The sequence below is a fragment of the Gordonia sp. NPDC003950 genome (genome assembly GCF_053605205.1).
Genome location: NZ_JBSGIT010000015.1, coordinates 77,907 through 134,989, shown reverse-complemented (window position 1 = coordinate 134,989; position 57,083 = coordinate 77,907). Strand labels below are relative to the sequence as shown.

Below are 57,083 nucleotides of genomic sequence, written 5' to 3'. Positions count from 1 at the left end.
CTGGCGGGTCGGTGGGCCGGGTAGCCGTACTGTGGGGTGCCCTGGTGTGGGTGGGCGCGTCTCAGCGCACCTTGCGGCCTGCTGCGGCGCTCCGAGAGGCCACGGTCGCCCGGCCGACCGCCTTACCGATCTTGTATCCGGCCGTGGTGGTGCCAGCGGCGAACACCGCCGATCCCACGCCCGAGGCCTTCACTCCGGCCGGGGCCGGGACCAACGCGCCGACGGTCGCCCCAGCTACCGCGCTACGGCGAACCGTTCGCCGGTCGCGAGCGGCGGCCTGCCGTGCCGCTCTGATCTCGCGCACGCCTTGCTCGGCGCGGTTCAAGGCGGCTTCGGCTTCGGCAAGAGCGCTGGCTACCTTGGTTCCCGCCGACGAAAACCGGCCCAGCCGGTCACGCCGATACACCCGGCCCGCACTCACGACGCCCGTCCTCCACGGCGGCGTTGGTCGAGTTCGCCGGCCAAGGCGCGTAGGCCCGAACCCGTATCCGGGTCGAGGCGAGGCGCTTTGCCGCGATACACCCCGCCCTGGTTCGGTGGTGCGTCTTCCAGACGAGGGGGCACGTTACCCGGACCCCACGACATCTCCGACGCCTCGGGGCCGAAGTCCGGGACGTCCGCGCGGGGAGCCGTCATGACCACGCCCACGTCGGGGCTTCGTACGGGCCGCTCGCCTTGATCTGCACCACGCAGGCCGCGCCTCGATACCGCACCCCGGTACCGAAGGAACGCTGGAAGAAGCTGTCCTGCAGCGGGTACCGCTGGTCTCGTCCCGGAATCATCCGCAGCCCTTGGTAACTCGCGTTCGGGTGTTGACGGAACGCAACGGGATTGCGGTTGCTGTTGGGTCCGCCGGTCGCCACGACGGCGATGTATCCGGAAGGCAAGAAGTACGACGGGATAATCCAAGCTGGCCCAAACGATCCCAGCACTTCCAAACCGCCGAACTCGCCGGGCGCGACCTGCCCGACGACATTGTCTTCAGTCAAATACGCTGGGGCCGAGGCGCTCGGGATGAAATCGTACTTGCTGGCAACGCCGTTGGTCTCCACGCCCGCACGGAACGTAGAGATGATTTCGGCTTCGTTGGGATGGCACAACACGATCAGCCGCGCGGTGGCGTCGATGCCGAATCCTTTGCTGCGCACCTGATTGATGGCGTCGGTGAGATCGCCTGGATCAAGGGCAGTGTTCCCGCTGACCAACAGATGGCTCTGCAGTTCAGTGAACGTCTGGCCCGCGTACGGTGGCGGCACCATGCCGTCGGTTCCGTTGTAGAGTCCGTACACGGTTTGGCCCATCTCGTTCTGGCGTGCGGTGGGCGTAAACAGTTGCCGCAGAAGGGTTCCCGTAACTAGGCGGTTGTCGGCCTCCATGGCGCGGTCGATCACACTGCGAACCTGTTCTGCCGAAGCGCTTCTCAGGAACCTCCACGTCAAACGCGAAGCCAGGTCTTTGTCTTTGAAGTCGTAACCGAGGATCAGCGCGTCGGGTTCGGCGCGCAGGCCGGTCGGCTCGCCGAATTCCGAGGCTTCCTCAAAGTGGTCACCGCCGATGGTCTGCGGGATCGCGTCGCCGACGTTTACGGTTGGGTAGCTGATCAACGCAGCCAAGGCGGTGCGCTTGCTGTTCCACAACTGCATTGCCTGCGCGGCCTGGCCCCAAATGGTGTTGAGGTCGACCCCGTCGACAGTCTGGTTGACCAACACGTCGCCAGCGGTGGAGTAACCGACGGCGTTGGGGTCCGCGCCGAACGCGAACAGCCCGAGGCGGGGGTCGGCGCTCGGCTCGCCGGGGCGCGGTGGCCGCGCGAAGGAGGGGCGGGTGTTCCAGTGCGCGGGGGTGATGGGTGCTGTGGTGGTCATTGTGTTCTCGTTTCGGTCGGCCACGACGCTTGTGTCGTGGAGCCCGCGCGGTGCGCGGCGAGGATAGGCGGTCAATCCGCGGACGCTTGCCCGGCAGATATCGGCCACTGACCGAAACAATGTTCACTTTGCGCGCGGAGCCAGCCCGCGAGTAGATCGGCGAATCGGCGACAACGCCAACCCGGTGGAGACCTTCTTCACTTTGCGTTGCCGCGCGGCGGCTTCGGAACTGCGACGAGAGGCCCGCTCCCGAGGGCTGAGCCGCCACCTGCGGCCCGTACTGCCCTGACGGCTGCCAGGGTAGGCCTACGCCGGGGCGGTGCGCCAGGGCTGCCACAGCTGGCAGCGAAGCGGCGGCGAAGGGCTGCCACCCCGGCACCACCCCGGCGCGCGGGGGTGATTCAGCGGTGATCGGCCAGTGGCCGCTACTGCGCCATAGGTAGCGAAAAATAGCGCCTCACCAGCGGTGATTCCGAGAACTGCTCACCGTCGGCGCTGGTAGCCGAGGCGCGGATTGAGCGGACTGGCCTTACTTAAAATCCGCACAGTGTCGGTTCGAGTCCGACTGGGGGCACAGTGCACGCACATGCCTCAGTGGACAACAGATCGTCCTCCCTCATGTGGACAACAATCGTCGTGCTGGTCATGGTTGACAGAACCGACTGTCCACCGAGGAGGCCTCATGCCCAGCCCGATCATGCCGAAGTCCGACGCCGCCGAACTGATCATTGCCGAACGTATCCGGCAGGGACTCACCTGGGCAGACATCGCCGAGCGGATCGACGCCCCGCTGGTGTGGACTGTGTCGGCGCTACTCGGATCGCACCCGGTTCCCGCCGACAAGGCAGTGGCCGTCTGCGCGACCCTCGGCCTCGATGACCGCGTCCTGGAGAGCCTTGTGCGCCAACCGACGCGGGTGGCCGATGAGTCGGCCGCGGCCGATCCGACGATCTACCGTTTCCACGAGGCGCTGGCCGTCTACGGTCCTGCCCTCAAGGAACTGATCCACGAGGAGTTCGGTGACGGCATCATGAGCGCGATCAACTTCAGGGTCGACTTCGCGCGGCGAGCGGACCCCGACGGGGATCGTGTCGTGGTGACCTTCGACGGGAAGTTCCTCGACTACCGCTGGTGACCATGGGCCCCGGATTCAGCCCCGAAGCACCTTCTCCATTGGACGTCCTTTGGCGAGTTCGTCGACGAGCTTGTCGAGGTAACGAATGTTGCGCATCAGCGGGTCCTCGACCTCCTGCACCTTCACGCCGCACACCGATCCGGTGATCAGCGACACGTGTGGATTGATCGCGGCGGCGGCGAAGAAGTCCTCGAAGGTGGTGCCCCTCTCCAGGTGGGCGGCGAGCGCCGCATCATCGAAGCCGGTGAGCCACTCGATCACCTCGTCGAGTTCGGCCTTGGTGCGACCCTTCTTCTCCATCTTGGCGAGATAGGCCGGATAGACCGAGGCAAAGCTCATGGTGAAGATGCGGTGGCTCACAGCCCGCAGCCTACCGAGCTGCCGCCGTAGCGGTCTGCTCAACCGGCTCGGGTCGCTGCGGCGCGCCCCGCAACACCGACGCCACCCCTGCGCAGACCGACAGCAGGATCGATACGACGAAGACGATGACGAGGCCGTCGTGGAAGGGCCCCGACAGCAGGCCGGGAAAGAACTCATGCCCCGTCAGTGTCTGGACCTGATCGGGACGAAGCGTGGTGAGGACACCGGTGTCGGCAAGCAGGTGATCGATCGGATTGACACCGAGCAACGCCGAGAACAGCGACGCCACCGGCGGCAGGTTCGCGACATTGTCGGCCACTGTCGCCGGGACCCCTTGATCCTGCAGTCCGGTCGACATGGTCGTCGGCAGGTTCGCCGAGAGCCCGACGATCATCAACGAGAAGAACACCCCGATCGACAATGCGGTGCCGGAGTTCTGGAAGGTGGCCCGCATACCGGACGCAACCCCGCGATAGCGCGCCGGTACGCTGCCCATGATCGACGAGGTGTTGGGAGCGGCGAACATGCCCGTGCCGATTCCGTTCAGCGCGATGAGCAAGGCAAAAGCCCAGTACGGGAACACGATCGGCAAGAACAGCAGACCGATGAAGCTGGACCCGAAGAACACCATGCCGACCGTGGCGAATCCCCGTGCGCCGAACCGGTCAGACAACATCCCGGTCAACGGTCCCGCGACGAAGAAGCCACAGGTCAACGGCAGCATGAAGATTCCGGCCCACAGCGGTGTATCGGCGTAGTCGTAGCCGTGCAGCGGCAGCCAGATTCCCTGCAGCCAGATGATCAACACGAACTGCAGCCCGCCCTGCGCCAGAGACGCGCACAGGGCGGCCAGATTGCCGGCGGTGAAAGCACGAATCCTGAACAGCGACAACTCGATCATCGACTCGGCCACACCACGCTCGATGCCGACGAATACGATCAGGAGGAGCACACCGGTCACCAGGAGGGCAATCACCACCGGGTTGCCCCATCCCATCGTCTGCCCGTTGTAGGGCTGCAGTCCGATGGTGATGGCGATGAGTATCGCCGACAACCCGATGGCGAAGGCGCCATTGCCCCACCAATCGATCCTGCCGGGATGCCGTTCGCCATTGTCACGCAGCTTCCGATATGCCCACACCGTGAAGAACAGACCTATCGGCACGTTCACCCAGAACACCGCTCGCCAATCCCACGCGGCCAGCAGTCCGCCGAGCACCAATCCACTCAGCTGACCGGCAAGCGCCGCAACCTGATTGAGTCCCAGTGCGAATCCGCGTCGATCCGCCGGGAACGCGTCGGTCAGGATCGCGGCGGAATTGCCGGTGAGCATCGACCCGCCGAGCGCCTGCAGAAGACGCCAGACGATCAACCAGATGGCGGCCCCGGAAGCATGAAAAGGGTCGAAGGACAACAGAATCGAGGCAACCGTGAAGACTGCAAAGCCGGCGTTGTAGATCCGCACCCGGCCGAACATGTCGCCAAGCCTGCCCAGGGTGGTCACAGCGACGGCCTGCACCAGTCGGTACCCCATGATCATCCACAGCAGGTAGCCGATGTTCTGCGCGGCCAACGGATCCAGGCCTATGCCACGGAAGATCGCCGGCAACGAGATGATCACGATCGACCCGTCGAGCGCCGACATGAACACCGCCGCCGTGGTGTTGGACAGCGCCACCCACCGGTACCCGGAATCGTTTTCGGCGGTCACCCCTTCCGGGGTCGACACCGCGCTCACAGGGCGTCGGCCAGGCGTGCGAGCAGTGGCAGTGCGGCACCGATCGCCGACACCTCGTCCTCGGTGAGGACTTCGGCCATCGCGGCCGCCAGTGCACGGGTGCGGTGATCTCGTCGGTCGCACAGCGCTGCACGGCCGACGTCGTTGAGGCACAGAACCGCCCGCCGCCCATCGTTCGGGTCTGGTGCGCGCGTGATCAGCCCGCGGTCGAGCAGCGTCGCGATGGTGGCACCCATCGACTGTGGGCTGATCTGCTCCCCGCGGGCCAGTTCCGCCGACGTCGTCGAACCGTAGCGGTCCAGCCGGGCCAGGACCGCGGTCTCGGGCACGGTGGGATCATCCGGGCTGCGATGCAGGCGGAGTCGACGGATCAACGCTCCCAGGGTGATGCGCAGATCAGACGCCAGATCGATCACGACATCATTAGCCATGCTAATCAGCCTAGGCTTATCAGGTTCCCCTGATCGAATCTCCCGAACGGCCCAGCACGCACAATTCGGACACCGCCCACCCCTTTGGCCACGCGCGATCAGGTGCACTCCCGCACAACGGGTGCGCTGACCCACTACCCCACCGGACAGTGCGCGGATGGTTCATAACGCAGACCATTGTGATCTACGACACCCGGGTCCTACGTTTCCGGTGGGCATCACCACGCATGCCCTTCTCTCGCAAAGGACTTCTCATGACTGACGTTGTCGTGGCCCCAACGGATCTGATCGCGGATGTCTCCGCACCTCCATCCGAACCGGCACCCGCCCCGACCGGAAACCCCGCCACTGTCGGAGTACCGACGTTCATCGTGGGTTCGGTCGCGTTGGGCATGGTGCTCATCGGTGTCGTCCCTGCCACCGCGGTGGGCGCCTCGATTCCCATCATTCTGGCGGCCACCGGTGTTGGTCAGCTCGTCGCCGCGGTATGGGCATCGTCTCTCGGCCAGAATGCGGTTGCCGCGATCTTCGGCATCTTCTCCGGGTTCTGGTTCAGCTATGCCGCCCTGGTTCTCGGACTGACGCACAATTGGTACGGCGTCGGGGCCGACAACGCCGTCGCGACGCAGGAGGTGTTCCTCACGTCGTGGTTGGTGGTGATTGTGCTGTTGACCCTGGCCACCCTCCGACTTCCCGCTGCATTCACGCTGCTGTTCGCACTGATCGACCTCGCGCTCGTGCTTGTTCTGATCGCAACCGCGCAGGGCAGCTCCGCCGTCCAGACCGCCGCGGGCTGGGTGGTCTTTGCCTTCGCAGCCGTCGGGGCATACCTGTTCTTCGATGCGATGTCGACGTCCACAGGTGGCCGTGCACTGCCGATGGGCCGCCCCGTTCTCGGTGGATGACCGCAAACGGACACAATGAGTGTGGCTGCAGGAGCGCCCTTCCCGCAGCACAAACAATGTCGCCGCGTCCCGATCGGGCGCGGCGGCGTTGTCGCTGTGGGCAGAACCACTCCCAACCACCACCGAAGTGACACCACAAACCTTGCACTGAGACAAACAACATGGGGTGCTCGACCAGCGGAATGATGGCTCGACCAACAAATCAGGGCGCTGGACCAGCGGAACGGTCGCCCCACAAGCTCTTTCGACGTGGGACGCCACACACAACTCGACCCCGACGCGAACATCGGGGTCGAGCAGCAACACTCAGGTCAGAACACGATCCGTCACTCCGCCGTGGCGAGCGGCAGCGAATCACGCTTCGCCACAGGGCTTTCCGGGGCTCCACGTGAGGGCACCATCATGGTTGCCACCGACCCCGCCAAGGCGATGCCGGCGAAGATGTAGAAGGCGACGCTGGAGGAAATCCCGGCGCCGATCAGCACACCGCCGATCAGTGGTCCCACAATTCCGCCCAAGCGGCCGAAACCGGCGCACCAGGCCACGCCCGCGGCCCGTGCGCTGGTCGGATAGAAATTGGAGACGTAGCCGTAGATGAGCACCTGGGTTCCGATGGTGCCGACGCCCGCCACGGCGACCGCCGCGAGTAGAACCGGCAGCGGGAATCCCACCGTCAGGCATACCAGCGCCACGGTGGCGAGGCAGAAGGATGTGGCCACGATCCGTTGCGGCCCACGACGATCCGCCAGACGGGCGGCGATCAGGCCGCCGACGATCGCACCACCGTTGAGCACCAGCAGGAACGACAGGGACCCCTTCGCGTTGAACCCGGCCGATTTCATGATCTGCGGCAGCCAGGTGTTCAGTCCGTAGGTGAGCAGGAGTCCCGCGAAGCTCATCAGGCCCAGCAGCAGGGTGGGTACGGCGAGCCGACGTGTCGCCAGCGCGGCAAACCCGACCTTCTCCGACGGGGCAACAGCCCTGGCCACGCTCGGCACCGCCGGTGATTCCTCGGCGGGCATCGGGATACCGGTACGTGCGCTGATGGCCTGCGCCTCGGCAATCCTGCCGCGGGCCACCAGCCAACGCGGCGACTCGGGCATCTTGAACCAGGCGACCGGCAAGAGGGTGATCAGCGGAAGTGCGCCCACCCAGAACAGTCCACGCCATCCGATGTGGTCGGCGAACAGCAGTGCCAACACAGCGGCCACGACACCGCCGGCCGGGACGCCGCTGTAGACGATCGCGTTGAACAGACTGCGTTTGGCAGGCGGCGCGAACTCGGCCACCATGGCGCCGACGGTGGCGACCAGGCCACCGATGCCGATGCCGGTGAGGCACCGCAGAACGCCGAAGGTGACGAGATTGTGCGCCAACGCAGTGGCACCCATGCCGACCGAGAACCAGATGATGTTGAACAGCATCATCCGGCGCCGCCCCACCCGATCGCCGAAGGCACCCGCGATGAATGCGCCGATCATCACCCCGACCAGCGCATACGAGCCGAGTGCACCGGCAGTGGCCGCGCTCAGGTTCCCGAGTTGGGTGGGGTCATCGAGCAGGATCGGCAGCGCGGTGCCGTAGACGACGAGGTCGTAACCGTCGAAGACGATCGCGATGGTGGCCAGGGTGACGATCCAGAGCACGCTGCTGCGGTGCTGCGGGCCGGACCAGGTTGACGGGGAACTCATGGGCTGCCTCCAGGTTGTGTGGTGGTCTGGCAGACAATGCTCCCGAGTTGTGGTCCCACTCACATCTGGGTTTTACCCAGTCTTGACCAGGTCCGATTTGTTCGATTCCGTCGATCGATTCATCGCGACAACCGTAGGACCGGTCACCAAGGTTCACTCAGCGCAGCTTCTCCAGGAGGCGCAGCCACACCTCACTGACCGTCGGATACGCGGGCACCGCATGCCACAACCGCGACAGCGGAACCTCCCCCACCACCGCAACCGTCGCACTGTGCAGCAGTTCGGCGATGTCGGGCCCCACAAAGGTGGCCCCGATGAGTACGTCACGATCGCCGTCGATCACCAATGTCGCGTGCCCGCGGTAGTCCTCGCTCTCGAGGGCCGACCCGGCGACGGCAATGTCGAGGTCGGACACCGTCACCGCGTGGCCGGCCGCCCGAGCCGCGGCCTCGGTGACCCCCACCGACGCCACCTGCGGCCGCGTGAAGACGACCTGTGGGACCGCCCCATGGTCCGACGTCGCGGCGTGGCGATCGTCGAGTGCCGCCCCTGATGCGCGCGCGGCGATGACATCACCGACCACCCGCGCCTGATACTTCCCCATATGCGTCAGCGGGGCCCGGCCGTTCACGTCGCCGACCGCGTACAGCCAGTCATGCCCGGCGACATTGAGGTGATCGTCGACGTCGAGCGGCCGCGACGGATCGATACCGATCGAATCCAGTCCCAGTCCCGCCATGGCCGGCCCTCGCCCCGCGGCAACCAGGATCTCGTCGACCTCGAGCCTTTCCGCATGTCCGTCGTGATCTGCGATCGTTGCCGCGACCGGTCCGCCGTGGATGCGCCCGTACCCGGTGTCGGCGACGTCCGGGCGCGAGACCTCGGTGAAGGTGGACCCGAACCGGATGTCGACGCCGCGCTCGCGCAATCCTTCGGTGACCCGTTGTCCGGCAAAGGGTTCCATGGACGGCAGAAGGGTCTCACCGCGCACCACCATCGTCACGGCCGCGCCCAAATCGGTGCACCAGGTGGCCGCCTCACAGGCCACCACCCCACCGCCGAGGATCGCGATCCGACCGGCCACCTCGAGCAGGTTTGTCGCGTCCCGCGACGTCCACGGCAAGGCGTCGGCCAACCCCGCGATGGGCGGGATCAGCGCGGTACTCCCGGTCGCCAGAACCACCGCCTCACGCGCCCGGATCGTACGGCCATCGACGTCGACGACCCGTTCTCCGACGATGCGCCCGTGTCCGCGGATGAGCTCGATCCCGGCCGAATCAAGCCATTGCGCCTGGCCGGTGTCGTCACGTCCGGCGATCCGGGTCCGCCAGTCCAGCAGCGCCGACGCTTCGGGCACTGACGTACTGACCCGTCCACGCGAACCCGGCAACGCCACTGCGTGATCGAGCGCCGCCCCGGCACCCAGCAGCGCCTTGCTCGGCATGCACGCCCAGTACGAGCATTCACCGCCGACCAACTGCTCCTCGATGATGACGGCGGTGCGATCACTGCCGCGGATGGCGTAGTCGGCGGCGTTCTCACCCGCCGGCCCGGCGCCGATCACGATGACGTCGTAGATCTCTGACGGGGAGTTCTCCGAAGTGGTCATCACTCCACGGTAGGCCACACCTCCGCAGAACCCGCCGATTCAACCCTGCGGCAGGCCCACCGCGCGCCCTCCGGGTCGGTCCCGCCGGGCGAGGACGGTGTGTCCACAGCACCTCGACGGCACCTCGTGGGCATGATGATCAACCATGAACACGCCCGACCGACCGCGCGGTCGCACACACTGGCTGCGCGGCACCGGCCGATTGATGACCGCGGAATGGCGAGTGATCCGCGGCAAGGACCCCGACCTCGACGCACTCGATCTCACCGAATTCTCCGGGCCCCTGCTGGCGAGCGGGCTGGTCATCGCCGTCGTCGGAGTGCTGCCGCTGATCGGCACCCGCCTCATCTCCGATGCGGCGTTCGGACCATTGGTGGGGTCGTTCGCCCTGGCCGGGGTCGCCACCAGTGCTGTCGCCTGGATGCTGTCGATCGTCATCGCCGGATTGGTGGTGCTTATCGTGTACCACGTCTCGCCCAAGGCGGCCTCCGCCACCACCGAACAGGCGGCGCAAGCGTCGTTCCAGCGCATCAACAATGCCACCTCGAGCGTCACGCTGGTCGCACTGATCTCGGGCCTGGTGTCCTTGGCCCTGGCCCTTCCGGCCATGCAGTCCAGCGACGACGAGAGTTCCGTCCTCGAAGAACTGCTCAGCGCTCAGATCGCCTGTCTCCTCCTGGCACTCGTTTTCGGCTTCAGCATGGAGGCAATGCGAAGTGTCTCGACCATTCTCGGTTCGCAGGTGCAGGTCACCGCGTCGATCGGAGCATTCGTCATCACGCTCATCTCGTTCTATCTCGCCGGCTCCGTCGGGCCATTCGAACCGGTGTCGCTGACCCGAACGCTGCTCGACAGTTGGCTGCCCGCCGACGTCGACGGCGTGCCCCGGGATCAGGTCATCGACGACCTCCTTCCCGGGCATGCACGCGCGTACATCGCCGCGGCGATCACGCCCTATCTCGCGATCCTGTGGCTCGTCCTCGGCCGGCGCAGCGGCGACCTCGCACGCCTTCGCACCGCGATCCGCCGCGCCGGTCAGTGACCACCCGCCCCAGAGTGGCCGACCCGATATGCGGACGGTGCGGGCCATTCAGAGGAGCAGGTGGGCAAGCAGATCGAGCGCAAGTTCCTCGACTTCGTCACGCTTCCAGCCCCGCTCGATCCCGAACACCTGCCAGAGGTCGGGCCTCAGGAAACCGTGAATGATGTCGGTCGCGCGTTCCGGCGAGACCGCGAGGCCGCGGAGCAGCCCGACCAGCGCGCGCTGATCGGCCAGTCGCCCCTCCTCATGCCGCCGCCAGGCGGCGGCCAACTCCGGTTCCTCCGCCGCCGCCTGCTGGGTGACCCGCCAGATCGGCGCGGCCCGCTCGGCCAGTGAGACGAGTTCGGTGACGAGGATGCGCAACTGTGCGTGTGGGTCATCCTCGGCGGCCAGCCGGTGTACCCAGCCGAGATCCACCACCGCCGCGGCCTCCCCACCGAGGATGATGTGATCCGACACCGATTGCAGCACTGCGGCTTTCGTTCCGATGGCGAGATATATCGTCTGCGACGACACACCGGCGGCAGCCGCAATGGCCGCCATCGACGTCGCCCGGTAGCCGTTGGCGATGAACAAATCCTGCGCTGCCGAGACGATGCGGTCTCGGGTCTTGGCCCGATCGGCGTCACCGCGCGCTCGTCGAGCGGCGGCGTCATAGGAACGTCTGATGTCGCCCGCATCCGCCCCGATCATGGTTCAATTCTAACTTGAATGGCTATCAAATCTGATTAGGAACCCGATGGCGACCTTCCTCTTCGCGTCCAATCCGCTGTACGGGCACGTGGCGCCGATGCTCACCGCAGGCCGTCACGGCGTGTCCGCCGGCCACCGCGTGATCATGCTGACCGGCTCCCGCTTCGCCGACAACGCCCGCGATGCCGGGATGGACTTCGTTCCACTGACCGGCCGCGCCGACTTCGACGAACGCGATCTCGACGGATACCTCCCTGATCTCCACCGCCACACGGGAGTGGCACTGTCGCAATACCAGTTGCAGCACACCTTCATTCACCCGATTCCCGATCAATGGGCCGGTGTCCGTTCGATTCTCGCCGACGACGACGTGGATGTGGTGGCGGTGGATCATCTGTTCGCCGGAATCGTGCCCCTGCTCACCCGCCCCCGTGCCGAGCGACCGCCGGTGGCGGCCTTCGGAATCGGACCGCTCGCCCAGATCTCCCGCGATACGGCACCGGCCGGTATGGCCTTGTCGCCGTCGTGGTCACCGCAGGGGCTCGTCCAGGCCTTCGCCGTCTACGTCGACACCCTGTTCGTCTGCTCGGCCACCGGCTTCCTCATCCTGTCCACCGGCGCGTACCGGGTGTTCGAGGGCGAATCGGAAAGCGGAGCGGTCATCGCCGAAGGCGGCGTGCTGCCCGCCGACGCGGAGGTGGGGCCCACCTTCGTCCAAACCGGATTCGACACCCTGTGGAGCGGCGCGGGCTCGTCGTTCGTGGCGGTGTCGCTGCTGTTCTTCTGCCTGACGACGATCATCGCCTACTACTACATGGCCGAGACCAACCTCCGATTCCTGATGGGCAAGGCGTCGACGATATACGTGCGCCCGCTGCGCAGCACCCTCGGCAGCAACGCCACCCTGCTGCTGCAGGCCTGATCCTGGTGTCGGTGGCAATCGGCGCGGTGTCGACGGCGACGGACGCCTGGACTCTCGGCGACATCGGTGTCGGATTGATGGCGTGGCTCAACATCGTCGGCATTCTCATCTTGCAGCAGCCCGCGTTCACCGCACTCCGCGACTACGAACGCCAGAAGAAGACCGGCATCGACCCGCAGTTCGACCCGGTTGCCTTGGGCATCGTCGGGGCGACCTTCTGGGAGAAGGACAAGGTCGACTCGTCGACGGAGCGGACGGATTCGGTGGTCTGATCGACCGGCGCTGGATGTTCGTCCCGGCTTCATCCACACGTGGGCGAGGTCGGGTCTAGACTCACCGTTCGGTGAGCACCACGTGCCATCAGATGAAGGCCATCAGCCCGGTGCAACCGTCGCAGACGAGGAGCGCGCGTGCCCAATGTCCCGTTCGCCGGATATTCCCGGCGAGACTTCCTCAATCGTGTCGCCGCCGTCGGTGGGGGCGCACTGCTGACCTCGTGGGCAGCGCCGATCATCGACAAGGCGTACGCGTCGGCTGATCCCGGCGGCAGCGGTTCTCTCTCGGACATCGAGCACATCGTGCTGTTCATGCAGGAAAACCGGTCATTCGACCACTACTTCGGAACCTATTCCGGGGTACGGGGTTTCGGGGAATCGACGCCACTGTGGAAACAGCGGGGCTGGGCGCCGGGGGTGGGCCCGACCCCGACCGGCCACACCATGCCGTTCCGGCTCGACACCACCCATGACGCGAATCTCGACGGTGAGTGCATCAACGATCCCGATCACTCGTGGGCCGGACTGCACCAGGCGTGGAATCACGGTCGCAACGACGGCTGGCTGCCAATGTCGATCGACTCGGTCGGCCCCGACAACGCGCCGGCCCTGATGGGCTACTACGAACGCGAGGACATCCCGGTCCACCGCAGCCTCGCCGAGGCCTTCACCCTGTGCGACGCCTACCACTGCTCGGTGCTCGGTCCGACCGACCCCAACCGGCTGTACTGGATGAGCGCAACACTGGACCCGGACGGCCACCACGGTGGACCTCTCGTCGAAACACCCACTCTCATACCGAAATTCGCCTACAGCTGGCGCACCATGCCGGAGAACCTGCGCGACGCCGGCGTGAGTTGGAAGATCTACAACAACAAGGATCTCGGACCGGTGTCGTCGGTCATCCTCGACGGAATGATGGGCTGTTTCACCCAGGCCCGGAACCCGGACTCCGAATTGGCCCGCCGCGGAATCGATCCCACCTACCCCAACGACTTCGCCGCCGACGTCAAGGCCAACCGCCTGCCGAAGGTGTCATGGGTGGTGCCGCCGGCGATGGAATGCGAACATCCGGCTCTTCCCGCCGCACTGGGCGCCGTCGGCATCGTGCAACTCCTCGATATCCTCACCTCCAACCCGGCGGTGTGGGAGAAAACCGCACTCATCATCAGCTATGACGAGAACGGCGGATTCTTCGATCACGTGATCCCGCCCACCGCGCCGCCCGGGACGCCCGGCGAATACCTCAGCGTCCCCGACATCAACAAGGTGTCGTCGTCGAAGGGCATCCGCGGACCGATCGGTCTCGGATATCGCGTGCCGTGTTTCGTCATCTCCCCCTACAGCCGCGGCGGTCTGGTGGCGACCGAACGATTCGACCACACCTCGCAGTTGCGCCTCATCGAGAAGCGCTTCGGTGTCGACGTCCCCAACCTGACGGCGTGGCGCCGATCCGTCGTCGGCGACATGACCTCGGCCTTCGACTTCGGCAGCGCCCCCAACAGTGCGCGGCCACGGTTTGGCGACCCGGTCCCCGCCGCCCAGAACGCCCTGGTGCAATGCGGGCCGAACATCGCCGCGGGCACGCTGGGGAAAGGCGCACCGTACCCGGTCCCACCCAATCGCATGCCCACCCAGCAGCCCGGCACCCGGCGAGCACCCACGGGGGTGATCTGAGCACCGGCCGTGATCTACTCAGGCCATGACCGGTATGTACCACGGGACCGCCGCGCCGCAGCTTCTCGCGATGACCGACGCCGCGGTCGCCGGACTCACCATCGGCATCTCGGTCTACGCAGCGGTGATCCTGATCGCTGTCGGACTCGGCATCAGCGCGGCCCGGCGCGGACAACGCCGCGCGGCGTGGATCTATGCGGTGGTCGTGGGTGTGCTGACCGTCGCCGGCGTGGTGATCGCGGTGGCGAGCAGCATCGCCTGACGCCGTCGCCGATACCGTGACCCACACCACGATTCGGCGCCGACGCCGTTACACGTGTAGCGTCATACAACGAATGACCCGCCCAGCGCGGAGTCAGGCGTCGTAGAACGACTGTTGTCGGCGGACCCCGTGGCCTCATCGAAGAGGCCTGCAGAGAATTCGTCCGCCTCGATCACTCCACTTCATACGGCGAACGAATGCGCGAGCCCGCGCGTTCGCCATCCGATCTCGCGGATGTGGGTGACCCCTGCGCCGTGAGACCCGCCCGAAAGGCACCACACGCTCATGACCACCTTCGCGTCCCTCGGCGTGCCCACCGCACTGGTCGAGGCCCTCGCCGCCGACGGTAAGACCGAGGCATTCCCCATCCAGGCCGACACCTTGCCGGACACCCTCGACGGTGCCGACGTCCTCGGCCGGGGCCGCACCGGCTCCGGTAAGACCCTGGCCTTCGCCATCCCGCTGGTCGCCGGTCTGGCCGAGATGGAGGTGACCCGCACCCCGGGCGCCCCCACCGGACTGGTCCTCGCGCCGACCCGTGAACTGGCCACCCAGATCGCCGACGCGGTGACCCCGCTGGCCACCGCCGTCGGACTGCGCGTGACCACCGTCTTCGGCGGCGTCAAGCAGACCCGTCAGGAACAGGCCCTGCGCCGTGGCGCCGACATCGTCGTGGCTTGCCCGGGTCGCCTCGAAGACCTGGTGCGCCAGAACATCATTCGCCTCGACGACGTCGAGATCACGGTCCTCGACGAGGCCGATCACATGGCCGACCTCGGCTTCCTGCCCGCGGTGACCCGCATCCTCGCCGCCACCCCCGCCGACGGACAGCGTCTGCTGTTCTCGGCGACGCTGGACAACGGCGTCGACAAGCTCGTCAAGCGATTCCTGCACGACCCGGTGATGCACTCGGTCGACGACGCCAGCTCACCGGTCGAGCAGATGACCCACCACGTCTTCGAGGTCGCCGACACCACCGCGAAGACGGCGGTGATCCGTGAACTCGCCTCCGGCACCGGGCGTCGAGTCCTGTTCATGCGCACCAAGCATCAGGCCCGCAAACTCGCCAAGAAGCTCACCGCCGAGGGCATCCCGGCCGTCGATCTGCACGGCAATCTCAGTCAGGCACAACGTGATCGCAGCCTGGCCGCCTTCGGCGACGGCTCGGTGCGCGTGCTCGTCGCCACCGACGTCGCCGCCCGCGGCGTGCACGTTGACGACATCGAACTCGTCGTCCACGTCGATCCGCCGGCCGAGCACAAGGCCTACCTGCATCGGTCCGGTCGCACCGCCCGCGCCGGCAGCGCCGGCGACGTGGTCACCCTGTGCCTGCCCGAGCAGCGCCGCGACCTCAAGTCGCTGCTGGGCAAGGCCAAGATCACCGTCACCCCGCAGCGCGTCGAGGCGAGCTCCACGGCCGTCGACGAGCTGGTCGGTGAGCGCGCAGAATTCGTGACGCCGGCACCCGAGGCCCCCGCGGCCGCGCAGCGCGGCGGATCGAACCGTAACTCCGGTGGCCGACGCCGCTCCGGTGGCGGCGGGCGTTCCGAAGGCGGTCGCGCCGGAGGGGCACGATCCGGCGGCGCCCGATCCGGTGGGGGCCGCTCCGGTTCGGCACGTTCCGGCGACAACGGCACCGGTCGCGGCCGCTCGCACGGCGCGAATCGCGGCCAGTCGCACGGTCAGGCGACCGGCAATCGCGGCCACGGCAACCGCTCACAGGGCGCACGACGATCAGTGAGCCAGACCACACGCTGACACCGCGTGTGACCAGACGATCATAAATTGCACGACCCTGCAACATTGCAGGGTCGTGCAATCTCCGTACGGTGGAGGACATGCCCCCCACCGGTCTCCGCGAGTCGAAGAAGGCGGCCACCCGCCAGGCACTCGCGCATGCCGTTCTCGCACTCGCGCTGCGCGACGGCATGGACCACGTCACCATCGAGGCAGTCGCAGCCGAGGCCGGCGTCTCGGTCCGGACCTTCCACAACTACTTCACCGGCAAAGAGGACGCCCTGGTCAGCTTCGTCGGAGATCTGATCGGGCAGATCGTGACCAGGGTGAGCTCCCGACCGGACTCGGAAACCCTGTGGGACTCGTTCCGAGTCGTCCTCATCGAGATCGCCACTGAAACCGAGGACGTCGAACCCGAACAGTTCGTGACGCTCCTGCGCCTCTTCGACAACGAACCGGCACTGACCGCCCATAGCCGGCACGTCGATCTGCTCGCCACCTGCGAAGACCAACTGCGCGCGATGATGACCGCCCGCGGCGTCGACCCGTCCGCGTTGTATCCCCGCCTCGCCTTCGACCTCGCGCTCACCACCGCGCGGTCGGCGCTCGAGCACTGGATGACAGTTCGCGACACCGTCGGCGCTGACGCCCGCAGCATTCTCGATCTCGCCTTCGACCAGACCGGTTCTGGTATGGCACAACCACTTCCATCACTGTCCCAGCCGAATCGTCCGCGGCCGACACCCGAGGAGCACTGACGTGGCCAATTTCCTGTACCGAGTGGGCCGCTGGGCCTACGTCAACAGATTCAAGACCATCGCCATCTGGGTGCTGGTCCTCATCGGGCTCGGCCTCGGCGCCGCGTTCCTCTCCAAGCCAACCACCGAATCCTTCTCCATCCCCGGGATCCCGTCCGAGCGTGCGCAGAACCTGATGGTCGAACGTTTTCCGGACAAACCCAAGTTCGGCAATGACGTCAGCGTCACCTACGTGGTGGCCGCTCCCGACGGCGCCTCGTTGACCGATCCCCGCTACGGGGCCACGGTCGAACAGATGGTGGCCCAGCTCCGCCAGGTCGAGGGTGTCAAGAACCCCCAGACCGCCGTCGTCAATCCGTTGCAGCTCTACGGAACCCAGCAGCAACCGGGTCCGGCACGTCAGGAACTCGTTGCCGCACAGGAGAAGACGTTCGGCGCCTCGCCGGAACAGGCGGCCGCGACGGTGCAGGCCGGCTCCCCGGTCAACGCCGACGCCAGTGCGGTGCAGTTCGGCGCCGGATTCGACGTCGACGCCTCCGCCGACGTCACCGACGCCATGCGCGATCAGATGGACGCCGTGGCCCAGGCCGGCCGCGAGGCCGGCCTCACCGTCGAGATGAAGGGCACGGCGACAAGCAGTTTCGAGCTCGGCGTGACCTCGGAGCTGATCGGTATCGCCGTCGGCGCACTGATCCTCATCCTGACCTTCGCCTCGTTGGTGGCCTGGGGTATGCCGATCCTCACCGCGATCGTCGGCGTCGCCGTCGGCATGATGGGCGTGTCGATCGCCACCGGATTCTTCGACCTCAGTCAGGAAACCCCGGTCCTGGCAACGATGATCGGCCTCGCGGTCGGCATCGACTACGCCCTGTTCATCGTGTCGCGCTATCGGCATGAGATACACCGCAGCGCAACGCGTGCCGAGGCCGCAGGCCGGGCCGTCGGAACGGCGGGCTCGGCGGTGGTGTTCGCCGGGTCGACCGTGGTCATCGCCCTCGCGGCACTCGCCATCGTCAACATCCCGTTCCTCACCGCGATGGGCATCGCGGCTGCGGGGACCGTCATCGTCGCAGTACTGGTGGCCCTCACCCTGCTCCCGGCGATCCTGGGACTGTTCGGCGGCAAGGCCTTCGGCGGACGGCTGTCGTTCCTCAACGCTCCCGACGTGACCGGCGACGAGACCGCACGGGTCCACAACGGGCAGCGCTATGTGCACCAGGTGGTCAAACGTCCGCGCCTGGTCACCGGCGTCATCGTCGTCGGCCTGATCCTGCTGGCGTTGCCGATGGCGGGCCTCAAACTCGCGCTGCCCAATGACGGCACGTCGGATCCGTCCACGACGCAGCGGCAGGCCTACGACCTCGTCGCCGAGGAGTACGGCCCCGGCTACAACGGCCCACTGGTGCTCGTCGCCGACGGTGTCCGACTCCCCGATCAGGCGGCCCGTATCCGTGCCTATGACAGTCTCGTCGACGACATCCGCGGCACCGACGGCGTCGCGGCGGCGTGGATCGCGGCCGGCGACGTCGGCAAGAACAACGGCGATGCCGCGATCGTGACCGTCATCCCGTCCAGTGCCGCCGACTCCGATCAGACCCACGACCTGGTGACCACGTTGCGCGACAAGGAATCCGGGATCGATCAGCGCCTCGACGTGAGTTACGGCGTGACCGGGCAGACCGCCATCGAACTCGACGTCTCCGACCGGTTGTCCGGCTCCCTGATCCCGTATCTGCTCGTCGTGGTGGGGTTGGCCTTCCTGATCCTGATCGTGGTGTTCCGGTCGATCCTCGTGCCCCTGGTCGCGGCGCTCGGCTTCCTGCTGTCGGTGGCCGCCACCTTCGGGGTCACCGTCGCACTGTTCACCGACGGCTGGCTGGGCATCGTGAACAACCCGCAACCGCTGGTCAGCTTCCTGCCGATCATGTTGGTGGGCATCGTGTTCGGACTCGCCATGGACTACCAGGTGTTCCTGGTGACCCGCATGCGTGAGGCCTATGTCCACGGCACCGACGCCAAACAGGCCGTGATCGTCGGCTACCGCCACGGCGCTCGGGTGGTGGCCGCGGCCGCCGCGATCATGATCTCGGTGTTCGCCGCGTTCATGCTCCAGGACATGGCCTTCATCAAGGTGATGGGCTTCGCGCTGGCGATCGCGGTCGTCTTCGACGCCTTCATCGTCCGGATGACCCTGATGCCCGCGGTGCTGACCTTGCTCGGCGAGAAGGCGTGGTGGCTGCCGCGGTGGCTGGACCGCATCCTGCCCAACGTCGACATCGAGGGTGAGGCACTCGGCGGGACAGCGGACACGACTCCATCGGCGGACACCGACCGCGACGCGGTTCCGGCCAGTCGCTGACCGTACAGACGCTGACAGCGCAGGCCACCCACCAACTCAGTCGGCCGACGGCAACAGATCCAGGACGGTTGCATCGGCGCCCCTGTCCACGAGGGTGTGTCGGATCTCCCGCAACCACGCCTGGGCCCACAGCGGATTGATGGCCGCCAGCGAATCGAACTGCGCCCGCCAGGACTCCCTCCGGAAGTCCGGCGAACCCGGCGGGTGCAGTCGGTAGGACTGCTGCTCGGCGATGCTCTGGGCGACGATCCGCAAGTACTCGTCCGGATCCCGGGTGGACCTGTCCGACAGGGTGTTTGCGCGCTCTCGGACCGTCAGATGCCACGATCCGTCGGCGTCCCGCCAACACGACGGGACGCCGTCGTCGCGGATACGGTCCATCTCGGGAAGGTCGGCCGGCTGGGCGTGCATGCGCGACGCGAGATCCTCGACCTTGCTTCGCATCTTCGCATCGAGCAGGCTGTCAGCACCACCAGGTGTCACAGCGGGCCGGGGTAGATTTTGACGAGGTATCCGGCGCAGATCAGGAACTGGACGCCGGCGGTGCCGCAGGCCGGGTTCGGGTCCAGCAACGGATCGACGATCTCGTACTGCTTGCCACCACCGGGTTGGTCGAATGCGGGCGCGATATCACCGGCGTAGACCTTGAACGGCCTGATCACGATGTAATCGTGATAGTTGCAGGTCGACGGCGAAGCGCTGCTGACGAGGTTTCCCGGCGGAAGTGACCGTTGCGGATACGGCGTGCCCTCCGGGGCCATGAAAGTGCCGCCCTCACCGCCGTAGCGGTCCATCCGGTCACCGGGCACCATCGTCTTCTCGGACTTGATGGGTTTGCCGGCGTCGTCGAGGACGTAACCGTTCTCGGGGGGATAGTTCCATTTCCCGGTCTCTTTGGGCCCTGTCCAGAACGCCTGGAGGAACTCCTGGTTGTTCTTGCCCTTCGTCCCCGTTCGTCGATAACCCTCGAGTTGCGTGGCCACCGGCGGCAGCGTCGACAAGGTTTCCGGGCCGAGGCGCCAGTCGCCATCGACGAGGTCTTTCGAACACCCCTCGCCAATGCCGGGTATGTCCAGTCCGGAGGAGCCCAGATCCAGCGAACCTGGTGCTGCAGAAGCGATTCCACCGCCGGTGAGAGCGAGAAGCAGAGAAAACAGGACAGCGAACAACGCGGAGCGACGATTCATGGTCGCGGCCTTTCGGAGGAGCTCGCAGGGGTGTCGAGCGCGATCCCCACGATAACGCCGTTGCTCTCAGGTCACTCACAGAATGAGCGAAACCCGTCCCGCGGAATCTCTTACAGGCCCAGATCCCTCACACCCCCGAGCCCCTCGCCCGGAGTGCGCGACGACAGTCAGTCGACGGCCATCTCCCCGAGCTCCGACCAGTCGTCCTGCTCCACGGTCGTGTTGATGATCTTCGGCGTCTCGGCGAGATAGGCCGGCAACTCGGCGGTCGCCTTCTTGAAGTGATCACTGTTCACGTGCGCACCGGCGGCATCGTCGTCGAAGGCCTCGACGAGCACATACGAATGCGGATCGGTGAGGCTTCGGGACCACTCGAACCAGCGGTTTCCCGGCTCGGCCTGGGTGGCCTTGGTGAACTCGGCGGACAGTTCCGGCCATTGGTCGGCGAATTCGGGCTTGATCTTCCAGGTGGCGACGATATGGATCATGGACCCCACCGTAGACCCCGCGGATCACTCCGAGCGTCTCGATTCGCGACGGCCACCGCCAATTTACCGACCGCTCGCTCGGCAGCCGCCGCGAAGGCATAGTGTGGGGTGGAACACATACGTGTGACAACCGCGAGACGGAGGACAGATGCGCGAGATCACCAAGTTCTACATCGACGGCCAGTGGGTCGAGCCGACCGAGCTCAACCTGATCGACGTGATCAACCCGGCCACCGAGAAGTCCGCCGGGCAGGTCGCGCTCGGCACCGCCGCCGATGTCGACGCCGCGGTCGCCGCGGCTCGTCGCGCCTTCGCCACCTGGGGGCAGACCACGGTCGACGAGCGCGTCGCCGTGCTCAACGCGATCATCGCCGAATACCAGAAGCGGATGCCCGACCTCGCCGCTGCGGTGACCGAGGAGATGGGCGCTCCGGCCGGACTGTCCAACGCCGCGCAGGTGCCCATCGGACTCGGCCACCTGATGACCGCCGCCGCCACCCTGCCCACCTACTCCTTCGGCGAGGACCGCGGCGCGCACCGCATCGTCAAGGAACCGGTCGGCGTCTGCGGCTTCATCACCCCGTGGAACTGGCCGCTCAACCAGGTCATGTGCAAGCTCGCTCCGGCGCTGGCCACCGGTTGTACGGTGGTACTCAAGCCGTCGGAGGTGGCCCCGTTCAGCGCCGCGATAGTCGCCGAAATCCTTGATGCCGCAGGCGTTCCCGCGGGCGTGTTCAACCTCGTCAACGGTGATGGACCGGGTGTGGGAGCGGCGTTGTCGTCGCATCCCGACATCGACATGATCTCGTTCACCGGCTCCACCCGTGCCGGCATCGAGGTCGCCAAGAGCGCCGCACCGACGGTCAAGCGGGTCGCCCAGGAACTCGGCGGCAAGAGCCCCAACATCATCCTCGACGACGAGGACTTCGCCAAGAATGTCGCCGGTGGCATCGCGACGATGATGCTCAACTCGGGTCAGTCCTGTAATGCCCCGAGCCGCATGCTCGTTCCCAATTCGCGTCTCGACGAGGTCGCCGGGATCGCCAAGTCCGCCGGAGCGCGACTCACCGTCGGCGATCCGAACACCGACGTCCGCCTCGGCCCGGTGGTGTCCGAAGCCCAGTTCGACAAGATCCAGGGTCTGATCGAGCGCGCGATCGATGCGGGCGCCAACCCGGTGATCGGCGGTGCGGGCCGGCCCGAGGGGCTGCCCACCGGCTACTACGTGCAGCCGACCGTGTTCACCAACGTCACCAACGACATGGAGATCGCCCAGACCGAGGTCTTCGGTCCGGTGCTGGTCGTCATCGGCTACGACTCCGTCGACGAGGCCATCAAGATCGCCAACGACACCGAGTACGGCCTGGCCGGCTACGTGTCGGGCAAGGACATCGACGAGGTCCGTCGTATCGGCGGGGCGATCCGCGCCGGTTCCATCGCGCTCAACGGCGCGCAGGTCGATCCGGCCGCCCCGTTCGGCGGCTACAAGAAGAGCGGCAACGGCCGCGAATGGGGCGGCGACTACGGCTTCGAGGACTTCCTCGAGGTGAAGTCGCTGCTCGGCTACGACGCCTGACACCCGAGGTCCCCTTTCCGGCCGTCGCTGAACCACTTTCCCGGATCAGCGGCGGCCGGCTCTTTATCGCCGGCGGCACCGTCCCTCACCCGCCGGTCGAGGAGCAAGGAGCCCCCAGCGGACGCGCGCCCCGTCCCCCGTCGGTCGAGCCGCCTCGTGCGAGCTTGCGAGCCCGCGGCGGCTCGAGACCACCCGCTCCCCACCCGCCGGCCGAGGCGCCCCCCTCCCGTCGGTCGTGGCGCGAGGAGCCCCCAACGGACGCGCGCCCCGTCCCCCCGTCGGTCGAGCCGCCTCGTGCGAGCTTGCGAGCCCGTGGCGCGTCGAGACCACCCGCACCCCACCCGCCGGTCGAGCCGCCCCCACCCGCCGGTCGAGGCGCCCCCACCCGCCGGTCGAGGCGCCCCCCTCCCGTCGGTCGTGGCGCGAGGAGCCCCCAGCGGACGCGCGTTCCGTCCCCCGTCGGTCGAGCCGCCTCGTGCGAGCTTGCGAGCCCGCGGCGCGTCGAGACCACCCGAACCGACGCCGGAACACCACCAACACCCCACCCATCCACCCCACGCCCCGCCGCGAACACCTTGTGCACCGACACCGAAGCAGGACCGAAGCAGGGAGGCCGCATGAGCGTCGCCGCATCGTTGGCGCGGGTGATCGAAGACCAGACACGGGGTGAGTTACCGGTCCATCTGACGGCCTGGGACGGCAGTACCGCCGGCCCCGAGGACGCACCGCACGTCGTGCTCTACAGCCGGGATGCGTTGCGGCGCATGCTCTGGCATCCGGGGGAACTCGGTGCCGCGCAGGCCTATGTCACCGGTGAACTCGACGTCACCGGTGATCTCGACGACGCACTCACCCACGTGTGGCAGGTGTCGGCCGAACGCGGCCTCTCCAAGATCCGGCTCACTCCCCGACTGTTGTGGGATCTGACTCGACTGGCGTTGTCGCACAAGCTGATCGGACCGCCCAAGGCGCCGCCGGCCTCGCAGGCGCGGGTACGCGGCCGGTTGCATTCCCGGGCGCGGGACCGCGCCGCGATCAGCCATCACTACGATCTGTCCAACGAGTTCTATTCGCTGATCCTGGACGAGCACATGGCCTATTCGAGCGCCTACTGGACCTCCGAGGCGCCCGACTACACGCTCGCCGATGCGCAAGCCGACAAGCTGGATCTGGTGTGCCGCAACGTCGGACTGGATCACCTCGGGCCGGGAGCGCGGCTACTCGACATCGGATGCGGATGGGGATCACTGTCGCTGTTCGCGGCGGAGCGCTACGGTGCACGGGTTCTCGGCGTCACGATCGCCGCCGAGCAGAAGGAGTTCATCGACGCCCGGATCGCCGAACGCGGACTGGGTGACCTGGTGGAGATCCGCGTGCAGGATTACCGCGAGATCCCCGATTCCGGCTTCGATGCGGTGGCCTCGATCGAGATGGGTGAGCATGTGGGACAACGCAATTACCCCACCTATGCCGCCGTCCTCCATGACAAGGTGAAGGCGGGCGGGCGCGTCTGCATCCAGCAGATGTCGCGTCGCGCCGGCAATCATCCCGGTGGCGGCCCGTTCATCGAGTCCTTCATCGCCCCCGACATGTACATGCGTCCGGTCGACGACACCGCCGCCATGCTGCGCGACGCCGGGCTCGAGGTGACCGACGTGCGGCCGATGGCCGAGCACTATGTGCGCACCGTGGACGCCTGGTACGAGACGTTCGAGAAGAACTACGACGCCGCCGTCCGACTCGTCGGTGACGAGGTGGCACGGGTGTGGCGGCTCTACCTCGTCGGCGGGCGGATGGCCTTTCGTGACGGCCGGATGGGCGTCGAACAGTTCACGATGCGCCGACCCGCTGATCCAGCCACCGTGTGAGTGTGCCGATCACGTCGTCCTTCTCCGGTTCGTTGAAGATCTCGTGACGCAGCCCGTCCCAGATGATGACGGTCTTGTCGTCCGACCCGGCCAGCTTCTCAACGAGTCGGCTGCCGTCCGGGTTGGTCAGCTTGTCTTCGCTGCCGTGCATCACCAGCACCGGCATTCTCAGCGTCGGCAAGCGCTTCGGGAAGGACTGCATCGTGGTGACCATCTCTGCACCCAGCCGGGCCGGGATCTTGCCGCGGTACACCAACGGGTCGGCCTCGTACTCGGCCACCACCGCCGGATCGCGACTGATACTGGCGGAGTCCAGCGCCAACGTGGGCAGCGTCGGCGCGATCTTGCCGACGATCTTCGACACCGCGATCAGCGGACCGGGTAGGTCGTCGCCCGGCATGATCGCCGCGCCGGACAGGATGAGCCCGGCGAGTTCGTCGGGGTGGTCGAGCGCGTAATCCAGCGCGATGCAGCCGCCCATGCTGTGTCCCAGCAGATAGGTGGGCAGTCCGTCGACGGCGACGTTGCCGATCACGCGGTGCAGGTCGGTGGTGTAGTCGGAGAACGAGCGGATCCGCATGCGCGCACCGCCCGAGCGGCCATGCCCGAGGTGATCGGGAACCGCCACTACGTACCCGTCGGCCAACAGTGCATCGACAACGTGGCCGTAGCGTCGTCCGTGCTCGCCCATGCCGTGCGCGATGACGACCACCGCGCGCGGCTGCGCCGACTCGGGTGTGTGGACGTCGTAGACGATGGTCTCCCCGTGTGCGCCTTGAAATTCGCGCTCCTCGACAGTCACTGACCGCTCACCCCAATCCGATGCGTGACATGACACTGCGACTGGCCGATTCGATGGCCCCGATCGGACGCAGCGCGGCCTCGCCGATCGCCACCAATGCCTCCACCCGACCCACGATCAATTCCATGCGGTCCACGATCTCACCCATCCGGTCAACGGTCGCATCCACCTGCACCAGTGTGTTGCTCAGGTGGTTCAGCGTGGCCTCCATCTTCACCATCGTGCCGTCGAGATCGGTGAGGGTGTTCCCGAACCCGTCGAGCGCGTCGCCCATGTCGGTGAGGATCGTGTCCACCTGGCCCACGGTGACATCCGCGTTGAGCGCGGCCTGCGCGAGTTTCCGGAATCGCTGACGCTCGCCGGGACGAGTCCCGATCGGCGCACCTTTGTCTGCCATGAGCCTGATTATGGTTGTTTTGCGCGCAATCGGGAAGACATCGGGATACACGGTGTCCTCAGATGCGGACGCCATCCCGGACGCGATTCGTCGAGGCCGGCGACCTCAGGGTTGTTGTCGTGCGGACGACTCCGCGACCATGTGTGCCCGGGAGCGCAGTTCGTCGCGGAGCCAGATCGGTTCGATGACCTCGAAGTCGACATCGAAGCCCACATTCCACAACACCCGCGACACGCGCGCCCGATCCGCGAAGCGCAGATGGACGCGGACGTGTGTCGGTGAGTCGCTCTCCTTGACAGACGCCACGACTACCGGACCGACGAGCTTGTCGACATCCTCTCGTGCGCAGTCGAGGATCACGTCGAGTTCCTCGAATCCGGCCCGGAACGCGTCCCGATGCCGTTCCCACACCTCGTCGAGATCCACCTGCTCGTCCCGGTTCGCCGGTTCGTCGAGAATCTGCACATCCGACATCCGCGAGACGCGATACATCCGTTCCTCGCCATCGGAATTGGCGACGAGATACCACGTGTCGCCGGCGACGATGAGACCGATCGGATCGAGTACCCGCTCCCGGGGCTCGCGTCCTCGCGCCTGATAGGTCAGCCGGATTCGCCGGCCGTCGAACACCGCCTGCTGCACCGGGGCGAGTTCGTCGAGCGTCGCCGGGGAACGCACAAAGCCCTCCGGGCGCACCAGAATTCGCTGAGCGGCCGCGGCGACCCGACTCCGGTGCGCCTCCGGCAGGGCGGCCTCGAGTTTGCGCTTGGCGCTCGCCGCGGCGGGCGAATCGATCCGTCCGCCGCCCGACAGCACGGCGATCGCCTCACTCAGCGTCAGCCCGGACAGATCGGTGCGGTATCCCGGCAGCAGCGCGAATCCGCCGTGGCGCCCGCGTTCGGAATACACCGGCACCCCCGACGCCGACAAAGCCTCGATGTCACGCAACACCGTGCGCTCCGAGACCTCGAGTTCCACGGCCAGTTCCGCAGCCGTCATCCGGCCCCGAGACCGCAACAGCATCAGGACCGACAACAAGCGATCGGCACGCACGAGAAAAGTCTCTCAGAAATACCTGACAGAAGATGTCAGGTATCGGCGTTTCACTGGTTGTCGTCAGCCACCACGACCATGGAAGGAACTCATCATGAGCACTCCCGCACTCCCCGCCGATCCGCGTCCCGTCTACGCCGCCGCGACCCGCTGGGTCACCGATCTGCTCACCCGCGTCGACGACGACCAACTCGATTCCCCCACTCCCTGTGACGATTTCGACGTTCGCGCGCTCGCCGGGCACCTGATCGGCACGGCCCGTCGGGCGGTCGCACTCGGTAACGGCGACGACGTCTTCGCCGTGCCCAGCGTCGACGATCGCCACGATGCGGGCACCTACGCCGACCTGACCACCGTCGCCATCGACTCCTGGTCCGGCGACGCGAAACTCACCGCGATGGTGAAGGTTCCGTGGGGCGAGGTCCCCGGCGCGGGCGCACTCTGGGGTTACGTCAACGAGACGCTGGTCCACGGTTGGGATCTCGCCGTCGCCACCGGACAAGACGCCGAACCCGACCCGGCACTCGCCGAGGCCACTCTGGCTGTGGCACAACGGTTCATCCCCGCGGAGATCCGCGCCGACGACACCGTCCCGTTCGGCCCGGTCGTCGAGTCACGCGACGGTGCCGGGCCCACCGAGCGTCTCGCCAACTGGTCCGGACGGACGTCGTCGGCGTGGGTTCAGGTCACCGCTTAGGTCGTACCGGTTCACACCCGGACGCCACGGTCGCCGCCACCTTGTTCGTGCGGGCGGCGGCGACCCGACGGTTATCTGGTGGTGCGGTATCGGCCGCGTCGACTGCACCGCCCGGTCGGTTACGGTTCACCTGGATACCGAACCGGTGCGCATCAGGACCACATCGATCGCCGCGGTGATCGCGAAGTCGAACTCGGCGTCACGGTCGTAGCGCGCGAGTTCCTGCGCAGCCTCGGTGACGCGTGGCAGGCCGGACTGTTCGAGCACCTCGCGGCGCGACGACCATCCGAGATCATCGCCGACCCCAAAACGTGGGGTCGACGTTGACTTCTCGCAGCAAGGTACCGACGAGTGCGGCGACGAGCGTACGCAGGAGGCGCACGGCCTCGGGGACCGCACATCCGGCATCCCGCAGCACGGCGAGAAATGCGTCGACCGGCGCGAGCCCGGCCGGCGACGCCAACTGCCGGGTGAGAACCAGCGACGCGGCCTCGGGATGAGAGAGCGCACGCACCCGAAATGCGTCGGCGATCGCGCGCAGATCCGTCGCGGTGTCACCAGTTCGTCGGGGCAAGTCGATACCGCTGAGCAGATGTTCGGCGACGGCGTCGAGTACGTCGTCTTTGCCGTCGACGTGGTTGTACAGACTCTTGGCGTCGACGCCCAGCAGACGGGCCACCGATCGCATCGACACCTGCGGAACACCCTCGGCATCAATGACTTTCAACGTCGCTTCGACGATGGCGGCGCGGGAGAGTCCTGCACTGTCCTTGGGTGGCCGGCCCCGTCGGACCGGTTGAGGTGATCCCGTCATGAATCCCAGTGTGCCCACCCCTTGAGTAAATCCACAGCGTGGGTATTGTGGTGACTCGGATTACCCTCACCGTGGGTAGTGGCGGGTCGGCGGCATACCGGCCCACGACGGCGACAACCTAAGGACAGTAGACCGACTGCCATGAAGGTCCATCATCTCAACTGCGGAACCATGCATCCGTGGGGTGCACCCGACGGTCTGGTCTGTCATGTGTTACTCGTCGAAACCCCGAACGGCCTGGTTCTCATCGACTCCGGTCTGGGGCTTCGTGATCGTGCGGCGCCCGCTCAACGATTCGGACCCGCTCGCCACTTCGTACGGCCGGTGTTCGACGAGTCCGAGACCGCGATCCGGCAGGTGCAGTCGCTTGGATACAACGCCGCGGATGTGACTGACATCGTGCTCACCCACTTCGACGCCGATCACATCGGAGGGCTGGCCGACTTTCCCCATGCGCGTGTGCATCTCACCGCCAAGGAGGACGCGGCCATGACGAATCCCGGCACACTGATTGAGAACCGCCGTTACCTCCCGGCCGGCCACGACCACGGACCCATCCTGGTCACCCATGATCCCGCCCAGGGCGATATGTGGCGCGGATTCGCGCGGGCGACCGAACTCACCGACATTGCGGACGGGATCGTGCTCATCGGTCTGCCCGGACACAGTCGCGGACATGCGGCCATCGCCGTCGATGCCCGCGATCCCGACGACCCGAACGCACCCGACCGGTGGGTTCTGCACATCGGCGACTCCCTCTATCACCATGGGCAGATCGACGGCAGCGGGCACACACCGCGGAGCCTGACCGCGATGGAGCGCGCCATCGCCTACGACTGGACACAGGTTCGGGCCAATCACCGTCGGCTGCGCGAACTCTGGGCCGAGAAGCAACCCGACCTGGTGATCGTCAACGCCCACTGCCCGACCCTGTTGCGCCGCGCCCGTGAGAGCGGGTAGGCCGTCTCCCCTCGCGCGACCCCACTCGGCTCGCGCGGGTCGTCGACGATTCACGGGAGCGACGACGACCCGCGCGAGTGGGCACTCACCACCAGGAGGTAATGCCAGACCCTCCCACCGATGTGGACGACGTAGTTGACTGGGATTCATGTTTGGAGCCGTCATTCATGCCCCCGGCGACGTTCGTTACGAAGAGCGTCCCGATCCCGTCATCCTCGAACCGACCGACGCGCTGGTGCGCACCGTCGCCGCGTGCGTGTGCGGATCCGATCTCTGGCGCTATCGAGGAATCGCGGACGTCAAGAAGCCCACGCCGATCGGCCACGAGTTCTGCGGGGTGGTGACCGCGGTCGGCGACGATGTCCGCAGCGTGACGCCCGGTGACTTCGTCGTCGGTGGATTCAACCCGTCGGACAACACCTGCCCGGTGTGCCGCAAGGGTGCAACGGCCAACTGCCAGAACGGTTCCCACTACGACGGTGCACAAGCCGAACAGATCCGCATCCCGATGGCCGACGGCACCCTGGTGGCCACCCCGGAGATGCCGCCGAACGACCTGATCCCGAGCCTGCTCACCCTGTCCGACGTCATGTGCACCGGGTGGCATGCGGCCGTCTCCGCCGGTGTCGGTCCGGGCACCAGTGTGGCCGTCGTCGGTGATGGCGCCGTCGGTCTGTGCGCCGTCCTCGCCGCGGTGCAACTCGGCGCCGAGACGGTGATCGCGATGAGCCGCCACGAACCGCGTCAACGCGTGGCCACCGAGTTCGGCGCCACCCACATCGTCGAAGAACGCGACGACGAGGGCATCGCCCGCATCCGGGAACTCACCGACGGTATCGGCGCCGACTGTGTCCTCGAATGCGTCGGCACCGAGGGCGCGCGACTGCAGGCCGCGGGCAGCGTTCGCCCCGGCGGCAACATCGGACTCGTCGGGGTACCCCACGGCGATCTGCCGATCGACCAACTCTTCTGGCGCAACGTCGGCATCAAGGGCGGTCCGGCGCACTGCCGCGCCTACCTGCCGCACCTCATGCAGCTCACCTGGGAACGAAAGATCAACCCCGGCTTGGTCTTCGACCTCGAACTCCCACTGAGCGAGGTCGCCGAGGGCTTCGCCGCGATGGATGAACGACGGGCGATCAAGTCGTTGTTGTGGCCGTAGGTCCGCTGCCCGTTGCCACTACCGCTCGCCGATCGTCTCCGGCACCCGAACCGGCAGCGTCGTGGGCTCCTCGATCCGCGCGCCGCCGCGGGCGGCACCGACTCCGGCGGCCACCACCAGGCCCAGCCCGATCACCGACAATGGACCCGGAACCTGGTGCAGCACAATCAGTCCGATCAGCATCGCGAACCCCGGTTCCAACGCCATCAGGGTGCCGAACGACGAGGTGGTAAGTCGTCGCAGCGCCTGCAACTCGAGCACGAACGGCACCACCGGCAGCAGGATGGCCAACCCCAGTCCGATCAGCCACAGTTGTGGGGTCATCCGACCCAGGGTGGCGGGACCGGCCACGACGGTCGCCACGATTCCGGCGACGGCCATCGACACCGCGAGTCCCTGCAGGCCGGACACCTCGTCGCCGACCTTCTGGGTGAGCAGGATGTAGGCACCCCAGCAGACCGCCGCGGACAGGGCGAACAGCACGCCGATCCCGTTGACGCCTCCCGACCACGGTTGGGTCAGCAACACCACCCCGAGCGCGGCGAGCGCCGGCCAGAGAACCCGTGCGCCACCGCGTGCGGTGAGGACCGCCACGCCCAACGGACCGAGGAACTCCAGAGCGCTGGCGGTGCCGAGTGGTATCCGGGCCGCGGCCCCCATGAACAGCATCACCGACCCGGCGGTGGCGACGCCGAGCGCGACGGCCGTGAGGAAACCGCGGCGGGTGAAGGCGCCCGGCCGGGGGCGAACGAACGCCAGCAGCAGCACACCGGCCCAGGCCAGCCGCAGCCAACCCGCGCCCTCCGCCCCGATGCGATCGATGAGTGCCACCGAGAACGCCAGGCCCAACTGGACGCAGAGCATCGAGGTGATGGCCATCGCCGTGCCGGTACGTGCCGCCGTGTGTTTCATGAATCCATTGAAGAACGGCGGGTTCGTTCGTGTCCACGTGATATTCCTGGACATATCGTTCGCCGATAATGAACAATCATGGCGTGGATCCTCGACGGCTGGAACTCCTGCTCGCCCTGTCCCGGCTGGGCTCGATGCGAGCGGTCGCCGACACCCATCACCTCACCACGTCGACGGTGTCCCAGCAGATCGCCGCACTGGCCAAGGAGACCAGGACACAACTGATCGAACCGGACGGTCGTCGTGTCCGCCTGACACCCGCCGGCCGACGACTGGCCGATCATGCGGTCACCATCCTGGCCGCGATCGACGCGGCCCTTCGCGATCTCGACCCCGACGCCGAACCGGTCGGCACCCTGCGAATCGGCGGTTTCGCCACCGGCATTCGCGTGTCCTTGATGCCCACCCTGGCCGAACTGGCCGCGACACATCCGGGGCTCCACACCATCGTCAGCGAGTACGAACCGATCGAGGCATTCGGTCTCCTCGCCGACGACGACCTCGATCTGGCGTTGACCTACGACTACAACCTCGCCCCGGCCACCCCCGATCCCGTCCTCGAGAGTGTCGCTTTATGGTCCACCCCTTGGGGTTTGGCGGTACCGGAACGCGCATCGGGCACCCTCGACCTGAACGACTACGCCGACCACGACTGGATCGTCAACTCCCGCAACAGCGCCGACGAGACCGCCGTGCGCGTGCTGGCCTCGCTGTCGGGGTTCACGCCGCGGATCGCGCATCAGATCGACAATCTCGACCTCGTCGAAGATCTCATCCTGGCCGGCTACGGCGTCGCCCTGTTGCCCCTGCATCGTCCGGCACGCGACGGCCTGACGGTGTTGCCACTCGGAGACCCCGACGTCCGGATGACCGCCTACGCCGTGACCCGCAAAGGCCGAGAACCGTGGCCGCCGTTGCGAGCCCTGCTGAGTCGGTTGATCCCCGCCGATTCGGCCCCGGTGCTGGATCGGTGGCCGCGGACCCTGTGACGAACCGTCGATGCGAGACGGAATACCTCACCGCATCGACCTGTTGTGGACTGTGACGGTTCGCGGATCTCTGCCCCGGGCCCCACCCCATTCGCCGCTACGAGCGGCCACTTGCCGAGAGGCGCATTATCCGCGGGCCGTCGCTCTCCTCCGCCGTGATGTCCTCAGTCGCCACTCGTGACGACAGCTTTGTCGTCGGCACGTGCGTCGCGCCACGCCTCGTGATCCCACTCCTGGGCATGCCCGCGCGACCGCGCCAAGGCCTCGATCCGGTGACACCGCTCCACGTAGTCGTGTAGGGCGAGGTTCACCGCCTCACTCTTCGTGTGCACGCCGCCAATTCGCATGACCTCGTGCAACGCCTCATGGTCAAGACTCATCTGCGCCAACACCACCCATCGAGTCGCCGCCGGATGCACGCGGAAAGCGCACACACCGTACCGCCATCGGCAACATCGCAGCTTTGGAATAACCACCCACCCCGACCCGTTGACTCCCTCAGTCGCTCAAAATTGAGCAACTCAACCGAGGAGGTTCCCATGCCCGCCGTCACCGCCGACACCACCACCCTGCCCCGGCTGACGCCGGCCGCGCTCGAGGACACCGAACGCGAGGTCCGCTCGGTCACCCGCGGCCCGCGTGGCTACGAGGGCGAGGGCTTCCCGGTCGTCCGGGCCTTCGCCGGGGCGCCCACCGCGGCACTCGATCCGTTCATCCATATGGATCAGATGGGTGAGGTCGACTACCAGCCGGGCGAGCCCCGGGGTACCGACTGGCATCCGCACCGCGGCTTCGAGACCGTGACCTATATGATCGACGGCCGGTTCCAGCATCAGGACTCCACCGGTGGTGGCGGCCTCATCGAGAACGGCGCCACCCAGTGGATGACCGCCGGCTCGGGCATCCTGCACATCGAGACCCCGCCCGCCGAACTGGTCGAATCCGGCGGACTGTTCCACGGTATCCAGCTGTGGGTGAATCTGCCCGCCAAGGACAAGTTCCTCACACCGCGCTACCAGAACCTGGAGGGCGGCCAGGTCGCGCTCGTCGCCTCGCCCGACGGTGGGTCCCTGGTCCGGATCATCGCGGGTGAGATCGACGGCCACGCCGGGCCGGGCTCCACCCACACCCCGATCACCGTCGCGCACGCCACCGTCGAGCCGGGCGCGTCGATCTCGCTGCCGTGGCGCCGGGACTTCAATGCCCTGGTCTACGTCCTGTCCGGCCGTGGAACCGTTGGCGCGCAGGCACGTCCGATCGAGCAGGGACAGCTCGCCGTGTTCGGTGCCGGCGATCGCCTGAGCGTGTCGGCCGATTCCGGACAGGACAGCAACCGACCCGCGCTGGAGGTGCTGTTGCTGGGTGGCAAGCCCATCCGCGAACCGGTCGCGCAGTATGGTCCGTTCGTGATGAACACCCGTGAACAGCTCGTCGAGGCAATCAACGACTTCCAGGCCGGACGGCTCGGCGTCGTACCGCCGGATGCGCTGATGCCGCACACCAGCGTCCGCTGACACCACAGTGAGTTCTATTGCACGAGACCCCGCCTCGTGGCGCTCCTTCGTCGAGACCAGCGCACGCCTGCACACCCTGCTGGACGAGGAGTTACGCGCCCACTGCGGAATGTCGTTGTCGGACTATCACATTCTGCTGATCCTGCAGGAGTGCCCGGAGCACCGCGCCCGGATGCGCGAGCTGTCGCGACGGATGGTGTTTTCCACCTCACGCCTGTCCTATCAGATCGACGTGATGGTGAAACGTGGCTGGCTCCGGCGCGAATCGGCTCCCGAGGATCGCCGGGGCAGCTACGCCGTCGTCACCGACGCGGGCCTTGAGGCATTCGCCGCGGCCGCCCGCGACCACGGCGAGGCGGTGACACGCCTGTTCTCCGTCGCCCTCTCGCCCGCCGACGACCACCACCTCGCGACCATCATGGACACCCTCGCCCGTCATCTCGATGACCTCTCGGATTAGGAGACCTCATGACCACCACCTCGCAGATCCGAGTGATCCGCGCCGACGAGCGTCATCGTTGGGACAGCGGATGGCTCACCTCACTCCAGTCCTTTCCCGCCACCGGCAATTTCGACCTGATCGGCAACGCCCACGGGGTCCTGATGGTCAACAACGACGACACCGTCGACGCCGGCGAGGGCTTCGACACCCACCAGCACGCCGACACCGAGATCGTCACCTGGGTTGTCGAGGGATCGTTGCACCACAAGGATTCCCGCGGCCACGAGGGAGTCCTCACCCCCGGCGTGGTGCAGCGGATGACCGCAGGCACCGGGATCATGCATTCCGAGCGCAATGCGTCCAGCCGCACCGACAACCGGCGCCTGCGGGTGGTTCAGATGTGGGTTGCCACCGAATATGCGGGGGCGACACCCGGTTACGCCGAGGCAGACGTCACCACGGTGCTGTCGAGGGGTGAGCTCGTCCCGATCGTGTCCGGCCTCGAACGCCATCACGGCGTCGCACCGGTGACTCTGCCGAACAGCTACGCCACCTTGCACGCCGCACGGATGCGTGCCGGTGGCACAGTGACGCTGCCGGGAGCTCCGTTCGGCCACCTGTATGTGGTCGACGGGACCGTCGACCTCTCCGCCGACGGTGAGGTCACCTCACTCGGGCGTGGCGACGCCGTCCGATTCACCGGCGCCGCAGATCAACCCGTCACCGCGTCCTCCGACGCCGAGATCCTCTACTGGGAGATGTACACCGGGTTCGGCTCGCGCTGAGTCGAGTTCGCGCTGAGGCGAGTTCGCATCCCGGACGAGGCGTCACGGCTGCAACGACGGTTCATCCGCGGTGGACAACGTCAGCACGGCCTCGACGACGATGTCCTGCTGCTCGATCTCCGCCTCGATCCGGCGCAACAGCACGGCGACGTCATGCTCACGCAGATCCCCGCGAATGTCCACGGCCGCAACGAGGTAGTACTGCACCGGGCCCACGTACTCGATGTGCAGGTACGTCACGCGGTCGATGTCGGGATGGTCGAGCAGGAACCGCAACATCGTGCCACGCGTGGCCGGCATCGCCGTTTGGCCCAACAAGAACTGGCTGTTGCGCTTGATGAGGAAGATCGCGATCACACCGAGGAGCAGTCCGACCAGAATGGAGCCGATCGCGTCGTACACGGCGTTGCCGGTGATCTCGTGCAGCGCCATACCGGCGGCGGCGATCAGCAGTCCGGTGAGGGCGGCGGCATCCTCGAAGAACACCGCGCGCAGAGTGGCTTTGGAGGTGCGGCTGACGAACCGGAGGGGATGCATCGACAGCCGCCGACCACCCTCATGCGCCTGCCGGACCGACTGCAGAAAGGAAATGCCCTCCAGCACAAAGGATATGGCAAGAACGATGTAGCCGATCAGGTAGTCGGCGTCGGGTTCGGGATGGCGCAGGGAGGTGATGCCATGCATCACCGACACGGCAGCACCCACCGCGAACAGGCCGAACGCGGCGAACATCGACCAGATGTAGGTTTCCCGACCGTGCCCGAAGGGATGGGCGCGATCCCGGCCGAGTCCACCACGCCGTTCGGCGATCAGCAGGAACACCTCGTTACCCGAGTCGGCCCAGGAATGCACCGCCTCGGCGACCATCGAGGCCGAACCGGTCAAGACCGCGGCCACCGATTTGGCCACCGCGATAAGAATGTTCATCGTGAACGCGATGATCACCGTCAGCAGTGATTCCGAACCGTCGGACTTGGGTGCCTCGTTCCGCTCCTGATCCACCTGCCGAGCATCTCACGGCGAGCGTCGTCCACGCGGGACAAGCGCGGCGCACCCGGGGAATCCCAAGTGCGCCGCGCCGATGAGCTCAGCCCCGCTGTGAGAGGGTTATCCGAGGCTGAACGGCTTGCCGTAGAACGTCGTGACCTGCTCGGCGTTACCGGTGACCACGTAGACGTTGGCGTAGGACCGTGCCTGCGCGTAGCCGGCACAGCCGTTGATCTGGATCGTCTCGTTGACGTAGCTCAGTCTGGCCTCGTCGACGCCCTTGAACGTCACCTTGGAGGAGTGCTTGTCGGCGCCGAAATCGTCGGCGCTTTCCACGTCGTTGATGTAGACGTTGACCGCCTGGCCGGGGCCGACCGAGATCGATCCGCCGGCGGTGGCGGTCGCGGCGGTGACGTCGCCGCTGCTGTTGGCGGTCCCGCTGCCACCTCCGTTGCTGGTGAGGCCGGAGATGTTCACCTGGCAGCCGATGATGTAACCGGCCTGCACCTTGATCTTCTTGGCCTTGGTGCTGGTGTGCACGGCGTAGTTCGCCGACACCCAGGCATTGCGGTGCAGCGGCGTACCGCCCAGCGACGGGTTGATCGTGGCGTTCTCGCCGGAGCGGGTCACCGACACGACGGTGCCGTCACCCATGCGCTGCTGGTCGGTCTGCGACGGCAACGCGACGTGCACGTCGGCGGCGGCGACGCCGGTGACCGACAGCAGCGCGGCGGCACCCACCGCGACGGGTCCGCCGAGTACGGCAAGGCGTTTGAGACTGATGTTCATGGATCTCCCTCTCGGAGAATGGAAGTACGCCGGAAATCATCGGCGCGGTTGACTATGGGATGAAACGTCAGCCGATGGAGAACGGCTTGCCGTAGAGGTTGATCTTGCGGTGGTTGCTGCCCGTGGTCTCCACCGTGACGAAGGAACGCGCCTGCGCGTACCCCGCACAGTTCTGGACCTGCAACTGCACGCGGTCATAGTCGAAGTAGTAGGTGCCCGACTTCTCGATGTCCTTGTAGTCGATCTGCGCGAACACGACCTGACCCGGCGTGATCGGGACACTGAGGGTGCCGGTTCCGGTGGGTGCGCTGGTGATCGCATTGAGGCTGCCGGTGAAGCCGACCGAGGCGCTACCCACGTTGACTTGGCAGCCGACGATGTAACCGACCGACAGGGTGGCGGCCGCGCCGTCGGTGGAGGTGCCGTTGCTGCCCGGCGACGCGGATTCACCGGCAGGACCGTTGTTGGGGCCGGCGGCCGATTCCTTGAGCCCGGGGGCCTTGAGCACGATGTGGGCACTGACCCAGGCGGTCCGGCCGAGGCCGTTGCCGGCCAAAGATGGTGAGATCTGCGCGGATTCGCTGGTACGCGACAGATCCAGGCCGTCGGCGTGGGTGCTGCCGCCGGGCAGTCGCACGAAGGCGTCGGCATGTGCCGGCGCGGCCGTCGCCAACCCCACCCCGAGTGCCGCGACGCCCGCGGCTGCCGCGCGCACGGCCACGCGGTTGCGCCGTGACTTGTTGGTGCTCATTGGTTCCCCTCACAGATGTCGTCAACGGTCGCGGTGTTCACGACCTCGCGAAGCGTACGGGGCCCACGGCGACCGGCCGGTGGCACTCAGATGGCGTGCAGATGACCGTTGGCCGGTGGTCAGACGAATTCGATGTCCGTGAAGTCCGTTGTGTACCAACCATGTTCGCTATGTCCGAGGTCCACCGACGGCAATCTCGGACAATCCGGATAATCCGTCCTCTCATGGCCGTGCACCCCCTGCCCGATTACAGTCGGCGGGTGCCTTCCACAGTGATACCCGCGCCGGTCCGTCGGTGGTTTCTTTCCGACATCAGCCCGGAACCGGCGGGACTGATGGGTCCGCACCGGATCCCCAGCGAGGAGTCCCACACCCATCCGTGGTGGAAGGTCATGTGCCTGACCGGTGTCGACTATTTCTCCACGCTGGGCTATCAGCCGGGTATCGCCGTCCTGGCGGCCGGGACCATCGCGCCGTTGGCGACCATCGTGCTGGTCGCTCTCACCTTGTTCGGGGCGCTTCCGGTCTACCGCTACATCGCACGGCGCTCACATCGCGGTGAAGGTTCGATCGCGATGCTCGAGCACCTGCTACCCCGTTGGGGCGGAAAGATCTTCGTCCTGGTGCTGCTGGGCTTCGCCGCCACCGACTTCCTGATCACGATGACATTGTCGGCGGCCGACGCCACCGCACACTTCATCGAGAATCCGTTCGTGCCGTCGTTCTTCGAGGGCCACAACGTGGCCATCACACTGGTGTTCCTGGCGCTCCTGGCCGCCATCTTCCTTCGCGGATTCACCGAAGCCATCACCGTGGCAGTGGGACTCGTCGCGGTGTATCTGACACTCAACGTCGTCACCATCGCCGACGGCCTCTGGCACCTGGCCACCACCCCGCACGTCATCGTCGACTGGCGTCACGCCATGACGGTCGAACACGGCAGCCCGTGGATGATCGTGGCCGTCGCCCTGCTGGTGTTTCCCAAGCTGGCACTGGGATTGTCGGGCTTCGAGACGGGCGTGGCGGTGATGCCGCAGATCGACGGCTCCGAGGACGACCCGCCCGATCATCCCGCGACCCGCATCGCCGGGGCCCGAAAGCTGCTGACCACCTCCGCGGTCATCATGAGCGTCCTGCTGATCACCAGCAGCCTCGTATGCACGATCCTGATACCGGAGGACGAGTTCCAGCCGGGCGGGCCCGCCAACGGTCGCGCATTGGCCTTCCTCGCCCACGACTACCTCGGCAATGGCTTCGGCACCGTCTACGACATCAGCACCATCCTGATCCTGTGGTTCGCCGGGGCGTCGGCGATGGCCGGACTCCTCAACCTGGTGCCTCGCTACCTCCCCCGCTACGGGATGGCGCCGGACTGGGCGCGTGCGGCCCGCCCACTCGTGGTGGTGTTCATCCTCATCGCGGCCGGGGTGACCGTGTACTTCCGCGCCTCCGTCGACGCGCAGGGAGCGGCGTACGCCACCGGCGTGCTCGTGTTGATGACGTCGGCGGCGGTCGCGGTGACGCTGTCGGTGCGCAAACGACGACGCACCGTTGCGACGATGGCCTTCGCCGCCATCTCGATCATCTTCGCCTACACCACCGTCGCGAACATCATCGAACGGCCGGAGGGCGTGCAGGTCGCGGCCTTCTTCATCGTGGCGATCCTCATCGTCTCCTTCGCCTCCCGGATCAACCGCTCCTTCGAACTGCGCAGCGGTGAGATCACCTTCGACGACACCGCACAACGCATCATCGACGCTGCAGCCGACTTCGGGCAGATTCACATCGTCACCCACGACCCGGAGGAGCGGTCGCTGGCCGAGTACCACGACAAGGAGATCCAGCAACGCGCCGAAAGCCACATCCCCGACGCCGAGCAGATTGTCTTCCTCGAGGTCAACGTGACCCACTCGTCGGAGTTCAGCACAGATCTGGAGATCCACGGGCGCTATCACGAGGGCGGGTTCCGCATCCTCTGGGTCGATTCCGCCGCGGTACCGAACACCATCGCGTCGGTGTTGTTCGCCATCCGCGATTGGACCGACATCGTGCCGAATGTGTATTTCGAATGGAGCGAGGCGAATCCGCTGGTGAACCTGCTCCGCTTCCTGTTCATCGGCGAGGGCGAGGTGGCGGCGGTGACCCGCGAGGTGGTGCGCCGGGCCGAGCCGGACACCGCCAAACGGCCCTCCGTGCACGTCGGATGACGTGTCGTCGGCAATCCGCCGCAGCACCGGTCTCGAACCCCTGAGTGTCCACACCATCGAGGACCACCAGGAGTCGACATGCACAAGTCCACCCGTCTCGCACTCGGATTCGCCATCGCCACCGCCGGAGCCGGAGCCATCGCGTTCGCTTCCGCCCCCGACGCCGCTGCGGCGCCATCGATCTGTCCCGCGTTGCCCGGCCAAACTGCCACCGCCCCAGGATGTTCGGCGGCGGCGACCGACAACGGCCTCAGCTTGGCGATCTCCGTCGACGGGGGTAACGCCACGTCGTCCGCCACCAACCTCGCCGGTCCGGCCGCGATCGCCGTCGGCCCGAACGCCTCGGTGACCATGACCGGCGTGCGCCCCGGTCTCGCGATCGGTATCGCCGGCCCGGGAGCATCGGTGACCGTCAACGGCGTCACCGGACCCACCTGCACCGGAACCGGCCCCGCCTTCGCCGGCGACTTCCAGACCCTGCAGGGATGCTGGCGGTAAAACTCTGCACGACAGCAGGATTCACAGTTCACCTCCCTCCGCTGACGGCGCTCTGTCCGACGTTGACAGCGCTCTCACCCACGTTCACAGCGCTCTCACCCACGTTCACAGCGGAGTCCAGAGCGCCGTCAGTGAGACCCAGAGCGCCGTCAACGACGAGGTGAGCGCTGTCAGTGCCGCCGAGCCCATGACAAACGTCATGGGCCATTGATGACATCTGCTCTGGGTGCGCCGACCCCGCAACGGGCATCGTGAGATGCATGACCACAGCACCCGCGATCCACACCCAGAGCCTTCGCAAATCGTTCCGCGGCCCACACGGTAACCGTGTCACCGCCGTCGACGGCCTCGACCTCACCATCAATCCCGGTGAGGTGGTGGCCTTCCTCGGCCCCAACGGGGCAGGCAAAACCACCACTATCGACATGATCCTGGGTCTGTCCCAACCTGATTCAGGGTCCGTGGAGGTGTACGGCCAGACCGCCAGAAGCGCTGCACGTGGCGGCCGGATCGCCGCCGTCCTGCAGAGCGGGGGTCTGCTGCCCGATTTCACCGTCGAGGAAACGATGCGCATCGTGGCGGCACTGCACGGCCGCAGCGGCGACGTCGAATCGGCGATGTCGCGCGCCGACATCGCCCACCTCGCCGGCCGCAAGGTGTCCCGGTGCTCCGGTGGCGAACAGCAGCGCCTCAAGTTCGCGCTCGCCACGCTCCCCGACCCGGACCTCATCGTGCTCGACGAACCGACCGCGGGTATGGACGTCGAATCCCGTCGCTCCTTCTGGGCCGCGATGCGCACCGACGCCACCCATGGCCGGACCGTCGTGTTCGCCACCCACTACCTCGACGAGGCCGACGATTTCGCCGACCGCATCATCATGATCGCCCACGGCCGGATCGTCGCCGACGGATCGACCGCCGAGATCCGCAACATCGCAAGCCGGCGCATCGTGTCGGCCATCGTCGACGACGCCGAACTGGCAACAGTGGCGAGAGTGATCGTCGACCTCGAGGTCACCGAACGACGCGGCGGACGAACCTATCTGTCCGCGGCCGACTCCGATGCGTTGGCCCGATGCCTGCTCACCTCGACTCACGCACGCGAGGTCGAGATCGCCACGCACAACCTCGAAGACGCCTTCGTCGCACTCACCTCGGCCGCCTGATCCACACTCCACACTCCGCCTGATCCGCAGTTCACGCACACTCGAAGGACACCACCATGACCAGCGCCACGATCGATCAGCCCGCCGAGCAGCGCTCGACGAGCCTCACCAGCCTCATCCCCTCGGCCACCTACCTGCGACTCGACATCCGGCGGGTCCTGCGCAACCGACGCGCGATGATCTTCACCGTCGCGATGCCCGCGCTGCTCTACCTGGTGTTCGGCGCCACCCAGAACACCGACGACACCGTCGGCTCCGGCAACGTCGCGTTCTACGTCCTCATCGGCATGGCCGTGTACGGCGCCATTCTCGCCGCGGCCTCCAACGCCGCATCCGTGGCGATCGAACAGCAGGCCGGTTGGACTCGCACGCTGATGATGACGCCCCTGCGGCCGTCCGGATATGTCGGCACCAAGGTCGGCGTCGCACTCGCCATCGGCGCGCTGCCGATCCTGGTCCTCACCGTTGCCGGCGTCGCCACCGGGGCCCATGCACCCGTCGGGATCTGGATCGCCTGCCTGTTCCTCGGCTGGATCGGCGCATCGGTGTTCGCCGCCTTCGGGCTGGCCGTCGGCAGCCTGATGCGCTCCGACGGTGCCATGCAGGTCATGGGCGGCATCCTGGCCCTGCTCGCGTTCGCGGGCAACGTGTTCGTCCCACTCAAGGGCGTGATGCTCACCATCGCGCAGTTCACCCCGATGTTCGGCGTCGTCACCCTCGCCCGCTACCCGCTCGACCACGGGGTGACCGTCTACGGCACTCACATCCCGCTGTGGGTCGCCCTGGCCAACCTGATCGTGTGGGGCGTGGTCTTCGCATCGACTGCCGCGGTCTTCTACAGTCGCAGTACAACTCGCCAGTGACCCGGTAACCGGAGAAGACCACAGAAACGGCCCACAGAATGACCGACATCCACCCCGCGTGGCGAACGCCCTGGCGCAACATGCGCTGGGCGTTCGTCGCCATCTGGATGCTGTTCCTCGGCTATCCGCTCGGCGCGGTGATCGGCTCGGACCACTCCGCGCCGATCAAGGCGATCGGCTACGCCCTCGTGGGGGCTTTCGCGCTCGTCTACCTGCTGGCGAGCGTCTACGTGCTGTCGGGCCGCACCGGGCCGGATCGGCGCGGAACAGCGGTCTTCGCGGTGCTGGCGCTCCTCACGATCGGCCTGCTCCCGATCATCGGCGAAGGCGCATTCGGCGCGGCACCATTCCTGATGGTGGTGGCGGCGTTCACCTTTCCCTACGGCTGGGCAGCGACCACCATCTGCGGTGTCGTCGTATGCGCACTGGCCATCCCGGCCATCGCCGGCTGGAAGCAGGACCTCGGCCTGGTCGTCGTCCTCGTCGCGGTGGGCTTCACCATGCTGGGCTTTCGCACGATCGCGATGCGCGAGAACGAACGGGAACGCGCCGAAGAACGTCGACGAGAACTCGACGCCGAACTGGCCATCGTCGCCGAGCGTGAACGCGTCGCGCGTGACGTCCACGACATCCTCGGCCATTCACTGACCGTGATCACCATCAAGACCGAACTCGCCGGTCGCCTCGTCGATCTCGACCCCCAACGCGCGAAAGCCGAGATGTCCGAAGTGAATCAACTCGCCCGGGACGCCCTCGCCGAGGTGCGCTCCACCGTCGGACAACTGCGTACCCCGGACCTGCCCAGCGCCATCGCCGGCGCCGAAAGCGCCTTGCTCGCAGCCGGGATCACCGCCGATCTACCCAGTCCCGACATCCACACCCCCAACAGCTCGCTGTTCGCGTGGGTTCTGCGCGAGGCCGTCACCAACGTGGTCCGCCACAGCGGCGCCTCCCGCTGCACCGTCGTGGTCGATGACACCTCGATCACAGTGCGGGACAACGGTTCCGGAATGGGCATATCCGGGTTCGGCAACGGGCTGCGCGGATTGACCGAACGCGTCGAGTCCGCGGGCGGGACCCTGAGGATCACCTCCGACGCCGACGGCACGGCGGTGACGGCGGTAAGGACATGAGTGGTCCGATCCGGTTGCTCCTCGCCGACGATCAGGCCTTGGTGCGTGGAGCACTCGCCGCACTCCTCGACCTCGAACCCGACCTCGAGGTGGTGGCCCAGGTCGGTCGAGGAGACGAAGTTGTCACCGCGGCACGCGATTCCGGTGCACAGGTCTGCCTGCTCGACATCGAGATGCCGGGAATCGACGGAATCGATGCGGCCGCCGCGGTGCACGCCGAACTACCCGACGTCCACTCCCTGATCGTCACCACCTTCGGCCGACCCGGATATCTGCGGCGCGCCATCGCGGCCGGGGCCTCCGGCTTCGTCGTGAAAGACACTCCGGCAGCCGAATTGGCCGATGCGGTTCGACGGGTACACGCCGGTCTACGAGTGATCGACCCGATGCTGGCCACCGAAAGCCTCACCAGCGGCGACAATCCACTCACGCCACGCGAATCCGAGGTGTTACGCGCCGCGCTGTCGGGCGCAACGGTGGCCGCCATCGCCGCCGAGGTCCACCTGTCGGCCGGGACGGTCCGCAATCATCTGTCGTCGGCGATCGGGAAGACCGGCACCGCCACCCGCGCCGAGGCGGCGCACGTCGCCCGCGAGCGCGGCTGGATCTGAGATCGCCGAACCGACTGCCACTCAGCCGAAGTCGACGTCAAGGCCCCGCAGATACGCGGCCTGACCGACGTGCTGCGCGTCGTCGTCGAGGATGCTCACCAATCGCACACCCAGCGTGACCGGCGGATCCCACCGCGTGTCGATGACGCGGTCGAGGTCGTCGTCATCGAGGCCGGCCAGATAGTCCACGGTGACCTGATGGGCCGCATCGTAGTAACCCACCAGCAACTCCGCCGGTCCGACCACCCGGATCACGTCGGCGGCGCTCTGCCCGTACCCACTGGCCGACGGCTCGAACGGCAACGCGAACCGGTCGAACCAGCCGTCGGAGGTCCACACCTGGTCGGTACCGGCGACATCGGCGATCTGCGCGTCCTGCACCCGGGCCAGATGCCAGATGAGCCACGCGATGGTGTTGGCACCGTCGGCGGGCTGATAGGTGAGTCGCTGCTCCTCGATATCGTCGAGTACGGCGTGGACGTTCTCCCGGACGCGAGCGAATCCGTCGGCGAGGATTTCGGTGGATTTCATATGTCCACACCTACTCCCGTATCACCACAACTGCATGTATCCGCCCGGATGCAAAGATTTTCTTCGCCGCGCGCGCAACCCTGGCCTGCACGTCCGCGCCCGTCAACCATGACGGGGTGTCTGACTCTGTGCCCTCTGCATCTGTACCCTCTGCATCTGTACCCACCCCGCCTGGATTCGTCCCGGCGCACCGACCCATCCGGTTCAACGCCTTCGACATGAACTGCGTTGCCCACCAGTCACCGGGGCTGTGGCGCCACCCCGCCGACCGTTCGTGGGACTACAACACCCTCGACTACTGGGTCGACCTGGCGCGATTGCTGGAAACCGGCGGTTTCGACGGCCTGTTCATCGCCGACGTCCTCGGCACCTACGACGTGTACGCGGGCACCGATGAGGCCGCCATCCGGCAGGGCGCCCAGATCCCGGTCAACGACCCGCTGCTGCTCGTGTCGGCGATGGCCCACGCGACCGAACACCTCGGCTTCGGCATCACCACGGGCACCGGCTTCGAGCATCCATATCCGTTCGCGCGGCGCCTCTCGACGCTCGATCACCTGACCAGGGGACGCATCGGCTGGAATGTGGTCACCGGCTACCTGCCCTCCGCCGCCCGGAACATGGGCGACGATGACCAGCTCGCCCACGACAGCCGCTACGACCACGCCGACGAGTACCTGACCGTGCTCTACAAGCTGTGGGAGGGTTCGTGGGAACGTGACGCCGTGCGCCGCGACCGCGCGGCCGGCGTCTTCGCGGATCCGGAGAAGGTGCACCACATCGGTCACCGCGGTGAGCATTTCACGGTTCCGGGGATTCACCTGTCCGAGCCGTCGCCGCAGGGCTCGCCGGTGATCTACCAGGCCGGGGCATCGCCGCGCGGGCGACGCTTCGCCGCCCAGAACGCCGAAGCCATCTTCGTCGCCGCACCCACCAAAGCCATTTTGCGCGAGACGGTCTCGAAGATCCGCGATGAACTGGTGGCGGCCGGCCGGGGCCCCTACGACGCCCGCATCTACACCCTGCTGACCATCATCACCGACTCCACTCCCGAGGCCGCCCGCGCCAAGGCCGCCGACTATCAGCGCCACGCCAGCGCGGAGGGGTCGCTGGTGTTCATGTCCGGATGGATGGGGATCGACCTCGCGTCCTATGACCTCGACGAACCGATCGGCAATGTCGAGAGCAACGCCATCCAGTCCGCGGTGGCGGCCTTCCAGCAGGCCTCCGAGTCGGGCGACGAATGGACGGTGCGAGACATCGCCGCCTGGGGCGGCATCGGCGGGATGGGACCAGTGCTCATCGGTTCCGGCGACGAGGTCGCCGAGGCACTTGAGAGCTGGGTCACCGACACCGACGTCGACGGCTTCAACCTCGCCTACGCTGTCACCCCCGGTACCTTCGCCGATGTCATCAACCACGTCGTTCCCGCGTTGGAACGCCGCGGACTGTATCACCGCGACTACGTCCCGGGTACGTTGCGGCACAAGCTCTTCGGCCGTGGTGACCTGCTCCCCGACAATCATCGTGGGGCATCGTTCCGGGTCGGTGGACCGGCCTCGACGATCGACGACTCCATTCGTGAGATCGGCGCCAACGGTCGGCTCGTCGCGCCGGGGGTACGCCGATGATCGTCGTCTCGCATCTCACCAAGGTCTTCGACACCCCGTCGGGACCGTCGACGGTTCTCGACGATGTCTCGTTCACCGTGGCCGGTGGCGAGGTGTTCGCCGTGGTCGGCCCGTCCGGCGCCGGCAAGAGCACTCTGGCCCAGTGCCTGAATCTGTTGCAGCGCCCCACCTCGGGCGAGGTGATCGTCAACGGTGAGAACCTCGCACACCTCGACTCCGCGGCGTTGCGGGCGGCACGTCGGCGGATCGGCACCGTCTTCCAGTCCTCGAGCCTGCTCTCGCGCCGCACCGCCGCCGAGAACGTCGCCCTGCCCTTGGAGTATCTCGGTGCCACGAAGGCCGCGACGGGCTCCCGGGTCGGCGAGCTCCTCGACCGGGTGGGCATGGCGGACCGCGCGAATCTGTATCCGCATCAGCTCTCCGGCGGCCAGCGTCAACGCGTCGGCATCGCACGCGCCTTGGCACTCAAACCCTCGGTGCTGCTGTCGGATGAGGCCACCTCCGGACTCGACCCGGTGGCCACCGAGTCCTTCCTCGACCTGCTCGCCGACGTCCGCGACGACCTGGGTCTGGCCGTCGTGTTCATCACCCATGAGATGGATCTGATCACCCGGATCGCCGATCGGGTGGGTCGCCTCGATCATGGCACCATCGTCGAACAGGGATCGGTGGTCGATCTTGCCCTGAGCCCCGATTCTTCTCTGGGACAATCACTTCGACCCCACGGAATTCCTGCTCCGGCCGCCGCCGGCGAGGTCGCGGTGGTGGTCACCTACCACTCGGCGGCGGTTCCGTCGGACTGGATCACCCGGGTGTCGACGCGCATCGGCGCTCCGGTGGGCATCCTCGGCGCCAACGTCCAGAGTGTCGACGGTGTCCCCGTGGGTGAACTCACCGTGTCCGTCAACGCGAGCTTCGTCGACGAATTCGTCGTCGTGGCAGACGAACTCGGCGTGACCGCACGACCCACCGCGCAGACCGCACGCGAGGTCGCCGCATGAGCGCGCCGAGTGACACCCACAACCTCGCCTCAATCACCGTACCGGTCAACGAGATCCCGTCGCTGCTGCTCCCGGCCTTCGTCGACACCGTCATGATGGTGAGCATCGTGATGGTCATCGTGCTGATCGTCGGCGTGCCGCTGGGCGCCCTGATCCACAACCTCGCTCCCGGCGGCCTGTTCGAACGCCGCTCACTGCACACGCCCCTGTCGTGGATCATCAGTGTCGGGCGATCACTGCCGTTCCTGGTGTTGATGACGGCGATCATTCCGTTCACCCGTTTCATCACCGGCACCAACATCGGCATCGCCGCGGCGGTGGTACCGATGTCGATCGCCGGCATCGCGTTCTTCACCCGCATCGTCGAGAACTCCCTGCGGGCGGTCCCCACCTCGGTGGTCGAGGTGGCCAAGGCATCCGGCGGGTCCAACGCCCAGATCATCTGGTCTGCGCAGATTCCCGAGGCACTGCCGAACATCATCGGCGGTCTGACGATCAACACCATCGCGATGATCGAATACTCGACGATCGCCGGCACCATCGGCGCCGGCGGCCTCGGCTACATCGCCGTCACCTACGGCTATCAACGTTTCGACCACGGCGTGATGATCGCGACCATCATCGCCCTGGTCGTCACCGTCGCGCTCATCCAGGTCGGTGGTGACGCCCTCGTCCGCCACCTCACACCGGAACGCAAGCTCGCCACGCGACGCTGAAACATCGCTTTAGACAACCACTCTCACCACCTCTCCATCAACGAAAGGCGCTACCCCCATGTCTGCGACCACCGACTCGCCACCCGACGCTCCCAACCCCGGATCGGACACCCCGGACTCCGGCGACCACAACGGCATCCAGTTGCGTTCCCGCCGCCACTGGCCCTTGATCGCCGGTGCCGCAGCGGTCGTGGTGATCGTTCTCGCCGCAGTGATCGCCTGGCGGTTCGCCGGTTCCGACGAGGCCTCACCCAACGACACCCCCGGCGCGACGCTGACGGTCGTCACCGCCGAGGGCAATGCCAGCGAACAGGCCCTGGTCAATTTCGTCGCCACAAAGGTCGCACCCCGCTACGGCATCACCGTGGCCTTCCGCGGACTCGCCGACTCCACCACCCTCAACCGGGCCGTCAGCGACGGTGAGGTCGCGGGCACGATCTATCAGCACAAACTGTGGCTCTCGCAGGTGCTCGCGGCCAATCCGGACTTCCAGGAAGAGGCGGCGACACCGGTCTTCCGGTGGGGCTTCGGCATCTGGTCGGACAAGTACGCCTCACCGACCGATCTGCCGCAGAACGCGAAGGTGTCGCTCTACTCAGACCCCGCCAACGAGGCGCAGGGATTGTGGCTGCTCGAACGCGCCGGCCTGATCACCCTCAAGCCGGGCGTGGACAAGTGGACCGCCACCCAGGACGACATCGCGTCGAATCCGCGGAATCTGCAGTTCACCCTGCTCGACTTCGCCGCGCAGTCCCGGGCGTTGCCCGATCTCGACGCCACCGTCGGCTACACCGAGTACTACCTCGCGGCCGGCGTCGACCTCTCCAAGCAGATCTTCGCCCCGCCGGCGCCGGACGAGTTCGCCGGGCAGTTGACCATCGGAAGCAAGTGGCGTGATTCCGAGAACATCAAGAAGTTGGTGGCGGCGTTCAAGGACCCGGCCGTGCAGCAGTACCTGGCCACCGACCCCGCGGTGAAGAACATCCTGTTGCCGCTCTGAGCGGGTTCGCCCGAGGCGGTCCGGTGGCGGCGCGTGTTCTCCGCCGCCCCGGACCGCCTCGGCCTATGGTGTCGGAGTGATTGGTAGGAAGCACGGTGACCGCCGGATCGGACACGGCGCGGGCCACGGGCACTCACACCACCTGTCCGACATCGAGGTCGTCCTGTCACCGCTGGCCAAACGCCTCGTCATCGGATTGCTGATCGTCGCGGGTCTCGCCGTGATCGTCTGCGGATTCCTCCTACGGCCGTCCTATGGAGATCATCCGGTCCCCGCCCAGTTCCGTGGGCCCGACGGCACCGCGATCCACGCGGTCGACGGCGAGATCATCAGTCAGACCCGGGGTGAGTGCCTCAACCAGATGGTCGGAGCCATCAACGACACCGCCGACATCCCGATCTCCGGCGAGGGCAGCGGGCCGTGCCTCGAATTCACCGTACTCATCACCTCGGGCGAGCACGACGGCAAGTACACCCTGCTCGAGGTGCCGACCAACGCCGCACAGGCGGGGACGAGCCCGGACTCGTCGTCGCAGACCCTGGGCCATCCGGACGACCCGCAGGCGGGCCAACCGACATTGCATGTCGGCGACTCCATCCGGTTGAGCACGGTGGCCGGGCCCGACGGGCAACCGCGGTACTCCTTCTTCGACTTCAACCGCACCACCTCCACCATCGTGTGGGCCCTGCTGTTCGCGGCGGCGATCATCCTGGTGGCCGCCTGGCGGGGACTGCGTTCACTGATCGGTCTGGCCTTCGCGTTCCTGGTGCTCGGATTCTTCACACTGCCCGCGATCCTCGACGGAGAGTCACCGGTCGCGGTCGCGGTGGTCAGCTCAGCGGCCATCCTGTTCGTCGTGCTCTACCTCGCACACGGGCTCAGCCTGCGCACCTCGTCGGCGCTGTTGGGTACGTTGACGTCGATGGTGCTGGCGGGTGTGCTGAGCTGGCTGGCGATCGAGACGATGCAGTTGAGCGGTCTGTCCGGTGACCAGACGACGAGCCTGCAGGTGTATCAGGGCACCATCTCGGTCAGCGGATTGTTGTTGGCGGGCTTCATCATCGGCACGCTCGGCGTCCTCAACGACGTCACCATCACGCAGGCGTCGGCCGCCTTCGAACTGGCCGGCGCCGGGGAACCGACCCGGCTGGCCACGTTCCGGGCGGCCATGCGGGTGGGCCGCGACCACATCGCCAGCACCGTCTACACCCTGGTGTTCGCCTACGCCGGCAGCGCTCTCCCGCTGCTGTTGCTGTTCTCGGTGGCCCAGCAGCCGTTCGGCTCGATGATCACCACCGACACCGTCGCCGTGGAACTGGCACGCTCCTTCGTCGGGGGCATCGCGATCGCGCTCTCGGTTCCGTTGACCACCGCGATCGCCGCGGCACTCACCCGCCCGTCCGGAGCGGGAACCGTCGCGGAGCCGTCGAAGTCGACCTCGTCGGCCGCGGGCGATCCCGAACCGGCACGCTCGGCGCCGACAACCGCGCGCCGCCCGATCATCGATCTCGAACCCGATGAGGTGCCACCACCGTCGTCACGACCATCACCACCGCAACAACCATCACCGCCGCCCACACCACCGACGACCCGTCCGCCCACACCACCGACGACCCGTCCGCCGAATCCACCGGCGTGTGGCCGACATTCGATGCCGGACGGCTGACCGCGACGTCGGCGACGACGAGTTTCAGAGCAGTCCGCACCGACCGGTCGGCACCGACGACAGATTGCGCCCCACCCAATCGCCGATCCGGGTGAGCATCGCGGTGCCGTCCTCGAATCGTCCGCTGCGTGGCACCGCCGCGATCGACACGGCGAACTGGCCCGATCGTGTGGTCACCAGGCCAAGCTGGCGGACCAGGAAGGCCGACGACGTCCCGGTGCCCGGTCCCCATCCGCCCTTCACCGCGGTCGAGGTCACCGCGCGGTTGGTGCGCCCGAGGTTGGCCACGCCCCAGCGCTGATTGGGGCCCACCGCACTCATCAGGCGCAGGATGCTGTCGGTTCCCGGCATGCACGGGAGGTGCGCGCCGAAACGGGCCTGATCGGCCAGGGCCCACATGCTGTAACCCGGAAAGGACGGGGGCGCATCGAGTTCGGAACTGACATGGGTGCGCATATCGTGGCCTTCGCGCAGCACCGTGGTCACCGCGTCCACGGAGGACTGTCCACCTCCGAGTGCACCCCAGAGGTCTTCGGCGGCATCGTTGTCGGACACGGTGATCGCCTTGGTCTCCGAGCCGACGACCGCGGAGCCGAGGCGACGCTCGGCGGCCAGCGCTACCGGTACCTTGAGGGTCGACCAGGCGCGACCGGTGGTGAACGTCCCCAACGAGATCGCGGCGTCCGAGCCCACCGGCACGATGGAGATGCCGATACTGCCCGGCAGACTCTTCGCGAGCGACTTCTGAAAGGGCGTGAAGGTCTTCGACAGCGCCTGCTGCGGAGGTACCGCCGGCGCGAGCCAGGTGCGCAGCGGCTCGGGCAGCGGCGGCAGGGCGGGCAGCGCCGGTGCCGGCGCTGCCGCCGCCATGGCCGCCGGCACCACGACCGCGAACACCAGGGCAAGCACCGTCGCCACCAGCACCCTCTTCACTCCAGCCACTTAAGCCTCCTCCGTCACATCAGCAACAGAATGAGCCTATGGGCGGTTGAACACCTCAACCAACCGGGAGGCGCCCGATCGTCGAACCGAGACCGCACCGTGCGCGAGTCGTGATCCGCGTGTCCGCCATGTCGGATTCACTACGCCGGATTCGCCGTGCCGGGTGTCCCGACCGGCGTCAGCACCGACCCCGCGGGAGCGCGGCGATGTTGGCATTGAGCCAGTTGCCGACCGCGTTGAGCGCCGCGATCCCGCCGGACATCGACCCCCCGACGGCGCTCATGGCCACCGCGCTCTGCTCCCCGCTGCGATAGGTGACCAGGCCGATCTGCCGCACCAGGTAGGCCCCATCGACGCCCGGGCCCCAACCACCTTTCACCGCAGTCGCTTTCGGCAACCTCATGACCTCGACGCCCCACTGCTGGTTGCCCGCGACCTGTCCCATCAGGGACACGACGTGTTCGGTTCCCTGCATACACGGCAGGTGCCCGACAAACGTCGCCGCGGCCGGCAACGTCCACGCGGTCTGGCCGAAGATGGTGAACCCGGCGCGCTGCTGCACCGACGGCACCACGACGTTGGGGTTGCCGCCCTCACGCAACACCGCGGTGACCTTGCGGGAGGCCTCCTCGTTGCTGCCCAACGAAGCCCACAGCGCTTCCGCTGAGGCATTGTCGGAGTTGATGATGGCGTTGGCCTCCGACGCACTCTCCCCGTTCTCGCGTTCCGCGGCGACGGCGAGTGGCACCTTGATCGTGGACCACGCCACGCCGGGCGTCAGATCCCCGAGTGTGATCGTGGGTCGCGACGGGCCACCCACCGGGGCGACGGCGACACCAACCGTCAGCCCGGTACCCGAGGCCACCCGCCGGAAACTCGCCGCCAGTGCCTGATTGGACGCCGGGGTGACCGACGACGGTGACGACGCATAGGCAGACGAACTGGTCGAGGACGACGACGGTGAGGCGTACACGGTGACGGTGGATTGCGGACCGGCCGAATCCGACGTCGCACACCCGGTCGACACCACCGCGGCCACCCCGACAGCGATCCCCGCGATCATCCGGCGACGCACCGCATCCACTCCCCTCACGGCAACACGTACACGACGGCATTGTTACCGCCGGTGCAGGTCACCGCGGAACCGTCGGGTTGACAGGCCATCGAATACGCCTGTCCGGTAACCGGACTGTACGCCACGACGGTGCGAGGTTGGCCGTAGGTGCCACTCGTGTTGTAGGCGTCGCGCACTGCCTGAGCGAACGGACAACTGGTGACCGACGACCCGATGGCCGACGTGCCGTCGCACGGAACGGCGTTCGCCGGGAAACTCGGCGTCGCGGTCGTTGCGGGCACCTGGGTAACCGGTGGGGCCTGGGTGATCGTCGTCGTCGCAGGACCGTCCGCGGTGGAATCCGACGAGGACGAGCCGAACAGCCAGAACGCGCCACCGATGAGCAGGCCGATCACCAGCAGTGCGAGGACACCGACGAGCACGCCCACCAACGACCGATCACGCTCCTGCGGGGGCGCGTAGCCAGGCTGACCGTAGGGCGGTGAGCCGTAGCCGCCCGGATATCCGGGCGGTGGGGCACCGACCACCTGCGGGCCGGACAAATTCTGGGGTCCGGAGTAGCTCTGCGGTCCCGAATAGTTCTGCGGTCCCGAATAGTTCTGGGGCCCCGAATAGCCCTGCGGCCCAGAGAGATTGGCGGTGCCGGCCGCCCCCGCCGCGGCCGCTCCCGGGTACACGTGCGGTCCCGATGGTCGCAGCGCCGTCGCCCGGTACGCCTCGTCGTCGGCGGCCGGTGCGATGGTGGTCGGCGGGGCCTTCTTCAGCAGATCGGGACGCGCACCGGACGCCGGCACGATCGTCGTCGGCGATTCTCCGATCAACGCGGCACGGGCCGCACGGGCGAGGTCCTTGGCCGTGCCGAAGCGTCGCGCCGGGTCGGGATCGAGGCCGATGCCGATGACCGCATCCATCGCCGGCGGGACGTCGGCGTTGACGCTGCTCGGCGCCGGCGGCGGCGACATCACGGCGGCCTTGATGGCGGAGCTGATCGTGTCGGCCGGATGTGGCACCCGGCCGGTCAGGCACTCGAACAACACGCACGTCAGCGCATAGATGTCGCTGGACGCGCTCACCGGCACCGCGTCGAACAACTCCGGCGCCATGTAGGCGATCGAACCGATCGCGGTGCCGGCCTGGGTCAGATGCGTGTCGTCGGCACCGTGTGCGATGCCGAAATCCACGAGATAGGCGAAATCGTTCTGCCCGATCAACACATTCTCGGGCTTGATGTCGCGGTGGACGAGGCCGTCGGCGTGCGCCGCATCGAGTGCCGAGGCGACCTGCTCGATGATTGCCACCGCCCGCTCCGGCGCGATCGCATGCTCGCGGCGCAGCAGCCCGCGAAGGTCCTCCCCCTCGACCAGGCGCATGTCGATGAACAGCACGCCGTCGATCTCGCCCCAATCGTGGATCGGGATGACATGTGGTTCGCCGAGCCGCGCGGCGGCATGCGACTCCCGGCGAAACCGTTGCTGATACACCTCGTCGTCGGCGAGCCCCGGGTTCAGGAGTTTGAGCGCGACCTCACGGTCTTTGACGGTGTCATACGCGCGGTAGACCTCGCCCATTCCGCCCCGACCCAATAGCTCGTCCAGGCGGTACGGCCCGAACTGGGAATTCACGCGGCTCGATGACATGGTGCGAGCATAACCGTGACGTCGGGCATCTCACTCCCGCTCTCCGGACCCCGCGACCCTGGTCAGCGCGGATGCGCCGACGGTGTCGTCTCGGTGGACGACATCGGTAACGCCGCACCGCCGATGGCTCAGATCACCCCGTGAATCGGCGGGTCCTCGTTTCGCAGGACATGACGCCCGATGTGCTGAAGCTTCCAGCGCACCGGATCGTGCAAGGTGTGTGTCCGCGCGTTGCGCCAGAACCGGTCCAAACCGCTGCCGGCCGCCGCGCTGCGCGTTCCACTCACCTCGAACAGCGCGGAGCCCAACTCGTTCGACACCCGGTCGGCGACGACCTTCGCAGCCGCGACCGCGATCGAGGCGTCGGCGACGGTACCGAGAGGATCCTCGGCGCCGGACTCGTCGGCGAGGAATCCCGTGGCACGGTCGAGCGCCCGGCCGGCCGCGGCGAGAGTGGCCTCCGCCGTGATCAATTCGACCGCCAGTTCACCGAAACGCTGCACCAGCAACTCGTCGTCGACGGCCCGATCCACACCCGCCTCGAACCACGGCCGGGAAGAGGTGTTGACGAAGCGCACCGCCTCGTCCAGAGCACCACGGGCGATGCCGACGTCGATGGCCACATGCAGGAGTTGGGCGAACGCGCCGTACCCCGTCGGTCGCGAGACGGCATCGGCGCGGATCACCAGGTCCCCCCGACCCACCGCGACGTCGACGAATCGCACCGTCCCCGAACCGGTCGTGCGCTGTCCCAACGCATTCCAGTCGTCGACGAGCTCCACACCCGGCGCGTCGGACGGGACGAAAGCGATGTACTCACCGGCCGCGAGGTCATCGTCACCCGCATGCCGGGCGAGCACGGCCAGCGTGTCGGCGAACAACGACCCGGTGGCGTAGAACTTCTCCCCGTCGAGCCGAAAGCCGCCCGCCCCGACCGTGGTCAAGGTGGTGGAGATGTCGGCAATGGTCTTGCCGCCCTTCTCCGACTGCGCATTGGCCACCCGGCCGCCCCGCAGTACCTCACCGAATTGCCTGCGCGCCAATTCTTCCGGGGCGGCAAGCCGCAGCAGATTCAAGTACACGAAGTGACTGTGCGGAATCTGGGCGATGTTGGGATCGGCGGCGGCGATGATTCGGGTGACATCGGCCACGACGCTGGGAGCGAGGTCCGGCCCACCGAAGGATGCCGGAACGGTGATCGCGAGCAGCCCGCTGGCGGACAACTCGTCGATCTCCGCATACGGCAGACGTCGGTCGAGATCGCGGGCTGCGGCATCCACCGCGAAACGCGTCGCCAGCCGGATCGCGGCCGCGCGGGCCTGCGCCGCCGATTCCAGTCGAGCCGCACCGCGATCGACCCGGTCCGTACCCGCTTGGGTGATGCTCATCGCGTCCTCAGACCGCCGCTGATCGCTCGGCGGCTTCGAGTTCTCGGACGAGCGGAAGGACACGCTCGCCAAAATACTCGATCTCCTCCTGGAAGTGCAGGAAACCACCGAGGATCAGGTCGACGCCGAGACGCTTGTAGGCCACGATCCGCTCCGCGATCTGCTCGGGCGTGCCGATCAGCTGAGTGCGGAAACCGTCGTTGTACTGGACGAGATCCTCGAACGACGAGTCGGCCCACATCCCCTTCTTGTCTCCGGTGGCGTTTCCTGCCTGTTGCACGGCCGAGCGGAAGCCCTCCACCGCAGGACGATTCGCCTTCTCGACGATCTCGCGGAGGGTGTCACGTGCCTCGGCCTCGGTGTCGCGGGCGATGATGAAGCCATTGAGACCGAACCGGACCTCACGATCGTGGGCGCGGGCGACCGCACGCAGATCACCGAGTTGTTCGGTGACACCGTCGAAATCTTTGCCATTGGAGAAGTACCAGTCGGCGAAGCGCCCGCCGTTGTTGCGGGCGGCGGTGGAGTTACCCCCTTGGAACAGTTCGGGATTGGGACGCTGCGGGGTGTTGCGCGGCTTGGGCTTCAAGGTGAAGTCGTGGATGCGGTAGAAGTCGCCACGGTAGTCGACGTTGTCCTCGGTCCAGAGCTTGCGGATCACCTCGAGGAATTCGCCACTGCGACGGTACCGTTCGTCGTGCTCGAGCCACTGTTCACCGAGGTGGATGAACTCATCCTTGAACCAGCCGCTGACGACGTTGATGGAGAATCGGCCACCGGACAGGATGTCGGCGGTGGCACCGAACTTCGCGAGCACCGCCGGATGCCACAGACCTGGGTGAACCGCGGCAATCAGTTTGAGCTTCTGCGTCGCCAGCAGCAGCGCGAGACTGAAACTGGTGGACTCGTGCTGGAACTCGGCACCGTAGGACGCCTCATACCGGACCTGGGACAGGGCGTATTCGAACCCGTTGTTCTCCGCGGTTTGCGCCAGCTTGACGTTGTACTCGTAATCCCAGCTGGTGCGCTGCTCGATGTCGCTGGTCACCAGACCACCGGACACGTTGGGTACCCAGTAGGCGAACTTGACCTCATCGGCGATGTTTTCGGTGGACACGGGGTCTCCTGACTCAGACTGCTCGGACGCGAGCGTGCACCGTGGTGCACGGCAACGTCGGCCATCTTGGCCCCTGACGACACCGGTTGCCCACCCTTGAAATCGCGGTGAGCCCAACCCATGTCCGGTCAGTTGCGGTGTGCCGCTGTCCTGTCCGGACACCCCCATCGTGGTTCCGGGCGCCAACGCACAATCATTGTTCCGGGCGCCAACGCACAATCATTGTTCCGGGCGCCAACGCACAATCATTGTTCCGGGCGCCAACGCAC

General features: G+C 66.8%; 55 protein-coding genes and 2 pseudogenes. 30 read left to right on the top strand and 27 right to left on the bottom strand.

The window, feature by feature from the left end:
- Positions 1-61: 61 nt before the first annotated feature.
- Both ACWETB_RS15080 and ACWETB_RS15075 read right to left on the bottom strand, forming a co-directional pair.
- Positions 62-421 (bottom strand): hypothetical protein, encoded by a 360-nt coding sequence (locus ACWETB_RS15080; RefSeq protein ID WP_452211973.1) that lies wholly within the window; start codon positions 419-421, stop codon positions 62-64.
- A gap of 211 nt (positions 422-632) precedes the next feature.
- Positions 633-1,865 carry a hypothetical protein gene (locus ACWETB_RS15075; RefSeq protein ID WP_452211971.1) on the bottom strand — a complete coding sequence of 411 codons (1,233 nt, stop codon included), beginning with the start codon at positions 1,863-1,865 and terminating at the stop codon, positions 633-635.
- A 682-nt stretch (positions 1,866-2,547) separates the two neighbouring features.
- On the opposite strand from ACWETB_RS15075, the gene cynS reads away from it, so the two are divergent.
- Complete coding sequence (gene cynS, locus ACWETB_RS15070) at positions 2,548-3,000, top strand: cyanase (protein WP_452211969.1); 453 nt, start codon at positions 2,548-2,550, stop codon at positions 2,998-3,000.
- Positions 3,001-3,015: 15 nt separating this feature from the next.
- Here the strand turns inward: cynS and ACWETB_RS15065 are convergent, their stop codons facing one another.
- From ACWETB_RS15065 to ACWETB_RS15055, 3 genes are read right to left on the bottom strand one after another with little or no spacing between them, the layout of a single operon-like run.
- Positions 3,016-3,360, bottom strand: a complete 345-nt coding sequence (locus ACWETB_RS15065) for a DUF2200 domain-containing protein (protein WP_452211967.1) — start codon at positions 3,358-3,360, stop codon at positions 3,016-3,018.
- Positions 3,361-3,370: 10 nt separating this feature from the next.
- Entirely contained in the window at positions 3,371-5,071 is a 1,701-nt protein-coding gene (locus tag ACWETB_RS15060; RefSeq protein ID WP_452211965.1) for an MFS transporter, read from the bottom strand.
- A gap of 23 nt (positions 5,072-5,094) precedes the next feature.
- Entirely contained in the window at positions 5,095-5,529 is a 435-nt protein-coding gene (locus ACWETB_RS15055) for a MarR family winged helix-turn-helix transcriptional regulator (protein WP_452211963.1), read from the bottom strand.
- A gap of 254 nt (positions 5,530-5,783) precedes the next feature.
- Between ACWETB_RS15055 and ACWETB_RS15050 the strand changes: the two genes are divergently transcribed.
- Positions 5,784-6,434: a GPR1/FUN34/YaaH family transporter gene (locus ACWETB_RS15050; protein ID WP_452211961.1), complete on the top strand. Its 651-nt coding sequence runs from the start codon at positions 5,784-5,786 to the stop codon at positions 6,432-6,434.
- Between the two features lie 326 nt (positions 6,435-6,760).
- Here the strand turns inward: ACWETB_RS15050 and ACWETB_RS15045 are convergent, their stop codons facing one another.
- Together ACWETB_RS15045 and ACWETB_RS15040 are read right to left on the bottom strand one after the other, a co-directional pair.
- Positions 6,761-8,125 (bottom strand): MFS transporter, encoded by a 1,365-nt coding sequence (locus ACWETB_RS15045; protein ID WP_452211959.1) that lies wholly within the window; start codon positions 8,123-8,125, stop codon positions 6,761-6,763.
- 157 nt (positions 8,126-8,282) lie between these two features.
- The gene (locus tag ACWETB_RS15040) at positions 8,283-9,734 is read right to left on the bottom strand and encodes a dihydrolipoyl dehydrogenase family protein (protein WP_452211957.1); all 1,452 of its coding nucleotides are present in this window, start codon (positions 9,732-9,734) and stop codon (positions 8,283-8,285) included.
- Positions 9,735-9,879: 145 nt separating this feature from the next.
- Here ACWETB_RS15040 and ACWETB_RS15035 point away from each other — a divergent pair, with 145 nt between their 5' ends.
- Positions 9,880-10,776: a hypothetical protein gene (locus ACWETB_RS15035; protein WP_452211955.1), complete on the top strand. Its 897-nt coding sequence runs from the start codon at positions 9,880-9,882 to the stop codon at positions 10,774-10,776.
- Positions 10,777-10,824: 48 nt separating this feature from the next.
- On the opposite strand, the gene ACWETB_RS15030 is transcribed toward ACWETB_RS15035, so the two are convergent.
- Positions 10,825-11,469: a TetR/AcrR family transcriptional regulator gene (locus tag ACWETB_RS15030; RefSeq protein ID WP_452211953.1), complete on the bottom strand. Its 645-nt coding sequence runs from the start codon at positions 11,467-11,469 to the stop codon at positions 10,825-10,827.
- Between the two features lie 532 nt (positions 11,470-12,001).
- Here ACWETB_RS15030 and ACWETB_RS15025 point away from each other — a divergent pair.
- From ACWETB_RS15025 to ACWETB_RS15000, 6 genes and pseudogenes are all read left to right on the top strand, one after another.
- Positions 12,002-12,663, top strand: a pseudogene (locus ACWETB_RS15025) (alanine:cation symporter family protein); the annotation flags it as partial.
- Between the two features lie 138 nt (positions 12,664-12,801).
- Positions 12,802-14,343: an alkaline phosphatase family protein gene (locus ACWETB_RS15020; protein ID WP_452211951.1), complete on the top strand. Its 1,542-nt coding sequence runs from the start codon at positions 12,802-12,804 to the stop codon at positions 14,341-14,343.
- A gap of 25 nt (positions 14,344-14,368) precedes the next feature.
- Positions 14,369-14,605, top strand: coding sequence for a hypothetical protein (locus tag ACWETB_RS15015; protein WP_452211949.1), 237 nt, complete (start codon positions 14,369-14,371; stop codon positions 14,603-14,605).
- 285 nt (positions 14,606-14,890) lie between these two features.
- The gene (locus ACWETB_RS15010) at positions 14,891-16,363 is read left to right on the top strand and encodes a DEAD/DEAH box helicase (protein ID WP_449743553.1); all 1,473 of its coding nucleotides are present in this window, start codon (positions 14,891-14,893) and stop codon (positions 16,361-16,363) included.
- Positions 16,364-16,443: 80 nt separating this feature from the next.
- Positions 16,444-17,100, top strand: a complete 657-nt coding sequence (locus ACWETB_RS15005; protein WP_452211947.1) for a TetR/AcrR family transcriptional regulator — start codon at positions 16,444-16,446, stop codon at positions 17,098-17,100.
- 1 nt (position 17,101) lies between these two features.
- The gene (locus ACWETB_RS15000; protein WP_452211945.1) at positions 17,102-19,459 is read left to right on the top strand and encodes an MMPL family transporter; all 2,358 of its coding nucleotides are present in this window, start codon (positions 17,102-17,104) and stop codon (positions 19,457-19,459) included.
- A gap of 36 nt (positions 19,460-19,495) precedes the next feature.
- On the opposite strand, the gene ACWETB_RS14995 is transcribed toward ACWETB_RS15000, so the two are convergent.
- The 3 genes from ACWETB_RS14995 to ACWETB_RS14985 form a co-directional block, all read right to left on the bottom strand.
- Positions 19,496-19,903, bottom strand: coding sequence for an Imm63 family immunity protein (locus ACWETB_RS14995; protein WP_452211943.1), 408 nt, complete (start codon positions 19,901-19,903; stop codon positions 19,496-19,498).
- 35 nt (positions 19,904-19,938) lie between these two features.
- Positions 19,939-20,646 carry a TNT domain-containing protein gene (locus tag ACWETB_RS14990; RefSeq protein WP_348802809.1) on the bottom strand — a complete coding sequence of 236 codons (708 nt, stop codon included), beginning with the start codon at positions 20,644-20,646 and terminating at the stop codon, positions 19,939-19,941.
- Positions 20,647-20,813: 167 nt separating this feature from the next.
- Positions 20,814-21,134 (bottom strand): putative quinol monooxygenase, encoded by a 321-nt coding sequence (locus ACWETB_RS14985; protein ID WP_348802810.1) that lies wholly within the window; start codon positions 21,132-21,134, stop codon positions 20,814-20,816.
- Between the two features lie 148 nt (positions 21,135-21,282).
- Between ACWETB_RS14985 and ACWETB_RS14980 the strand changes: the two genes are divergently transcribed.
- Both ACWETB_RS14980 and ACWETB_RS14975 read left to right on the top strand, forming a co-directional pair.
- The gene (locus ACWETB_RS14980; RefSeq protein WP_449743549.1) at positions 21,283-22,710 is read left to right on the top strand and encodes an aldehyde dehydrogenase family protein; all 1,428 of its coding nucleotides are present in this window, start codon (positions 21,283-21,285) and stop codon (positions 22,708-22,710) included.
- A gap of 617 nt (positions 22,711-23,327) precedes the next feature.
- Positions 23,328-24,578: a cyclopropane-fatty-acyl-phospholipid synthase family protein gene (locus ACWETB_RS14975; protein ID WP_348809597.1), complete on the top strand. Its 1,251-nt coding sequence runs from the start codon at positions 23,328-23,330 to the stop codon at positions 24,576-24,578.
- On the opposite strand, the gene ACWETB_RS14970 is transcribed toward ACWETB_RS14975, so the two are convergent.
- The 3 genes from ACWETB_RS14970 to ACWETB_RS14960 form a co-directional block, all read right to left on the bottom strand.
- Positions 24,541-25,380 carry an alpha/beta hydrolase gene (locus ACWETB_RS14970; protein ID WP_449743548.1) on the bottom strand — a complete coding sequence of 280 codons (840 nt, stop codon included), beginning with the start codon at positions 25,378-25,380 and terminating at the stop codon, positions 24,541-24,543. The genes ACWETB_RS14975 and ACWETB_RS14970 overlap by 38 nt on opposite strands.
- Before the next feature lie 7 nt (positions 25,381-25,387).
- A complete protein-coding gene (locus tag ACWETB_RS14965) occupies positions 25,388-25,777 on the bottom strand; it encodes a hypothetical protein (RefSeq protein WP_348803198.1) in 390 nt (129 codons plus the stop codon).
- 105 nt (positions 25,778-25,882) lie between these two features.
- On the bottom strand, positions 25,883-26,830 hold the full coding sequence (locus tag ACWETB_RS14960) for a helix-turn-helix transcriptional regulator (protein WP_348809595.1): 948 nt from the start codon (positions 26,828-26,830) through the stop codon (positions 25,883-25,885).
- 94 nt (positions 26,831-26,924) lie between these two features.
- Between ACWETB_RS14960 and ACWETB_RS14955 the strand changes: the two genes are divergently transcribed.
- The gene (locus ACWETB_RS14955) at positions 26,925-27,527 is read left to right on the top strand and encodes a TIGR03086 family metal-binding protein (RefSeq protein ID WP_348809594.1); all 603 of its coding nucleotides are present in this window, start codon (positions 26,925-26,927) and stop codon (positions 27,525-27,527) included.
- 126 nt (positions 27,528-27,653) lie between these two features.
- Here ACWETB_RS14955 and ACWETB_RS14950 read toward each other — a convergent pair whose 3' ends face one another.
- Complete coding sequence (locus ACWETB_RS14950; protein ID WP_452211939.1) at positions 27,654-27,794, bottom strand: hypothetical protein; 141 nt, start codon at positions 27,792-27,794, stop codon at positions 27,654-27,656.
- A gap of 25 nt (positions 27,795-27,819) precedes the next feature.
- On the bottom strand, positions 27,820-28,341 hold the full coding sequence (locus tag ACWETB_RS14945) for a TetR/AcrR family transcriptional regulator (protein WP_452211937.1): 522 nt from the start codon (positions 28,339-28,341) through the stop codon (positions 27,820-27,822).
- Positions 28,342-28,482: 141 nt separating this feature from the next.
- On the opposite strand from ACWETB_RS14945, the gene ACWETB_RS14940 reads away from it, so the two are divergent.
- Together ACWETB_RS14940 and ACWETB_RS14935 are read left to right on the top strand one after the other, a co-directional pair.
- A complete protein-coding gene (locus ACWETB_RS14940; RefSeq protein ID WP_452211935.1) occupies positions 28,483-29,301 on the top strand; it encodes an MBL fold metallo-hydrolase in 819 nt (272 codons plus the stop codon).
- Positions 29,302-29,449: 148 nt separating this feature from the next.
- The gene (locus ACWETB_RS14935; RefSeq protein ID WP_348802820.1) at positions 29,450-30,463 is read left to right on the top strand and encodes a zinc-dependent alcohol dehydrogenase family protein; all 1,014 of its coding nucleotides are present in this window, start codon (positions 29,450-29,452) and stop codon (positions 30,461-30,463) included.
- An 18-nt stretch (positions 30,464-30,481) separates the two neighbouring features.
- Here ACWETB_RS14935 and ACWETB_RS14930 read toward each other — a convergent pair whose 3' ends face one another.
- Complete coding sequence (locus ACWETB_RS14930; RefSeq protein ID WP_348802822.1) at positions 30,482-31,375, bottom strand: EamA family transporter; 894 nt, start codon at positions 31,373-31,375, stop codon at positions 30,482-30,484.
- Positions 31,376-31,458: 83 nt separating this feature from the next.
- Between ACWETB_RS14930 and ACWETB_RS14925 the strand changes: the two genes are divergently transcribed.
- Entirely contained in the window at positions 31,459-32,364 is a 906-nt protein-coding gene (locus ACWETB_RS14925) for a LysR family transcriptional regulator (RefSeq protein WP_348802824.1), read from the top strand.
- A 245-nt stretch (positions 32,365-32,609) separates the two neighbouring features.
- On the opposite strand, the pseudogene ACWETB_RS14920 reads toward ACWETB_RS14925, so the two are convergent.
- Positions 32,610-32,744 (bottom strand): annotated as a pseudogene (locus tag ACWETB_RS14920) (type II toxin-antitoxin system VapB family antitoxin); the annotation flags it as partial.
- A 159-nt stretch (positions 32,745-32,903) separates the two neighbouring features.
- On the opposite strand from ACWETB_RS14920, the gene ACWETB_RS14915 reads away from it, so the two are divergent.
- Genes ACWETB_RS14915 through ACWETB_RS14905 form a run of 3 tightly spaced genes read left to right on the top strand, consistent with a single transcriptional unit; the run spans position 32,904 to position 35,105 of the window.
- On the top strand, positions 32,904-33,878 hold the full coding sequence (locus ACWETB_RS14915; protein WP_452211932.1) for a pirin family protein: 975 nt from the start codon (positions 32,904-32,906) through the stop codon (positions 33,876-33,878).
- A gap of 7 nt (positions 33,879-33,885) precedes the next feature.
- Positions 33,886-34,338, top strand: coding sequence for a MarR family winged helix-turn-helix transcriptional regulator (locus ACWETB_RS14910; RefSeq protein ID WP_449743541.1), 453 nt, complete (start codon positions 33,886-33,888; stop codon positions 34,336-34,338).
- An 8-nt stretch (positions 34,339-34,346) separates the two neighbouring features.
- On the top strand, positions 34,347-35,105 hold the full coding sequence (locus ACWETB_RS14905) for a pirin family protein (RefSeq protein ID WP_452211930.1): 759 nt from the start codon (positions 34,347-34,349) through the stop codon (positions 35,103-35,105).
- Between the two features lie 42 nt (positions 35,106-35,147).
- On the opposite strand, the gene ACWETB_RS14900 is transcribed toward ACWETB_RS14905, so the two are convergent.
- The 3 genes from ACWETB_RS14900 to ACWETB_RS14890 all read right to left on the bottom strand — a co-directional run bounded on the left by ACWETB_RS14900 (position 35,148) and on the right by ACWETB_RS14890 (position 37,632).
- Positions 35,148-36,107: a cation diffusion facilitator family transporter gene (locus tag ACWETB_RS14900; RefSeq protein WP_449743539.1), complete on the bottom strand. Its 960-nt coding sequence runs from the start codon at positions 36,105-36,107 to the stop codon at positions 35,148-35,150.
- 105 nt (positions 36,108-36,212) lie between these two features.
- Positions 36,213-36,881: an MspA family porin gene (locus ACWETB_RS14895; RefSeq protein WP_449743538.1), complete on the bottom strand. Its 669-nt coding sequence runs from the start codon at positions 36,879-36,881 to the stop codon at positions 36,213-36,215.
- A gap of 67 nt (positions 36,882-36,948) precedes the next feature.
- The gene (locus tag ACWETB_RS14890; protein WP_452211927.1) at positions 36,949-37,632 is read right to left on the bottom strand and encodes an MspA family porin; all 684 of its coding nucleotides are present in this window, start codon (positions 37,630-37,632) and stop codon (positions 36,949-36,951) included.
- A 335-nt stretch (positions 37,633-37,967) separates the two neighbouring features.
- Between ACWETB_RS14890 and ACWETB_RS14885 the strand changes: the two genes are divergently transcribed.
- The 6 genes from ACWETB_RS14885 to ACWETB_RS14860 all read left to right on the top strand — a co-directional run bounded on the left by ACWETB_RS14885 (position 37,968) and on the right by ACWETB_RS14860 (position 44,110).
- Entirely contained in the window at positions 37,968-39,839 is a 1,872-nt protein-coding gene (locus ACWETB_RS14885; protein WP_452211992.1) for an amino acid transporter, read from the top strand.
- Positions 39,840-39,917: 78 nt separating this feature from the next.
- A complete protein-coding gene (locus tag ACWETB_RS14880; protein ID WP_449743536.1) occupies positions 39,918-40,337 on the top strand; it encodes a hypothetical protein in 420 nt (139 codons plus the stop codon).
- Positions 40,338-40,597: 260 nt separating this feature from the next.
- A complete protein-coding gene (locus ACWETB_RS14875) occupies positions 40,598-41,503 on the top strand; it encodes an ABC transporter ATP-binding protein (protein WP_452211925.1) in 906 nt (301 codons plus the stop codon).
- Between the two features lie 56 nt (positions 41,504-41,559).
- Positions 41,560-42,366: an ABC transporter permease gene (locus ACWETB_RS14870; RefSeq protein ID WP_452211923.1), complete on the top strand. Its 807-nt coding sequence runs from the start codon at positions 41,560-41,562 to the stop codon at positions 42,364-42,366.
- 38 nt (positions 42,367-42,404) lie between these two features.
- Positions 42,405-43,499: a sensor histidine kinase gene (locus ACWETB_RS14865; RefSeq protein WP_452211921.1), complete on the top strand. Its 1,095-nt coding sequence runs from the start codon at positions 42,405-42,407 to the stop codon at positions 43,497-43,499.
- Positions 43,496-44,110 (top strand): response regulator, encoded by a 615-nt coding sequence (locus ACWETB_RS14860; protein WP_452211919.1) that lies wholly within the window; start codon positions 43,496-43,498, stop codon positions 44,108-44,110. The genes ACWETB_RS14865 and ACWETB_RS14860 overlap by 4 nt, the downstream gene beginning before the upstream one ends.
- 21 nt (positions 44,111-44,131) lie before the next feature.
- On the opposite strand, the gene ACWETB_RS14855 is transcribed toward ACWETB_RS14860, so the two are convergent.
- Positions 44,132-44,641, bottom strand: coding sequence for a mycothiol transferase (locus tag ACWETB_RS14855; protein ID WP_452211917.1), 510 nt, complete (start codon positions 44,639-44,641; stop codon positions 44,132-44,134).
- Between the two features lie 197 nt (positions 44,642-44,838).
- On the opposite strand from ACWETB_RS14855, the gene ACWETB_RS14850 reads away from it, so the two are divergent.
- The 5 genes from ACWETB_RS14850 to ACWETB_RS14830 all read left to right on the top strand — a co-directional run bounded on the left by ACWETB_RS14850 (position 44,839) and on the right by ACWETB_RS14830 (position 50,655).
- Positions 44,839-46,272, top strand: a complete 1,434-nt coding sequence (locus tag ACWETB_RS14850; protein ID WP_449743687.1) for an LLM class flavin-dependent oxidoreductase — start codon at positions 44,839-44,841, stop codon at positions 46,270-46,272.
- Positions 46,269-47,273, top strand: coding sequence for a methionine ABC transporter ATP-binding protein (locus ACWETB_RS14845; RefSeq protein WP_452211915.1), 1,005 nt, complete (start codon positions 46,269-46,271; stop codon positions 47,271-47,273). The genes ACWETB_RS14850 and ACWETB_RS14845 overlap by 4 nt, the downstream gene beginning before the upstream one ends.
- Positions 47,270-47,989, top strand: a complete 720-nt coding sequence (locus tag ACWETB_RS14840; RefSeq protein WP_452211913.1) for a methionine ABC transporter permease — start codon at positions 47,270-47,272, stop codon at positions 47,987-47,989. The genes ACWETB_RS14845 and ACWETB_RS14840 overlap by 4 nt, the downstream gene beginning before the upstream one ends.
- A 58-nt stretch (positions 47,990-48,047) precedes the next feature.
- Positions 48,048-48,989 (top strand): MetQ/NlpA family ABC transporter substrate-binding protein, encoded by a 942-nt coding sequence (locus tag ACWETB_RS14835; RefSeq protein ID WP_452211911.1) that lies wholly within the window; start codon positions 48,048-48,050, stop codon positions 48,987-48,989.
- A 79-nt stretch (positions 48,990-49,068) separates the two neighbouring features.
- A complete protein-coding gene (locus tag ACWETB_RS14830; protein WP_452211990.1) occupies positions 49,069-50,655 on the top strand; it encodes a YibE/F family protein in 1,587 nt (528 codons plus the stop codon).
- A 24-nt stretch (positions 50,656-50,679) separates the two neighbouring features.
- Here ACWETB_RS14830 and ACWETB_RS14825 read toward each other — a convergent pair whose 3' ends face one another.
- From ACWETB_RS14825 to ACWETB_RS14815, 3 genes are all read right to left on the bottom strand, one after another.
- On the bottom strand, positions 50,680-51,525 hold the full coding sequence (locus tag ACWETB_RS14825) for a hypothetical protein (RefSeq protein WP_449743686.1): 846 nt from the start codon (positions 51,523-51,525) through the stop codon (positions 50,680-50,682).
- Between the two features lie 250 nt (positions 51,526-51,775).
- A complete protein-coding gene (locus tag ACWETB_RS14820) occupies positions 51,776-52,660 on the bottom strand; it encodes a hypothetical protein (RefSeq protein WP_452211988.1) in 885 nt (294 codons plus the stop codon).
- A gap of 26 nt (positions 52,661-52,686) precedes the next feature.
- Positions 52,687-54,309: a protein kinase domain-containing protein gene (locus ACWETB_RS14815; RefSeq protein WP_452211909.1), complete on the bottom strand. Its 1,623-nt coding sequence runs from the start codon at positions 54,307-54,309 to the stop codon at positions 52,687-52,689.
- Positions 54,310-54,324: 15 nt separating this feature from the next.
- On the opposite strand from ACWETB_RS14815, the gene ACWETB_RS14810 reads away from it, so the two are divergent.
- Positions 54,325-54,453 (top strand): hypothetical protein, encoded by a 129-nt coding sequence (locus ACWETB_RS14810; protein ID WP_452211907.1) that lies wholly within the window; start codon positions 54,325-54,327, stop codon positions 54,451-54,453.
- On the opposite strand, the gene ACWETB_RS14805 is transcribed toward ACWETB_RS14810, so the two are convergent.
- Complete coding sequence (locus tag ACWETB_RS14805) at positions 54,438-55,697, bottom strand: SfnB family sulfur acquisition oxidoreductase (protein WP_452211905.1); 1,260 nt, start codon at positions 55,695-55,697, stop codon at positions 54,438-54,440. The genes ACWETB_RS14810 and ACWETB_RS14805 overlap by 16 nt on opposite strands.
- Before the next feature lie 7 nt (positions 55,698-55,704).
- Entirely contained in the window at positions 55,705-56,814 is a 1,110-nt protein-coding gene (gene sfnG / locus ACWETB_RS14800; RefSeq protein ID WP_449743526.1) for a dimethylsulfone monooxygenase SfnG, read from the bottom strand.
- Between the last annotated feature and the right edge of the window lie 269 nt (positions 56,815-57,083).

Bases quoted from the DNA above. Each gene is read 5' to 3' on its own strand.
- ACWETB_RS15075 (WP_452211971.1), bottom strand. From the start codon at position 1,865: ATGACCACCACAGCACCCATCACCCCCGCGCACTGGAACACCCGCCCC.
- cynS (WP_452211969.1), top strand. From the start codon at position 2,548: ATGCCCAGCCCGATCATGCCGAAGTCCGACGCCGCCGAACTGATCATT.
- ACWETB_RS15055 (WP_452211963.1), bottom strand. From the start codon at position 5,529: ATGGCTAATGATGTCGTGATCGATCTGGCGTCTGATCTGCGCATCACC.
- ACWETB_RS15050 (WP_452211961.1), top strand. From the start codon at position 5,784: ATGACTGACGTTGTCGTGGCCCCAACGGATCTGATCGCGGATGTCTCC.
- ACWETB_RS15045 (WP_452211959.1), bottom strand. From the start codon at position 8,125: ATGAGTTCCCCGTCAACCTGGTCCGGCCCGCAGCACCGCAGCAGCGTG.
- ACWETB_RS15040 (WP_452211957.1), bottom strand. From the start codon at position 9,734: ATGACCACTTCGGAGAACTCCCCGTCAGAGATCTACGACGTCATCGTG.
- ACWETB_RS15035 (WP_452211955.1), top strand. From the start codon at position 9,880: ATGAACACGCCCGACCGACCGCGCGGTCGCACACACTGGCTGCGCGGC.
- ACWETB_RS15030 (WP_452211953.1), bottom strand. From the start codon at position 11,469: ATGATCGGGGCGGATGCGGGCGACATCAGACGTTCCTATGACGCCGCC.
- ACWETB_RS15015 (WP_452211949.1), top strand. From the start codon at position 14,369: ATGACCGGTATGTACCACGGGACCGCCGCGCCGCAGCTTCTCGCGATG.
- ACWETB_RS15010 (WP_449743553.1), top strand. From the start codon at position 14,891: ATGACCACCTTCGCGTCCCTCGGCGTGCCCACCGCACTGGTCGAGGCC.
- ACWETB_RS15005 (WP_452211947.1), top strand. From the start codon at position 16,444: ATGCCCCCCACCGGTCTCCGCGAGTCGAAGAAGGCGGCCACCCGCCAG.
- ACWETB_RS14995 (WP_452211943.1), bottom strand. From the start codon at position 19,903: ATGCGAAGCAAGGTCGAGGATCTCGCGTCGCGCATGCACGCCCAGCCG.
- ACWETB_RS14990 (WP_348802809.1), bottom strand. From the start codon at position 20,646: ATGAATCGTCGCTCCGCGTTGTTCGCTGTCCTGTTTTCTCTGCTTCTC.
- ACWETB_RS14985 (WP_348802810.1), bottom strand. From the start codon at position 21,134: ATGATCCATATCGTCGCCACCTGGAAGATCAAGCCCGAATTCGCCGAC.
- ACWETB_RS14980 (WP_449743549.1), top strand. From the start codon at position 21,283: ATGCGCGAGATCACCAAGTTCTACATCGACGGCCAGTGGGTCGAGCCG.
- ACWETB_RS14975 (WP_348809597.1), top strand. From the start codon at position 23,328: ATGAGCGTCGCCGCATCGTTGGCGCGGGTGATCGAAGACCAGACACGG.
- ACWETB_RS14965 (WP_348803198.1), bottom strand. From the start codon at position 25,777: ATGGCAGACAAAGGTGCGCCGATCGGGACTCGTCCCGGCGAGCGTCAG.
- ACWETB_RS14955 (WP_348809594.1), top strand. From the start codon at position 26,925: ATGAGCACTCCCGCACTCCCCGCCGATCCGCGTCCCGTCTACGCCGCC.
- ACWETB_RS14945 (WP_452211937.1), bottom strand. From the start codon at position 28,341: ATGACGGGATCACCTCAACCGGTCCGACGGGGCCGGCCACCCAAGGAC.
- ACWETB_RS14940 (WP_452211935.1), top strand. From the start codon at position 28,483: ATGAAGGTCCATCATCTCAACTGCGGAACCATGCATCCGTGGGGTGCA.
- ACWETB_RS14935 (WP_348802820.1), top strand. From the start codon at position 29,450: ATGTTTGGAGCCGTCATTCATGCCCCCGGCGACGTTCGTTACGAAGAG.
- ACWETB_RS14930 (WP_348802822.1), bottom strand. From the start codon at position 31,375: ATGAAACACACGGCGGCACGTACCGGCACGGCGATGGCCATCACCTCG.
- ACWETB_RS14915 (WP_452211932.1), top strand. From the start codon at position 32,904: ATGCCCGCCGTCACCGCCGACACCACCACCCTGCCCCGGCTGACGCCG.
- ACWETB_RS14905 (WP_452211930.1), top strand. From the start codon at position 34,347: ATGACCACCACCTCGCAGATCCGAGTGATCCGCGCCGACGAGCGTCAT.
- ACWETB_RS14895 (WP_449743538.1), bottom strand. From the start codon at position 36,881: ATGAACATCAGTCTCAAACGCCTTGCCGTACTCGGCGGACCCGTCGCG.
- ACWETB_RS14890 (WP_452211927.1), bottom strand. From the start codon at position 37,632: ATGAGCACCAACAAGTCACGGCGCAACCGCGTGGCCGTGCGCGCGGCA.
- ACWETB_RS14885 (WP_452211992.1), top strand. From the start codon at position 37,968: ATGGGTCCGCACCGGATCCCCAGCGAGGAGTCCCACACCCATCCGTGG.
- ACWETB_RS14880 (WP_449743536.1), top strand. From the start codon at position 39,918: ATGCACAAGTCCACCCGTCTCGCACTCGGATTCGCCATCGCCACCGCC.
- ACWETB_RS14875 (WP_452211925.1), top strand. From the start codon at position 40,598: ATGACCACAGCACCCGCGATCCACACCCAGAGCCTTCGCAAATCGTTC.
- ACWETB_RS14870 (WP_452211923.1), top strand. From the start codon at position 41,560: ATGACCAGCGCCACGATCGATCAGCCCGCCGAGCAGCGCTCGACGAGC.
- ACWETB_RS14865 (WP_452211921.1), top strand. From the start codon at position 42,405: ATGACCGACATCCACCCCGCGTGGCGAACGCCCTGGCGCAACATGCGC.
- ACWETB_RS14860 (WP_452211919.1), top strand. From the start codon at position 43,496: ATGAGTGGTCCGATCCGGTTGCTCCTCGCCGACGATCAGGCCTTGGTG.
- ACWETB_RS14855 (WP_452211917.1), bottom strand. From the start codon at position 44,641: ATGAAATCCACCGAAATCCTCGCCGACGGATTCGCTCGCGTCCGGGAG.
- ACWETB_RS14845 (WP_452211915.1), top strand. From the start codon at position 46,269: ATGATCGTCGTCTCGCATCTCACCAAGGTCTTCGACACCCCGTCGGGA.
- ACWETB_RS14840 (WP_452211913.1), top strand. From the start codon at position 47,270: ATGAGCGCGCCGAGTGACACCCACAACCTCGCCTCAATCACCGTACCG.
- ACWETB_RS14835 (WP_452211911.1), top strand. From the start codon at position 48,048: ATGTCTGCGACCACCGACTCGCCACCCGACGCTCCCAACCCCGGATCG.
- ACWETB_RS14825 (WP_449743686.1), bottom strand. From the start codon at position 51,525: ATGGCGGCGGCAGCGCCGGCACCGGCGCTGCCCGCCCTGCCGCCGCTG.
- ACWETB_RS14820 (WP_452211988.1), bottom strand. From the start codon at position 52,660: ATGATCGCGGGGATCGCTGTCGGGGTGGCCGCGGTGGTGTCGACCGGG.
- ACWETB_RS14815 (WP_452211909.1), bottom strand. From the start codon at position 54,309: ATGTCATCGAGCCGCGTGAATTCCCAGTTCGGGCCGTACCGCCTGGAC.
- ACWETB_RS14805 (WP_452211905.1), bottom strand. From the start codon at position 55,697: ATGAGCATCACCCAAGCGGGTACGGACCGGGTCGATCGCGGTGCGGCT.